Raw genomic sequence first — 56,436 nt, forward strand, 5'->3', positions numbered from 1 at the left:
CTTTGAGAAATCGGGACGATTTCGCTAGTGAAGCGGGAGATTTGGGTCATAGACAACTGAAGTCTCCCGCTTCAACTCCTTCGATTTAGCGACCTATCCCGACGCCGTCTAGTGATTCAACACAGCCCGTTGTGGAGAACCGCAGTCGGTAACGCGTCACTCGAACGAACAGATACCGATACTGTACGTACTGGAATCGGCACTCAATCCGTCGACGGCGACCATGTTCCGGTCGGGGGACCAGGGGTACACTGGGTTGACGGTATGCATAAACTTGCGGTTCCAGTCGTCTCTCTCCATCTTCCGAAAGATCGACTGTTCGACCAGTCGTTGCTGGAACGCATCAGGGGACAGTCGTTCGATCCGATATTGGCTGACCTCCCGCTCCAGATACGACCGATAAAACACGTCGATGCTATCGGATCGATACAATGGCCGGCCAGATGGCGCCATGTTCGCCTTCCCGAACGGTGACTGGGACACGACCGACCTGTCGTTCGTGAATATCGGGTTATCGGGGTGGTCCTCCCACCCCTCGTCGAACAGCGAGTCGGAATATTTCAATCCGATGTCCAGGCTGTCCATGTCTTGATGAATGACGTACCACGTGCCATCGTGTCTAATCGGTGTCGGGTCCACACGGACGCCTGTGGGGATCGGCACGGACTCCAGTTCCCACGACGTCGGAAAGTCGACCGCCCGGTATATCCTGCATTCGCCGGCGACGTCCGGTCCAGGTGACGGGACCATGAGCCACGAGCCATCGTATCGAAACACGTGCGGGTACGTGTGTTGGGCCGTAGTGGGGTCGATCACGATCTTATTGTACTCGTAGTCGATTCCATCCTCGCTGTAGGCGTGGCCGATAAATACCTCACCTACCACGTTCTTTATCTCGAAGAACAGGTGGTATATACCACCCTCGTAGACGAGAAACGGGTCGGCGACGAACGAAGCAACTGCGTCGTCGACGTCGTCCTTCGTGAGCACGGGATTCGATGCGTCGGGATGGCCGACCAGCCGCGTCTCGTCAGGTAATGATGACTCTACGTACGGCGTCGTGTCGCCAGTTTCTAGGTCGGGAGTTCGAGACATCGGCTCGGGCACCACGTCTCTGTTGCGATTTATACATCGATAGATCCGACAGTAGCGACTCTTTAAATTGTTGTACATAGCACGAACAGTGGCCGTATCGCCGAGAAATGTTCGGAGCACGCTCAAACATCCTGCCAGTGGCGTTTCGAGTTGATAAAGACACCGCGCGGGCGTGAGCAACGAGATCGATCTGGGTCCGCTGTCTGAAGAGACCGGTGACGAGCAGCCGACGAATTCCGCACACGAGTCCGGTTTCGACGAGTTTCTACCGGCGTTTTCATTCGTATCAGCCGCTCTGCCCGGAGTCGACTCACTGCAGCGGTGAACCACTCGCCGTGTGAGTTAGCTTAACGACCTGCTCACTGACTTTGTCCCGAGCACCCGATTCCAGTAGTGTCTGAAGCTCTCTTCGGTGTCTGTGAAGCGGCAAAAACCCCTCGTAGCGCGGGTCAGACCCCAACCCCAGTATCGGCGAGTCGAAGTCGAACACGCTGAGGGTGATGGCCTTGCACTGGTATTAAATACCTGTTCTATGACATGGGCATATATCCATGGGTGATGAATACAAACTATCTTTTAAACCCTCGACATCAGTCTACGGAACGCATGATTCGAGTGCTGTGATTTTCCGTAATGGCGAACTCGTTCATGAGGTAGAAGAAGAGCGTTTCACTCGTGAGAAGCACGCGCCGAACAGTTTTCCTACGAACGCGATCAGATCTTGTCTCGAGTCATGTGATATAGCACTTCCCGAAGTCGACGAAATCATCGTTCCGTACGAACACGAACTGTATCGGAAACGGTTCCCCTACGAAATCCGGAATGCGGTATCAAGTGGTTCCATTCTCGGTCGATTCTGGCACACGTTGGAAGTGTTTGAACGACTGTACGACTGGAAATATCGAGCTATTCCGTCGATCGAGGCCCGACTCGCAGCCGATTTCTCGCGGCCGGTTCCGACTATCACAACTCGGCCCCATCACGCATGTCATGCGGCGAGTGCCTTCCACCCGTCGCCGTTTGGTAGTGCCCTGGGAGTGACGATCGATGGTGCGGGAGAATATGATTCAACCGTCGTCTGGCACTGCACTCCTGACGGTCTGGAACGTGTGAAGACATATACGTTTCCCAACAGCCTCGGCCGCTTCTTCGGGATAGTTACTGAGTTCCTCGGGTTTCGGCATCACAACGGAGAAGGGAAGGTTATGGGTCTAGCACCGTACGGTTCCGACAATACCGCTATTGAAAACCCGTTACGCAGGTTGCTAGATATCGGAGCCGATCACGACGTGACACCGTTAACCAAGCACGGATATGATGGTGGAGTCGAGAAACTTGAATCCCTGTTTGACCGGGAGCGTTCCGGGGGAACCGACTCGTATACTGCGTGGGAGAAAGATCTGGCCTATACGGCTCAAAAACTTCTCGAAGAGATCTGCGTCGCTATCGTAGAGCGGTACCGGGAGGAACTCGGAGAAACGAACGTGGTTCTCTCTGGCGGTGTTGCGTTGAACTGTAAACTAAACAAACGTATAATGGAACTCCCGGAGGCAGACGTGTTTATCCAACCTGTCGCAAATGACGCGGGGCTTGCAATTGGCGGTGGATTCATAGATGAATCGCCTGCTGATGTCGAACCGATGCAGACCGCTTACTGGGGGCCGTCCTACGAACGCGCATCAATCGAAGCCACCCTGGAGAAAAACAAGGTCGAATACACGGAGCCAGAAGACATTACCAAAACCGTTGCCGAGCGACTAGCTGACGGGAAAATAGTTGGCTGGTTTCAGGGTGCCCTCGAAATGGGGCCACGAGCACTGGGGAACCGGAGTATTCTGGCCGATCCCAGGACGGAAGCATCTCGTGATCGGGTCAACAAATATGTGAAACATCGGGAGGGGTGGCGCCCGTTTGCACCTTCACTCTTGGAATCTGCGGCAGACAAATACCTACAGAACTGGGAAGAGTCCTCCTTCATGATCAAAACCTTCGATACCGACCCCGATTGTCGAGACGATATCCAAGCAGTAGTCCACCCGGCTGACGGGACCACACGTCCGCAAACAGTCAACGAAGAGCAAAACCCTCGGTATCACTCACTGATTTCGGAGTTCGAGTCTATTACAGGTGTTCCCGTACTTCTCAACACGTCCTTCAACGATCATGGGGAACCTATCGTTGCGGAACCTGTTGAAGCATTGAAAGACTTCTACGGAATGGGGCTGGACTGTTTGGCTCTCGGGGATTTCCTCATTGAAAAGGATGGATGAACCCCATCTACGTGTCAAGGGGATTGGTAGGCCCTGCACTGGAGCTCAGTTCGGTGGGGCCGACCACCACTTGTTAGGCGCGACCCAGCCAGGATAACGAGCGGGCGTTACCATCCGTACGCAACGGATATCTCAACAGCGTCGAACGCATCTTTCGAGAGGTAAAACGTCGTACGTCTTCGTTCTCAAACTGTTTCAGCACCGCCGAAGCAGAAGACCGGAGACGACTTCATCGAGGCGGTTGTCTACGTTTGAATCAGCTAATTTGAGCACTACCAACCGCTACTTGCTCGCTCTGAGATGGTACTTGTCCCCTCGGTCGTCGATGGTGGTCAGTTCGAACCCATAGGATTTGAGCAGATCGAGCAGCTCATCCTCTGAAGCGTCGAACTTCGGGAGGTGACGGAGATGGACCTCACAGTAGACGAGCCGGCACTCATCGCGCCGCAGCGTCTCTTCGAACCCCTTCAGGACGTTGTACTCGGCCCCTTCGACGTCGACTTTCAGGACCGTTGGCGCGGGAACGTCTCTGTTTGCCACCAGGCCGTCGCCCCGTAACATATCCACGCTGGTCCGTTCGGCGCTGCCCTCCCCGTAGGCTTCGATGGACTCGGTCAGCTCGAGCAGGTTGTGGCTGGGCGCGGTCGTGTGGGACTCGACGGCCACGGACAGGTTCACCTCGCCCTCGCTGTCCGAGAGTGCCTTCTGGAAGATGGTGGCGTGGATGCCGTTTAGCCTGAGATTCTCGCTCAGGCGTGCGACGTTCGCGGGATGTGGCTCAAATGCGTAGACGCTGTTCTCGGGCAAGCGGTCGCCGACGAGACACGAGTAGATGCCGACGTTGGCTCCAATGTCGTAGAAGACGTCGTCGTCGCGAAGATCCGACAGGAGTTGCTCCATCACGTCCCGTTCGGTCATTGAGCGGAGGCGATTCAGCTCCGTGTGGTTCGAGACGTGATAGACGGCACTGGTGTCGCCGATTTCAATTGGGTACTCTCCAGATCGGAGAACCGCCGTATCGGCGACGGTCGTGTAGAGGCGTTTTGCGATGCCGAACAGCCCGAGCCGCCGAAGCCCCTGTTTTATCGGCTCCATCGCGGCGCTGTGCCGGAGTCTGGAAATGGTAGATACGAGTGAGCTTTGAAAGGTCATCTCACAGTTCATCGTAGCCCACGTTCATTTATCCATCGACATCCCCGGTCTGTCGCGTCGGGTGGGTAGCCGATGTCGTCGCTCTCCCATTGGCCGCGGCGCCCGTGCCCGTGCATCCTCGGATCCCTACAATCACCACCACAATTATGGTAGCACTGGTCCACCTCAATGACATGGCAACGGTAGCACAAGCGGGTTCCCACGCGGAGACGCTCACCAGGGACGGAATCGTTGTTATCGACGACTACCTCGATGCCGACGTCTGCGACGAGATCTACGAATCAGTCGTCGAGGCGGCCGAGGGCGGTGAGTTCGACGTGGCTGGCGAAGACCCTTCTTATGCAGACTTGCGGAACTGGGACGGACCGGTGGTGAATAAGCGATCCGGCTCCGACGAGGGCATGTGGGACATGTTCAACGTCGACCACGTCAACGACGATGTCGCGGACGTCAAAGAGGACGAGAGCATCGCCGAGATCATCAGTACTGCCGCGGACGAAACGTTCTCGGCCGACCATATCAACGTCTACTGGAACCGGTCGGTGACGAACACCCGGGGCTTTCACGCCGACACCTACACGAACAAGTTCAAGTCCTTCGTCTACCTGACGGATGTCCCGGACAGGTCCTACGGGCCGTACACCTACATTCCGGGGACCCACCAGATGTCTCTGGCCAAGGTCAAAGTGTCCGAACTGGTAAACAAGGTCAAAGGGAACCCGTCGACCGACGCCGTGTTCTACGACGAATCGGAGGCCGTCCACTGCACCGCTCCGAAGGGCACCCTCATCATCTCCGATCAGTCGGGGTACCACCGGGGCTATCCCCAGGAGGAGGGCCGCGAACGCATGATCCTCTCGGCGGCGTATACGCCACGATAACGGCCGGCCTGGATTTCAGGAGATCGAAGGCTACCGATCCAGAACTTCTAGTGCGACGTTCGCTTGCCAAGCCGTCACGGCGAGACTCCGAGGGATCTACGTTTTCAGGTCCAATTCACGTCGTGGGGGACGTTCGGTCTCGCCTCCGTTCCGTGTATCGTGCCGATCCCACGGACAGACTCGACGAACTCCGGCGTCTCTTCCGCGATCACCGACGACCGGCGGTCGCCGACGGGGATGGACCTGTCGAGATTGCCCCATCGTAGCGGCACTCGACACGGGACGTATCTGGAACAGATGGGCACCCACAGAACATCCCGATTGATCAGGGTCCGTTGCTGTTCACTGGACTGCAAGTGGCCTTCAGACCACATCCCACGATAGAACCGCGTCCACGGGTATCTTTTTCCGGGCTTTTCGACCCACGACAACGTCGAGCATTGTCGGTGAAATCCCCGTCCCGGGTCGCTTGATCGCGACATCATCACGAGTGATCTCGGCACCTCGTTCGATATCCTTGGCGGCCACCAAGCTCCGACGGGCGTGCGTCCGACTGTCTGATTCGGCTGCAATCGGCTCTTTCCGCGACGATCCAGTCGTCGTCAGCATCCGAGAAGTGTTCTCACGGAACGTCCTTACGTCGGTAGGATCCATCGCGTGATAGTGATCGTTACCGTCCAGACTTTTGTCCAAGGTAAAGTGCTTCTCGATGATGTCGGCTCCCTGAAATACCGAATTGAGTAGCGTGATCATTCCGGAATCGGGTGGTACGTGATCTGAATATCCTATCTCGTACTCTGGATATACTTCCGAAAGATGGTCGATCATCCCTAGATTTGCGTTTTCCTCTGTAGTAGGGTACTGAAGGATACAGTGGAGCAAACACAGTTCTGGATCGGGCGTTTCGTCCTCGATTACACGAACGGCATCGTCGATCTCGCTGATCGTGCTTGCTCCTGTCGAGAGTAAAATCGGTTTTTCCTTCCGTGCAATCGCCCGCAGAAGCGGATGGTTTGTAATGTCTGCGCTCGCGATTTTATAGGCGGGAACCACTTCGCTCAGATACTCAACGGCGTGAAAATCGAACGGGGTGGAGAGAAAGTCCAAATCGTAGTTGGCGTCGGTCCAGTCTGCGAGTTCGGCGAATTCGTCGGCACCAAAGTCATCGTACTGCTGGAACAACTCGTACTGCGAGTCCGTCGTCTCTTCGTCTGTATCCCAATACGCCGGCGAGTGCTTTGACGTTAGTCGGTCGGCAGTGTACGATTGGAACTTGACAGCATCGACACCTGCATCAGCAGCTTCGTTAATCATTTTCTTCGCGGCGTCGATGGGGGAGCAGCCACGCTGTTCGGCAATATCGAAGTGGTTGACCCCGATCTCTGCAATCAAATATGGTTGCAAGCGAGTCCCAATTTTTGTATTAGCTATCTGCATATTTCTCATTGAAAATGATCTGTTTGATACGGTCAATCCCATTATCGATATCGTGGTCGGAGAGTGCTTGACGCATCGTTTCGCGTTTCGTAGGCTCGTTGATGTACTCGATCACTGCATCAAGGATCTTCTCTTCCAGGACGTATTCTGCCAGTCCCAGTGACAAAATACCCTGTGACACGTGTGCATAGGGATGTTTCTGTTCTCTGGCATTCTGTGCAAGCGAGATTACTGGGAGATTCAGTGAGGCAGCCTCGTAGAGCGTACGGCCGTTCGAGGTAATTAACAGATCCGCTGCTCCCATGTGTTGCGCCATCGACTGGACCTCTCGGTTGATTTCGACCGTGTGTCGGTCGGGAATTTTGGAAACTATCGATTCAAGTGAGCCCCTATCGCCGTACCCAAGACCAAGCACGACATCGAGATGTAGACTATCATCGATTGACGAAATTGCCTCAAGTGTCCGTGCAGTCAGGTTGTTCTGATCTGCGCCACCAAAGGAGATCATGATCCGGTCGACTGACTCGATAGCTGATTTCTGCTTGCTGAATCTGAACTCTCCCCTGAGACAGAAGTACTGGAACCCGTAGTAATGGTTCTCGGGCGGATTCGAATATTCGTATAGCGCATTTATCACAGCATCTGCGTGATTGGCTCCCTCGCCGAGGTCCTCGAAGTTCACCACACGAGCGCCTGTCTCCTGCAGTGATCGAACGTAGTCGCCTGCTGTATCTAGGATATCGTTCAGGACGACGAACGGTGAGGCGTCGCCGACGTAGGCCAAAAACGAGTCGTTGTCATCGAACACCCGATAGTCGTAATTGTTCTCCTCGAGTTTCTCGATGGCGATGTCGTCGTTTGGGCTGACCGCAAAGAGGATGTCGTGTTTGAAGAGCTCGTCCGCAATGGTGATACCTCGAAAGATGTGACCAGTCCCGTTCTCTTCGTTCCCCGTGACGCGATATACGAGTTGTTTACGATCCAGGTAACTCTCTGCGGTTATCCAGTCCGTGTAAGTGTCGATATCGATACCCTCTCGCGAACTGACAGTATAAAACGTGGGATCGTCGCCAATTCGGCGACTGTCCTTGATGACAGCGTTGTGAGATAAGAACACCCCGATCTCGGCGTATATCGGATCCATCTGTTGGCGGTTCTTCCGGTCCGAGGAGACAGGTTCGTAACCACTGTCGGTTTCTTTCCAGTAGTGATGCGTACTGTCTGCGACGAAGACGCCGCTGTCCGAAGTCCGGTCAAGAACGTATTGAATGCCGTCATCGATGGTTCCTGGTTCGATAAGCGGGGTCGTCGGCTGGAAACAGAGGACGTAGGTGAAGTCACCGTCGACTGACTCGAATGCGTGCTTGACGACTGGAGCGAGTGGAACGTCATCAGTTGCGAGATGCGCAGGTCGATCAATGACAGCGTCGGCATCGAAGTGTCGGCCGATCTGAGCAATCTCTCTACTGTCTGTTGTTATTGCTACTTCGTCAATTAGTGATGCCTGGTGACTCGTTTCGATAGCGTGTCCAATGAGCGGTTTCCCTCCTAGGTCTCGGACGTTCTTTCGAGGAATACCCTTCGACCCCTTTCTAGCTGGAATAACAGAGAGGATCTCTTCGTCCATTTTGTTGGGAGTCTGTGAGAGCGACGTTTAGTCTTTCCGACATATATAAACAATCTGTTATTTTGGAGAACGGTCAACGGTACCAGGTGTTACTGCCGGAACCAGGGGCACCACCTGCGATCATGACGGACATCGTACCCGTCGACGAACCAGGCTCAGAAGTGATAGTATTTCTGACAGTTGGGGTGCCTCGAATAGCCGCCGAACCGTTCCTTCTTTCACGGCGACACATGGCGCCGGCGGCGAGCGGGCAGCGATTTGGGAGTCCGACCTCGTCGTTGACCTTGAGCAGTCGGACGTGATCGAGAATCTCGTCCTCTTAATCGACGGTGTAGTAGTCAGCCGCCAGTATTTCGGGTGTCTCGTCGGCCTGGTCGTCGACGACCACCTCGTAGTCGTCCTAGAGCTGTGCGAACGCACTGTCGAGACAGCGAGGAGATACGCCTCGTATTTGTCAGCGGTGATAATGATACTGACCTTTGGTGCCATTATATTCTCGACCGGTTGATAGCGATCTTCCATATTTCAAACTTCTGAACGGAAATACGTTCTCTTATCGCTGCTCCTCGCAGATTCGGCGCAGTTCTGTCTCGATATTCTCGACGGCACCGTCGGCGAAGAAGCGATCGCTCTCGACCGACGACTGTGCCCCCGTCACGAGCGCGTCCGCCAGTTCGTCCGCCGAATCGACGACCGTCGCGTACCCCTCGGTCACCAGAGGCCGCACGTACTCCACGCCGGGGAGATCGACGAGATACGTCGGCAGGCCGAAGTTGAGTCCCTCGTACAGCGCCGTCGATCCGACACCGATCTGGGCCGCAGACGTCGCGAAGAGTTCGTACAGCGACGGGGTTTCACCGGCGACCACCGTCACACCCGAGTCAGCGAGCCAGGGGTAGCGCGACCTCCAGTCGTCGACAGTGCTCGGGTGCAGTTTGTACACCACCTCTCTGTCGACCTGTTCGTCCACCCGGACCGCGATCTTCGAGAGTGGTTCGCCGATCGTTTGTTGGGAGACGAATAGCACCTGCGCTTTCGGTTCGAGGTGGTCGAACTCGTCGCGCCGCATCTCCAGGTACGGATAGCCGACGTCGATGACTCGTTCTGCCGGGAGTGGAAACTCGACGGCGTCGTTCCAGAACTCACCGAAGGTGAGCAGATAGTCGGGGAAGGCCGCCTTCGTCCGGTCGCCGGGATAGGCATAGCCGGCGTGATACTTGTGAATCACGCCGTGTTGCAGTTCGACGACGGTCACGCCCCGCTCGCGACAGGCCTCGACGAACGTCTCTCGCCAGTAGCTCGTAACGAGGACGACCATCTCGGGGTCGAGACGCTTGAGGAGTGCCCGATATAGCCACTTGAGCGAGCGGCGGATCGCGAGCTGTCGCCGTGACCGCTGGCGGATTCGACTCTCGACGTCGAACGCCCGGTCGATCGAGCGCTCGAGGGCTTCCAACCGCCGTTCCGAGTCGGATGGAAGCGGTACGTCGGCCAGACCCAGACTCCGCTGGATCGACCCGGTGAACTCGATCAGGTCGGTGTACCTGAGTCCCTCCGTTCGCGCCGGCGTTCGGTGGATGCTCTTGAACGGGGGTTCGAGATGGAGGGTGTCAACGTCCGTCCCCTCGTGAATGGGATCGAAGTAGATGTCCCACCAGTAGCCGTCCTCGAGTCGCTTCCGGCGACTGTGTCCGAGAAAGACCACGTCGTGGTCCCCGGCGGTGAACGGGTTTCGAACGAAGACGTTCTTTGCCCATAGTTTGAGCGGCGCGAGCTTGTCGAGGAGCGAACCGCCGGTTCCGGACCCGTCGTCTCGAGTGGGAAAGAGCACTTCCTGATGAACGTCGAACCGGACCCGTTCCCAGACTGGTATCTCGTCTACCCGAACGTCGAATACGTCGTGTTCGCTCTCGAGTTCGAGAAACCGTTCGTGTCTCTCGACTATGTCGCTGTTCGCCACCGTATCGAACCGTTCCCCGTCGGCCGTATATATACACCGACCATCCACGATTACGGCACCAACCAGCGGGCGGCCCGTCGGGGCCACCGGTTAATTCTCCGCGCTCCGACAGCCATCTGACACATCAACGATCGGTCGGACACGGCATCGAACGCCTGTCGACTGGTTCGGTGGCCGACCCATCGGACCCTCTCGCACCGCACGGTCCGGCATCTAAGACTTGGCGGTCAGGTTCTTTCTGATCCTGCTGAGCCGACCGGCCACGGCGGTTTTGAGGTCGTTGATCAACCAGAAACCGGCCTCGCCAAGGAGGGACGCGGCCACCTGGAGATAGTATTTGAACCGAACCGGGTTCTTGCGGACTGCTAAGACGAACTCCCGTCGTGCAGCGTCAAACTCTCCTAACTTGGCGTGAAGGTATCCCTTCGTGTAGTGCGTGAACGCCTGTTCGTGTCTGGAGAAGTGCTCCCCGTGTTTCTCGGTCAGGTACTCCAGCGCGTCGAGTTTCTCCTCGAAATCGGTCGAGATCCGTTCGGCGACCCCTTCCCCCCGGTCCTCGTGTTGATACCGGTTCACGAGCACGTCAGAGACCGGGACCAACTCGTACCGCTCGAGGTAGCGGACCAGGAACTCGCGGTCCTGAAACGCACCCAGCGACTCGTCCAACGTTCCGACCGTATCGAATACGTCCCGACGAAATGTCAGATTCGAAAACCCGATCTTGAGGTCGCCGATGACTGTCTGTGACTCTCTCAGCGTGTCGTTCGCGACGCTGATGTCCACCGTGGATCCGTTCCGCGTGAATCGCTGTGACGTGTAGACGCCACCGACGCGTTCTTTGGCGTCCGTCAGTGTGGCGAGTACCCTCTCCAGGTGTGAGGGGGTAAACTCGTCGTCGGAATCGAGAAAGCTCAGATACTCCCCCGAGGACGACCTGATTCCCGAGTTTCGACACGCGTTTGCCCCACGGTTTTCTTCGAAGCGGACGTATCGGACACGGTTGTCCGTGTACGACGCCATCAGTTCGGGCGTGGCGTCGGTCGACCCGTCGTCGACGACGACCACCTCGAACGCGTCGATTGTCTGGGCCAGTACGCTATCTACAGCGCGTGCGAGCGTCTTTGCTCTGTTGTACGTCGGGATGACGACACTGACGGATGGGTCCTCCATAGGTCTCCGAATCACGCCTCCAGACGCCTATGATACATCCGGACCTCGATATATAAATCCACGCAGTTGTCGCCGTCCCGTTCCGCGTCGCCTCGGCGCCAGGTCCTCCGGCGTCGCGAACGGTCAACCTATATGGTGACCCGAGAGTGCAGACATACACGGACCTGCATGTCAGACGAAACGACAGTCCTGCACCTGATAACGCGCTATCTCGACGGTGGTGCGGAGACGACGACCGAAAACGAGATCGAGGCGCTCCTCGACGCCGATGCTGACTACGACGTCATCCTCGGGACGGGCATCGCGCACGAACCGGACGCCCTCACAGCGCTCGAAACCCGCGGCGTCCGGACGGTCATTTTCCGCACGATCCGGCACTACGATCCTGTCGCCGCCGTCATCGCCATCTTTGCGGTCGCGATCTTCCTCGTCCGGAACGATGTCGACGTGATCCACACCCACAGTACCGAAGCGGGCGTCGTCGGACGGCTCGCCGGCTGGCTAGCGCGGACGCCGGTCGTCGTCCACGAGATCCACGGCGACCCCATCACCGCGGACCGCAACGCCCTGCTGAATCGGTTTCTCCTGTGGGCCGAGCGGATGACCGCACCGATGGCGACGCGGCTGGTCGTCAAGTCCGATCGAATCCGGGACGCGTACCTCGAACGGGGAGTCGGGCGGCCGGAGCAGTACGTTACGATCTATCACGGGGTCGACGTCGAGAGATTCGCTGGAGCGGCGCCGTCCGACCCCGTCGCCAACGCGACAGACCCAGTCGTCACGTTTGTCGGTCGAGTCGTCGATGGGAAGGGGCTATTCGACCTGCTGGACGCGGTCGAGCGAATAGACGCGTCGATGGCTCTCTTTGTCGTCGGCGACGGACCGCTGACGGACGCCATCGAACGCGAGGTGGACGAGCGAGGACTCGAACACGTCCGGTTGCTCGGGTACCGAGACGACGTAGCGAAGTTGCTCGCCGGGAGCGACCTCCTCGTGTTGCCGTCGTACCGGGAGGGGACCCCGCGTGCCGTCACCGAGGCACAGGCGGCGGGTGTCCCGGTCGTGGCGACCGATGTCGCAGGTATCCCGGAACAGGTTGCCGACGGCGCTTCAGGGATTCTCGTGCCACCGGGAGATGTCGACGCGCTGGCTGACGCGATGGAACTGCTGCTCGACGACGAACCGACACGGGAACGGATGGCCGGGGAGGCCGTCGAACAGGTGCGTCCCTTCCGACGTGACCACGTCGCCGACCAGATCCGGTCGCTGTACGCGACCCTCGTCGATCCGCGAGCGGACGGCGTCGAGTGACCGACCTCACGGCGTGGCTTCCCGATCGCTGGCCAAGCGGAATCGGTCGATCACGTAGATCGCACCGAACAGGTAGAGGACCCAGACGAACTGCTGGCGCATTCTGACTGCCGTTCCGACGTTGACCGTGCCGATGCTATAAAAGACGCTCACCACCACGAACCCGGCGACGAGCCCAGTACCGACGGCGACGTCGCGACGGACGACGTACCTGAAGCCGGCGAGTGCCGGGATGGCGTACGCCAGGTTCACCAGTGGCTCGACGAGAACCACCAGCGTCTCGAGCTGGCCGACCATCCACGGAAAGGGTGTGAAGTAGAAGTACAGCACGCCGATCCAGGAGAAGACGACCATTTCGATGAGCGTCTCGGGAACGAATTGCTCCAGATACGCCGTCTCACCCCTCGTCCGCTGTCGATGTATCGTCGAGAGGGTCTGGACTGCTAGCCCGACGATCGACCGTCCGAACGCGACGACACCGAGACCGGCGGTCGTGGCAACGGCGCCGGCCGTGCGGTACGCGTGGTGGCGAACCGTCCAGCCGATCCACGAACCGATGGCGATGGCGAATAGATACGGGTAGATATTATCGGGGCGCGTCACGAGCACAAGACCCAACAGGATCGCGACGCTCGCGGGGCGGAACCGCCATCGTTTCCCGGCCGTCGCTGCGAACACCCGCACCAGCGTCGTCGTCGCGAAGAGGATCGTCGACTCCCGGAGCAGAGTGGGGTGACTCAGGGCGAAACTCGGGAACGCGGCGACGGGGAGTGCGGCCAACAGACCGGCTCGCCGTGAGTGAAACCGGACGCCGAGTGCGTAAACGTTGTATACGGCAACCGAGCCGAGAAACAGCAACGCCACTCGAGCGTAGACCCCGCTCGGACCTGGAAACAGCCAAAACGGCGACAACACTAAACTCCAGACGGTGTCGGACGGACCGATCTTCATCACCGGAATGAACTGCGTGTATATCTCCACGTCGGGCAGGTTCCCGTGCCGGAGCGTCTCCCCGAAGCGTCGCGCCAGCTTCTCGAATCTCCGGGCGTCGTTCTGGGCGTAGGGATTTAGTTCCGTGAGCGAGAGCGGAAGGAAGAGCAACCGGAACAGGAAACTCCCGAGGAGCAATCGCCGTCCGATAGACACAGCGAATTCACGCCAGTGGTCCTCAAAAGGCTTTACATATCGGCGGAAACTGATCCAGGTCAGCCATTTGCAAGGGTCGATGCGAGTCCGAGGACCCAACGGCTCGGTTTCGGTCGGTTCGGTGACCCGGTTTCGACCGCTCGGCCTGTAATGGCATACAATATGTGGCCGGCGCTGTAACGATCACCGCAATGACCTCTAGGACGGTTCTGGTGTTCATAAATACGGCCACTGAGACCTCTAACGCGCTTGAGATAGCCGCGTCGATGGCGCGGGAGACAGACGACATCGAGATAAGAGTCTGTTCGTTTTATCCGCCCGATACGCAGTCGTTCGGGGTCGGCGTCGACTCCCTCGACGCCTCCTCACAGTTAGATCCGATGGCTTACGTCCGCTTCGTCCGTCTCGTTCGCCGTATCGACCCGGACATCGTTCACGTGCACCCGCAGGGAACAGGCTCGATTGTCCGCCTCCTTCTGTCTCTGTCCGACTTGGGGCTTGTCACGACCGAACACAACACCCACGACGATTTTGGCCGCCTCAAACGAACGGTGAACGGGTTCACGAACGTGCTGAATGACGCGTTGGTCGCGAACTCCGAAACCACTCGCGAGAGTTTTGCCTCCTGGGAACGGCGATTGTTGGATCTGGCCGATGTACGGGTGCCCGTCATCTACAACGGGGTCGACCTGGAGACGGTCAGGGCTGTCGGGGGCGGCGAGAATCGCCCCGAACTACCGGACGGGTTTCTGATCGGAACCGCGGGAAGGCTCGTACCGCAGAAGAATCAGGCCGCCCTACTCGAAGCAGCAGCACCCCTGGTCCGTGCATACGATTCCGTTCACGTGGTCGTCGTCGGTGGCGGTCCGTTGCTGGACGCGCTCGAGCGCAAGGCGCATAACCTTGGTATTTCCGAGTCAGTGCAGTTCACCGGCTTCCTCCCGAAACGAGAGACGGTCCACGAGGTACTGCGATCGCTTGACGTGTTTGCCTTTCCATCACGATACGAGGGGTTCGGTGTGGCCGCTATCGAAGCGATGGCACTCGGGACGCCCGTAGTCGCGAACGACATCCCGGTATTGCGTGAGGTCATCGGTGACGCGGGGGTGCTAGTTGATACCAGTGACCGGAACCGGTTTGGTAACGCTCTCGAACGCCTGTACGAGAATGACGACGAGCGAGCGGACCTGGCGGATGCCGGACGCCGACGCGCGACGAACACGTTTCCACTGTCCGATACCGTTTCCGACTACGCGGCTCTCTACCGGTCAGTCGCCCGCTCGCTCGCTCGTCAGTGAGATCACACTCCGTAGACCGAAGGAAGAACACCTCTACAGTGTCGGACCGGCACCAGTGTTCCTCGACCAGATGTGTCCCAAGAAAACCCAAAACCACCGGTCACCAGCACGCTCTCGTCGTTCCAGTACGTCGTCGTGTCACTCAGTCTTCAGGATAGGGTCGTCGCCGGTCGATACGGAGGGCCGGGATCGATATCGGACAGGTCGTCTGATGAAACTGCTACGGATTCCGACTATTGATTAAGGTTTCCTTCGGACCCCGCTCGGGCGAACTGTGTCCCGCTCTGGGAACTATTGTTTCCGTTTCGTTTGCCTACGAAGCGTTTCGAGACCCACACTCACTATCTCTCGGGCCGTCGGTGCGGTGTGAATCTCCCCGAGGTGGGATGGTTCCATCGGTGACTCGCCCGTGAGAACGGTGTCGAACCCGTCGGTTGCGAGCGGTACCGACTGGGCGAACAACCGGTCCTGGATGGACGTCCACGATCGACAGTCAGCGATATCGACAGTTGTCGACGCGACGACCTCGCCACCGTCTAACGTTTCGGTGAGTCGCTGTAAGGTTACGCCCGCCGTTTCCCGTCCGTCATAGAATTCCCAGAACCCGGCCGGTCGGCCACGGTACTCGCGGATATCACCGTGATGAAAACTGAGTACACCGTAGTCCGGAGCATCGAGAACTGCGCCGCGAAGCACGCCGAACCCGAACCGAATGGCGAGATCACACTCCGCCTCCAGCGACTCGATGGCGTCCGTCGGGAGTTCATTTCCGAACGACTCGGCGTCCATCGGGGTACAGTCGACGCGCGGAACACCGTCCAGACAGCTGACTTCGGCGAGTGGGACCGACCGGCGGAACCAAGGGTCGACCAGACTGTCCCGAACGCCGACTACGAGGCCCCATAGCCCGTCGGCGGTGATCTTGTCGACTGCCGCGCGGAGGGTGCTCTCTGACGCGTCGTTCCGAACTACGATCGAGAGCGATACGTCCTCCCGGTGAGCGATCACGTTGAGGACGCGCTGCTGCCACTCACGAACTGAGTCACCGTCGACCAGAACGCCGACATCAAGTGGGGTGTTCGTCATCGAACCAGCCCTGCCAGTTCACTCATCGTCGCGATACGAACGTTGGTCTCCGATCGCTTCTCCGCGAGCCACTCCAGAAAAGAAACAACGGGCCCGAACTGTTCACTGTTCGCGAGGTTGTATAGGTGCGTCCAATAGTGGACAGCGGAGTCGTGTTCGATGGCCCGCTTGACGCCGCGTCGTAGGTACCGCAACTGGTGTCGCTGTCGGGTGCCGACCGGCATGAACCGAAACGGGAGCGGTGCGGACCGGGCACCGTTCGGAAGGAGTGGGCTCGTCAACGACGGTTCGAAGCTGCTGTAGGTCTCGACGATGTCGTTGACGACTGACGGATCGCGGATCGGCGGCGCTTGCCATGGGAGCGCCCGGGACGCAGTGTTCAGCTTTCGCGCTCTCGTTGAACCGGGATGTTGTGCCGGGACGCGGATCACTTCGATACCGTGGTCGGCTAGTGTCCTGTAGTCTGTGTCACTGTGTCGCGGGGCGACGAACGACGAGAGCTGACCGGGGTCGAGTTCCGCGACACGGTCGAGTTCCCAGTCGAGTTCGTCGCGGTCGTCGGTCCGGACGCTGTGTGAAAACGTGTGTGTACATACCTCATGATCGGTGGGGCGATCCTTGATCTCCGTCACCATCTCCGGGGCGTAGTACCGTGGGTGACGATCGCCGGTCGATCCCGGATCACTCTCGAACCAGCCGGCGGGATGGGGGCCATCGTGAGTTCCAGAACACGCCGCCAGACAGAGATGCCCGACAACGTCGAACGTGAACGGGATCGACGTTTCGTCGAGATTGTCAAGCAGACGGTTCAGGGTTCCTCGTTCGCGCTTCCCATCGTCCGTGAGCAGGTCGTCGCCGACCGGAATGTCGTGAAACCCCCACCCGAGTTCCACTTCGATGCTGAACGTGACCGTGGCGGTCATTCGATGTATCCTAGATCTTCTAAGTTCTCTTCGACGCTGTCTCGGAGCCCCTCGTGGCCCCGCTTGTCGGTCCTAGCAGCGGTTCCAGTAGCGGCGTGATCGTCCAGTAGCGTTCGCAGTTCCGCAGCGATTTCGGGTTCGTCTCCGATCACGTTCGCACCGTCGGTCGACATGTGTGGTCCGTGGTAGAGTTCGGTTTCCTCGGCCGCTGTATCGGTCAGGAGCTTCCATTCGCCGCGTCTGACCCCGTAGTAGCTCCCGTCGTGCTGGAAGAAGACGGGTGCTTCGAGATTGCGATCTTTTTCTGGAAGTGATGTCCCGGGACGATCTGGATATTCCGGTACGTGACCGTTGAGTACCGTCGGGAACACGTCGACGTGTTCCGCGATACCGTCTCTGACGACGCCGGAATCGAGCTCAGCCGACCGCACGATCGTCGGCACTTGCGTGTAACTCGAGTGGAGCGTGGCGATGTGAAACTCCTCGAACTGCCCGAACTCCTCGCCGTGGTCGCCGGTCAGAATGACGGTAGCGTCGTCGGGCGCGTGGTTGAGGAGACGACCGATCTGTTCGTCGGCGCTCCGGATCCCCGCGTCGTACGCGTCGATCACCGCTTGTGGCGGCGCCTCGCCGACCGTGATCGCGTCGGATCGACCTGGGTGGATGACGTGTTCGACGTCTACATCGCCCCGAAGTGCCTTCAGGTGGTCGTCCCACCGGGCGTAGGGCGTGTGTGCGTCCATAAGGTGAATCCAGGCAAAGTGATCGTTCTCGGCACGTCGCTGTTCGTCGAGCCAGTCAACCGCGTGGTCGACCACGTCCACGTCCGTCACGCTAGGCTGGAACTCGCTGCCAGCGACGCGTTCGAACAGTCGGTAGAGTTTCGATAGCCGCTCCCGGAGCCACCCGGCCCCGATCAGGTTGTCGACGCCGCGGGCGAGGCTCTCGACGATACCCTGTTCGTCGGCGAAGTCGGAGACAGATAGATAGGTGTCGAACCCGATATCATATCCGTAGTCGCGGCTGAGATACCCGTTGTTTGCAAAGCCGGCGGTCGCGTACCCGGCCTCGCGGAACAGTTCGGCCAGCGTGGGGACGGCTTCCGGGATTCCGAGGCCGTCGATTTGGTTCGTGTACAATCCTGTGTGAATCGTCTGGAGTGTCCACCGCGTTCCCGGACAGTTCGCGTAGGAGACTTCGAACCATGTCGCGTCGTCCACGAACGCGTCTATGTGAGGTGTCGTCGGCCGGTCGTATCCATAACAGCCGACGTGGTCCGCTCTGAGGCAGTCGACGGTTATCAGCAGTACGGAGTCCATCTATCGAGCGTTATTGGCTACGAACCACCGGGTCGGCAATAAGCCATTCGTCTGTCGACACGTGGAGCGCCGGTCCAGCATCGCCCCTCGCGAGAGGACATCGCCTTCCCAGGTGTGTCGCGGGTGTTCGATCACTCAGATTGGTCTTCGTTGACCGGCGCTACGACGATATCGCAGAGGACCCTCCAAATCTGTCGAACGACGATTTTGAGATCGACCCAAAAGGACTGGTTGCGGATGTACTCGATGTCGTACCGGAGTTTCTCCTGTGGGTCGTGGCCAGTGGCGTCGTTGATCTGTGCCAGCCCTGTCAGTCCGGGCTTGACGAACCAGCGGCTCCGCCAGTCCTCAGCGCCGGACTCCATGTCCGTTTCCAGTTCCGGCCGTTCCGGTCGCGGGCCGACGACGCTCATATCGCCGACCAGAATAGACCACAACTGCGGAATCTCATCGAGGTGGGTCTGCCGGATGAACCGACCAACGCAAGTGACTCGCGGGTCGACGCTGCCGCGGTCTTCCGCCGAGAGCTTCGCTCCGGTCTCGGCTTCGGCTTCGGGGACCATGCTCCGGAACTTGAAGACGGTGAACGTGTCGCCGAATTCGGCAGTCCGCTCCTGACTGTACAGCACTGGCCCTGGGCTATCGAGTTTAATCGCGGCCGCGATGAGAAAAATCACAGGCGAGAGAACGACCAATCCGACGCCAGCGAAGGCGACATCGAACAGTCGCTTGACGACGTAGTCCTGCCAGTCCCACGGATCGAGGTCTACCTCGACAAGTTCGCCGCCGGCCACGCCAGTTGTCAGGATGTCGTCGGCGTGGTCACGGTGGACCACCGCAGTCACGCCGTGATCGTAACAGGTGTCGAGCGTCCCGAAGAACTCCGCACGGTCAGTGTCAGTGAACGCCAAGAGTGCGGTGTCGATGTCGTGTTTTACCAGCACCTCGTCTAGCCTGGAGAGCCCGCCGAGATTCGAGAGTTCATTGAGTCGGGTCGTGACCCGTCCCCCGTCCGAGAGTTCGGCCGGTGTCACACCGTCGGGATCGCCCGTCTCGTAGGAGGAAGGCGGTGACACGTAGCCGATTACGGGAAGGACCGTCGCGTCAAGGATTGCCTCCATCGCGCGCGGGTCATCGCCAACTATAATCGCCCGCGACCGATCACTGGGCCGCCGGCGAATCGCGACCATCCAGGCTGGCAACCATAGCACTAGAAAGACCGCCGCCATCAATAGTGTCGCTCGCGGGAGACGATAGTCGTAGTCGAAGTATCCCAGCGCGGCCAGCCCGACCATCGCTAGAACAACGCGCTTCTGGGTGAGCAATATCGTGTCCAACACCCGACGCGGCCGGGGTTTGAAAAGTGGCCACATCGCGGCCAGCGCGACGAGTAGCGCCGTCGCGACGGCCAACGTCAACTCCCCGTTCGACAGGACGTTCGGGGCCGGCCGACCAAGGACCGGTACCCGACTGAATGCGTCCTGAATCAACGGGTAGTTGACGAACCAAACCGCGAACGCAGTGAGGCTGGCAGTTCCGAGAACGCTCGCGACCCGATACCGCCAGCCCGTTGCCATTGAACCTGATAACTCGACCACTGGTCATAAGGCCTGCGACAGCCGTCACGCGAGCGTCTGACCCCCGTCGAACGCCCGTTTCGGCGTGTCGACTTGGGGACAATCTCTTGATGTCGCCCCGCCGAAACAGGAACGTGACACGACTGTCGGACTTCGCGTCGACCGAGAACCAAGACCCCGCCGACCTCGCCCACCGGTGGCGACGACGACTCGGACGCGCCCTCTTCGGCGACCGCTACGGCGTCGTCCTCTTTCTCGGCACGCTCGCCGTCCTCGCGACCTACTGGCGGGTCGGCGTATTCCTCACCGACAGCTACGCCATCGCTAACGGCCTGGTCAACGTCGCCGACGGCAACCTCGAAATCACGAAAATAACCTACTCGCTCACGCCGGGTTCCCAGCCTGGCCTCTGGTACGCCGACGGCGCGGTGTACGCGCGCAACTACGCCCACATCTTCCTCTCGTTGCCAGTTCTGTGGGTCCTCGACGCTCTCGCTGCCCTCTTCGACCTGCGACTCGTCCTCGCCGCGGCGTGGTCGGGGATCATCGTCCTCCTGTTCGACCGTACCGGCCGCATTCTCGACCGACACCAGCCGTTCGCCATCGCGGGTGCGGCCCTCGCGCTGGTGGCCTTTCTCGCAAGCGCCCTCGTCGCTGCGCCCCTCCCCAACCGCTGGACCGCGTTCCTCGCGCTCCAAATAACGGGAATGCTTGCCGTCGCCTTCGCCGGCGTCGTCCTCTACCGCGTTCTCACCCACGCACACGGGCGCCGGGTCGGGCTCGTCTTCGGCGCGGCGGCTGTGGTTGCCTCGCCCGTGAGCTTCTGGGCGTCGATCCCGAAACGGCACGCGCTCTCGGGATTGGCCGTCGTCGCCGTCCTCGGGGCCTTTTACTTCAGTCGTGCGGCAGACACACGACGGCGCGCGCTTGGCCTCCGCGCCCTCGCGTACGCCGTCGTCGCATTGTGGGCGTGGCTCCACGCGCTCGAAGCCCTCGTGGTCTTTGCCGTCCTCATCCCGACAGACCTCGCGACAGCCCGCTCGAACCACCCGAAACACCTCGCGGTCGTGACCCTCGTCTTCCTCGTCGCACTCACACCCTTCCTCGCGACCAACGCGGCGATCAACGGCGACCCCTTCCAACCGCCCCGGTCGCTAGACTCGTTCTCCGGGCAGGTCGACCCGCTCGCGACCGGCGGCCAGAACGGTGGCGACAGTCGAAGCGGTGGTGGGGAATCGACACCGACGCCGACACCCACCGAATCACAACCAACGACAGATGCGTCGACGACCATCGACGGAACTGGTCCACCAGCGACGACCGAAACCGAACTGACGACCAACGGCACGACTACACAGGACGAGACAGGTGGAACGGCAGCACCGGAATCTCCCGGTCGCGCGTCGCCGTCGGACCCCAGCCCAGGCCCGATCGCGACGCTCCTGTCCGCACTCACGGCCATACTCGGCGTGGCCATCGAGGGCAGTTCCTGGGCCATCGGGAAGGGTTGGTCCTACGTCGACACCGGGATTACGCTTGCACAGGAGGACCCCGACCGACTCTATCACACCTTCCTCAGGAGCGGCCGGATCCCCGAATACGTGAGCTACCGGATGACCGATCAGGAAGCGATCGACCTCGCGTTGCTCGAAGTCGCGCCATTGTTGGGTGGCCTCCTCGGCGTTCTCGGAGCCAGCCTCCGACGCCTTCGAACCGTCTCACTCAAGGGACTCAGAACTGCACTCGGTCGGCCGACGCGCCAGACCGACCTGCTGGCGGTCGCGATGACGGTCGCACTCGTTCTGATGAACGTCGAACGGCTGCCCCTGCACACCCAGATCACCGTCCGGTATCTCGTCCCCATCGTTCCCCTCGGACTGTACGGTGTCGCTCGCCTGGGTTGTGTCCAGCGCGCCGTCAACGCCGACCTGTGCTGGCTCGCCGGGGCGTACGTCGGTGGCCTCGTCGTGGGCGGGCTCGGCTTCCTGCTCGCCCACCTGTGGCTCGACCTCGCGCTGGGGGAAGCGATGCAACTACACGCGCTGGTGAATCTGGCAGGTGCCGGCTTGCTCGCGATCTGGGCTGTCGTCGCCGGCCTCGGATTCGACTTCGACGAGCGCGTTGGTGTCGTTGCGCTCGCGATCCCCGCGGCCCTGTCGACGCTGTTCCTGCTGTTTACCGGCCTCGTCTACTTCCAGTACGCCGATTACGCGCTGCCGCTCGTGGAGGCGCTCGTCGGGTTGTTGCCGATCGCCGTGTGAGCTTTTCGGGGTGAATCAATTCGGCGGTTGGAATCATCCGCTCGGGTCGCTGAGGCCAGACGTTCGGGGCATTATCGCGATAGTCCTTATCTGAGTAATGACCTTCTCCAATCGGGAGGTCGGCGACACCTCTACCTTTTCGAATCGCAGGAACTAGGGGCTAGACAACGCGATCGAACGAATTACGACGGGGTTCAACGATCGTATCCCGCAGATCGATGACTGGTCGGCAGCACTGGATTACTCAGGTTCCTCAAATTCGAGCGCTTCTCGAACGGCGTCGGGGAGCGTTGGCCGTGGTGCGGCCTCGTGGCGTCGTACCCGCTCGGACTTCTCGGTTTCCTCATAGACCGCACGTGCAACCGGGACGCCCCGAAGGAAGTTGTGCTTGTAGAGGATATCAACGCCGCGCTCGGTCGGTCCCCAGAACTTCGACGGGAGATCTCGCGTCGACGCATTAGGCTCGTGCACGTAGACATCGAGGATCCCTGCCTCTTGTAGCGTCTCGAGTTGATCGAGGATGGCTGCCTCGTTCTTCGGGATCATGTAGTCCAGTTCGGCCAGCGACGTGAGGTGTGCCGGATGGCCGAGGATCAACTGCAGGATGAGATGGCGCGTCTCCTGAGAGAGCAGCTCACGCATTCGCTGCTGCTCTGCAAAGGAATCCTCGAACTCTTCCGAGGCCGTGTCGCTCATACTGGACAGTAGCAGGCTGGTCTGTATAACGGTTTGGGTTGACCAAGTCAATAGAATCGTTGAAAAGTTGACTTAGTTAGAAACGCCTTTTACTCAGCCAGTGTTACCTCAATTCATGAGTGCGCCATCCGTTCCACCGAACTCGGGTGATATCATGAAGGCCGTTCAGCAGGCCTTACACGGGCTCGATATCGGGTCAACAGAAGCCGTCCGAATCCTCTCGTGGGCAAACAGCGAGACGCCGGCGATCTACGACCGAGATCAAACCGCGTACCTCGTCCTCGGGAGTTACCGTGATCCGTATCTCCGGCGAGTCCGAGCGGTTAGCGACCGTCTCAACCGCCGATACGGAACGTATGCATTCCTCATCGGAGACCTCTCTGACATCGACCTGCCACGACTCCCAGAGTTCCGTGTGAAGTTCCACATCACGGCGACACTCAGTGACTACGTCGCTGCCGTCTTCGAACAGGACGCCGGTGGGGAAATCAACGAACTTGGTAAACTCGGCGAGACCGAATACTTCGAGAAAGCGTATGCCCTCCCGCGCGCCTACCACTGGGACACAGAAAGCCATCTCAGCGACGAACGAGACGTGATCGCTGCTGGGGCGCAAACCATGGCTGCCACAGATATTGACGACGAGAGTAAATCGGAAGAACTCGACGCGCTCGTCGACCGTGCGACCCAAGCGGGAATCGACATCTCGGTTGATGAGGTGACAACCGCGCTTGCGGACGATGATTTCGAGGTCCCGTCGTACAGCTGGGTACACCTGAACGACTTCCGGCTGTTCGAACTCCACGAGCGATGTTATCCCTGGACGACTGAAGATGAGTTACTCGCGGCCGCCGATGATCTTCCAGGATCACCGAGGCCGGACTGGGAACAGAATTGAACCGCTCTCGGGGCTACAGACGCAGGAATCCTGCAACGGGATCTCAGGCCAGTCGTGGTCCTATAATTTCAAGACGCATCCAGTCCACACATCTCTTGCTGGGTAGTATCGGCTTGGCTGTCTTCTGGGGCAGTCCAACGCTCCCATCCCTAGCCGAGTCAGCGTCATCTGTGATTCTTTTTCCGTGGCTCTCTCCACTGCGGTAGCGGTCCGCAATGGCACGTGACGCATCTCGGCGTAGCATCTACAGTGTGTGAATACGTTGTGTTTCACATGAGCAGTTTCATCCGGATCTCGAAAGAGACGAAGCGAAAGCTTGAGACGAGAAAACAAGAGGGAGAGTCGTTCGATGACCTACTGAATAGGTTGGCACGGACCGAGAAAGATGTCGAAGAGATGGCTGGCTTTGCGGGTGAGGGGATCGGCGAGCACGTGCGACGAAAGCGCGAGGAGTTGAACGAGTCGCTCGAAGAGCGGAAAGAACGGTTGGACTGATTTGCTTCGACGACGATGTTTCCGACAGCTTCGTCCAGCCACATCCTGGCCTCAATGTCGTCTCGTCCTCGTTGAACCACAGGAGCGAACAGTAGAGTGTTTTCGCGGTCTTTACGAACTCCTAACCGTCTGCTGAGATGTATCGACATGAGGAAATCGTCGTCCCCTACTCCGTCACCGTCTCTGCACTCTCGTCAGCCGCGACTTCTGCGTCCGCTTCACCCTTGTCCTGCAACCGCCGCTCGGCTTCCTCTCTGTCCTCGGGATAGCCCACGTCAATCCGCCAGCCGTCCATCCGAAGCGCGTCGATGGTTCGCCCGGACTGGAGCAACAGGTCGATGGCCTCACTGATCTCGTACTCGCCCCGATCCGACGGCTGGACGAGATGACAGGCGTGGAAGATGGCCGGCGTGAAGGTGTAGAAACCGGTCATCACCAGATTCGACGGCGGCTCGTCGGGCTTCTCGACGACCTCGACGATCTCCCCGTAGTCGTTGGTATCACAGACACCGTACCGGCTGGCATCTTCCCACGGCACTTCCTCGACGAGAAACGCCGCATCGGCACGACTCTCGCGCTGACGGTTGACCACGTCCGCGAGGTTCGCCTGGAAGACGTTGTCGCCAAGCATCAGCATGAAGTCGTCGTCGATATGCTCTTCCACCGTCAGCAGGGCGTGGGCCAGCCCTTGCTGTTCGCGCTGGTGGGTGTAGGTGATCGGGACGCCGTCGAACTCGTCGCCGTAGTGGTCGATTATGACCTCCTTCATATAGCCGACGACGACGACCAGTTCGTCCGCGCCGAGATCGACCAGTTGCTCGAAACAGTGGGTGAGGATCGGCTTGTCTTCGACCTCGACCATTCCCTTGGGCTTGTCCTCGGTGAGGGGACGCAGCCGCGTTCCCTCGCCGGCGGCCAACACGACGGCTTTCATGTCCGCTTACTCGACGGGTCAGCTGCAAAACTCTTGTCCTAGCCTTCTCCTCGATACGGTCTCGTCTCAGGAAGTTCGCTGAGATGGGTTTGCCCGAGATACCATATCGGTAGAAAGATAACTTCCTCTATTAAATGCGGGCCAAGACTAATACTCCTAGATGCTATAGCGATAACTAGCGATGATGGAGTACGTCGACGGGACTGCGGCAAAAATCATGTTGGCAATCCGTCCCGGTGATTCGATTCGGCGGATCGCCCAGAAGATCGACGGCTCCTACTCGTGGGTCTACGACTGGGTCGAACGGTTGGAAGAGGCGGGCTTCATCCGGCGCGACGACGGCCTTTACGTCGAGAGTTACGATGTCAGAGACAGCTACTACGATATCGTCGCAGCAATATCCAGATCAGCTCCACTCTCGATCGACGGGGGATACGTCATTCCGCATTTCGCAGGTATGCCGTTCGCGTACACCAAAATCGACGGAGTCTACGTCTGGACGCACGGCGGCTATCAGATCGCTCGCGGTCACGACGACTATCCGATCTTCATTCAGGTCGCTGACCGGGATATCGAACGATGGGTCGCCTTCTTCGACGAGTTCGGGATTCCGAACACGATCGAGGAGCGCCTGGATGCAACCGAGTATGAGGGAACAGTCTCGTACGTGTTATTCCCGACGAGCGAGGATATCACTCGCGAGTGGGTCGACGGCAACCCGGTCGTTCCGTTAGACAAAACGATCGACCACATGCTGGACTACCGCGTGAACTACGAACCGGCGTTGGAGATGATCGCTGACGAGTACGACCGTGACATCGACGCGTCCCACGCAGATCCACGCCTGAACGCATGAGTCTTGGCGAACGCGAAGACGAGTTGCTAGATACGCTGGAGACGGTGATCGACGCCGATCTTCCGTACGTGCTTGTCGGTGGCTGGGCGATTGCGGCCTTCAACCAGCGATTTACGACAGATGTTGACGTCGTGATTCCGGGACAGGCTCTCGACGACTACACTGCGCTCCTCACTGGTCGTGGGTACGAGAAAACCACTGATGTCGAGCGAAACGAATTGTACGAGGGTCGTACTGTCAGGTTCGAGAAAGACGTCGGAAACCCAGTTCAGTTCGATGTGATGGTCGATGCATTGGGGTGTCGACAAACAGAAGCCGAGTGGTCGTGTCGCTATCTCTCCGAACACTCCGTCACCGAAGAATTGGGCACTTCCCGTCCAATTTCGGCCCGGATTCCGGAACCGGAGTTGCTGTTTGCTGTAAAACTCCACAGTGGCCGAAAAGCCGATACCCGCGACCTCGTGGTACTTGGAAGCGACGCCGATCTCGAACGAATCGCGATGCATCTCAACCGTGGAGACGCAGAAAAACTTGCACGTCGTATCGGAGTCGTCTTGGATCGACTAACGTCACCCGGTTTTGCGGATTCGTTCAAAGGTGTCTTCGAACAGCAGACAGTACCCGAGCAGGATATCGACGCTGTCGAGGAATTCCTTCTCAACCAGCGTGATCGTCTCGATACCGAACAGTGATGAAAAAGAACGATTAGCTGTCAGATACGCAACCCCTCCTCCGCGATACGATCTATCACGTCTCGATGGTGGCGGCGGATGTCATCTCGCTCGTCTTCGAAAGCTTCCGTGATTTCCCTCTTGAACTCCTCGAATGCTCGCTTATCACCACAGAGGAATTCTCCGTTGACGGCGTCTTGAGCGACTTCGATAGGGAGCGTCTCGATGTTCGAAACGTCGACGAACGGAGCGTCTTCACGCTGGAGTGCCCCGGACAGGAAACACCGCTTCTGGAACCGTTCGTGCGATGAGAGGTTTTCGCTGAACTTGACGGCAAGGTCCAGGCCGGACGCAGCATGAGTCCCGTCCGTGATATGGGGACCGAAGGCCACTGCAAACACGATGTCGGCGTCTGCGCGGAGTGACTCTGCGAGGTCGGTCAGCACTGCCGAATGATCGTTACCCCCTGTCATATGGAGCACAACACCGTATCTCTCCAAAAGAATTGTCCTCCGTTGAGTATGACTCACGGGAGACTCGCTCTTCAAAACTATCTTTCCCGGCATTCTCGAACCTTGGTCAGTGAGTCGTCGGTACGCGTCGGTCGTCCTCGCGTTATGTACGCTGGCCTTCTTCGCCACGATGGTCGCCCGGCTGGTAATCAGCCCCGTCGTCCCGAATCTCACCCTGGCGTTCGGGGTCAGCAACGGCACCATCGGGCTGGCGCTGTCGGGCATGTGGGTCGCGTACGCGATCACGCAGTTCCCCAGCGGCGTCCTCGGTGATCGCTTCGGCGAGCGGACGGTGATCCTCACCGCTGTCGGCGGCACCGCGGTGACGAGTCTCCTGTTGACGACCGCCCCGAACTTCCCGCTCTTCTTCGCCGGGACTATGCTCCTGGGAGCGGTCGCCGGCCTCCACTACAGCGTCGCAACGACGCTACTCGCTCGGTACTTCGACGACATCGGGTGGGCCATCGGCGTCCACGTTGCCGGTGGCCCGCTTGCCGGTCTGCTCGCTCCAATCGCGGCGGCCGTGGTCGCGACGCGGTAAGGTTGGCGACCAGCTATCGGCATCGGTGCAGCCGTTGCAGTCCCGGTGTTCGTCGCCTTCTGGCTCTCCGTGGACTCGACCGAACCGCGCCAGCCCGATCAGCCGATGCGGGAACGCTTCGAGGTCGGTGCAGTGCAGGAACTGCTCGCCCGGCCCCAGATTCGGTACACGACTGCACTCTCCGTGCTCGGCGCTTTCTCCTGGCAGGCGACGGCCTCCTTCCTTCCGACCTTCCTCACGGCCCACCATGGTTTCTCGACGACGATGGCGGGCGCGCTGTTCTCGGCGTACTTCGTGATCCACGGGCTGACTCAGCCGATGCTCGGGTCGCTCTCGGACCGGCTTTCCCGGGATGCCGTGGTTGCGGGCGCGCTCGCGCTGGCCGCCGTCGGGTACGCGTTGCTCGTCCTGACCGAGCAGTTCGCCGTCGTGATCGCCGGGATCGCACTCGTCGGCGTCGGGATGAGCTGGGGCGCGCCGCTGCAGTCGCGGTTCATGGACATCCTGAGCGACGCCGAACGCGGAGCTGGATTCGGCCTCGTCCGCAGCGTCTACATGACCATCGGTGCATCGGGGAGCGTGGTCGTCGGGGTCCTCTCGGATACCGTCGGCTGGACGGTCGCGTTCGGGCTGTTGGCCGTGCTGGTGAGCGTGGCCGTCGTCGCGATTGTCGTGAACAGAGTGCTGGGACTCGGTCTCTGAGAGTCAGAGATCGGACTCCCGGAACCGACGATACCCGACCGCCAGCGGAACGACCGCCCACGCCAGCAGCAGCACCAGCGCCGCTGGCGCGCTCACGTAGACGGGCGCGCCCTCGGCCACGTACAGTCCTGCCAGGTCGACGTCGAACCCGGCCCGGACGAGCCGGGCGTAGGCTTCGCCGGGCTCGATCATCCGGAAGAGCAACGCCCAGTCGGGCATGTCGTTCAAAACCTGAAACTCGAAGCGATGGAGGACGACGAGCACGGTCGACTGGAGACTCCCCCAGAACGTGACCAGGAGCAGGTACCCGCCGAGGCCGCCGAGTGTGATCCAGCGGTCGGCGGTCGTCGACATCGAGAGCCCGACGGCGAACCCGACGAACGCGGTCCCAAAGAGCGCGGTCGCGACGAGGAACCACGGGAACCACAGCACCCCCTCCGAACCGAAGCGGACGGCACCGACTACACCGGCGACGGCGAGCGCGAGCAGGGCCGGTACGAGGACCACGGCCGCGCGGCTGACGAACGTTCCGACCGCAAGGTCTCGCCGGGAGTGGGGCAGGGAGAGCGTGAGGGTGAGTCGCCCGCTCGTGCGATCGTCGGCGATGGACTTGTAGCCCAGCAGGATGGCGACCGCCGGGAGGAGAACGCCCACGACGCCGGCCAGCCCCGCGACGAACGCCGGGAAGTTCGGCTCGCCGATGTAGTCGTGAGCGACGACGTACCCGAGGAACGCGACCGGGAAGAGCCCGACCGCGAGCCAGGTCGTCTTCGACAGCATCGTCCCGCGAACGTCTTCGCGGGCGATCACACGCCAGCTCATGCCAGATCCCTCCGGGCGAAGCGCCGATAGGCCAGTCCCAGCGGCCCCACGAGCCACAGCACGAACAGGGGCAGTGCGACCCACTCGCTCAGGTACCAGGCACCCTCGACGGTGGCGCTGGGGTCGACGAAGCCGTCGGTGAGCCGGCCGAAGACCCGGCCAGGTTCGAGGCCGAAGTAGAACTGTAACGGGCCGGGCAACTCGCCGTCGATCAGGCCGGCGAAGTCCAGCGCCAGTGTGAGGCCATCGTCGAGGGCATCCCAGACCATCACGAACAGGAAGAAGACGGAGAGCGCGAGGACGAGCGCGCGCCGCTTGGTCGACGCGGCGATGGATGCGGCGATCCCGATGCCCGTCCAGATCCCGCCGAACCACACAGTGAAAACGACGAAGGCGAGGTAGCGGAGCGGTTCGAGTTCGCCGAACGGGTAGACGACGAGGAAGCCGGCGACGGCCAGCGCGGCGACCAGCGCCGCCGTGACCACACCGGCCCGGCCGAGGAACTTCCCGAACACGATATCGGCCCGGCTGTGGGGCAGCGACAGGGAGAGTCTAAGCGCGCCGGACTCGCGCTCGCTCACGACCGCGTTGTACCCCAGCAGGACGCCGACGATGGGGACCAGCGTCGTCAGGCTCCCGTGGACGACGCCGGCGAACCGCCCGGTCGTGTACGGTTCCGAGCCGCCGATCGGGTAGACGTACGCCGTGACGACGATCACGAACCCGAGCAGGCCCAGCAGGGCTTTCGTCGAGCGTTCGCCGACCGTCAGGTCCCAGTCCTGGCGAGCGATCACGTCCCAGCTCATCGGCCGGACCCGGTGTATTCGATGAACATGTCCTCGAGCGAGGCCTCCTCGGTCCGGAAGTTCACCACGTCGACGCCCGCGTCGTGCAACTCCACGAGGATGTCCATCTTCGCGTCGTTCGTACAGGTCACCTCCAGCGTCGAGTCCTCGCGCTCGACGGCCGTCTCGACGCCCTGAACTCCGCGAACGGTCTCCACCGTCCCGTTCCGCAGGTCGTCGACCGTGATGACGAGCTTGGTGCCCCCGCCTAGGGACTCCCGGAGCCCCTCGATCGTGTCGACGGCGACGAGTTCGCCGTCCTGGAGGATGCCCACGCGGTCACAGACCGCCTCGACCTGTTCGAGGATGTGCGAAGAAAAGAAGACCGTCGCGCCGCGTTCGTTCTCCTCGCGGATGATATCCCGCATCTCGGCGGCCCCGTTGGGGTCCAGTCCGGTGGTGGGCTCGTCCAGCAAGAGCAGGTCCGGCTCGCCGACCAGCGCCATCCCCAGCACCAGCCGCTGGGCCATCCCCTTCGAGTAGTCGCTGGCCTCTCGCTCGGCGTCCGTTGGGTCGAGCCCCACCCGATCCAGGATCTCGGCGGGGTCGTCGTCGGCGTCTTTCGATTCGATCGCGTACTCGATGTGCTGGCGGCCGGTCCGGCGCTCGAACACCGAGTATCCCTCGGGGAGGACGCCGATGCGCTCGCGGGCCGCGACACCCTCCGCGTGACAGTCGTGGCCGAAGATCTCGACCGACCCGTCGCTGGGCGTCGCGAAGTCGAGCAGGACGTTAATGAAGGTGGACTTGCCCGCGCCGTTGGGCCCGAGAAAGCCGAAGATCTCCCCCTCGGGGACGGTGAGGTCGACCCTGTCCAGGGCGACCACCGTCCCGTACCGTTTCGATACCTCCGTGGCTTCGATGGCGGTCATATGTCAATCGGCGAACCGAGCCGAAATAAAAGCGCGCGGTGGTTTTCTGACTCGGAAACAGTGATTTCCACGCCCACTGAGCCGACTGCCCTGTGGTTCAAGTTCCGCCCAGTAACCCTACAGCCAGTTCCGGCTCACGTATTCCAGCGTGATATCGTCCTGCTCTAGATATTCGGACATCTCGTGGACGATATCCCCGACTTCACGTGCCGACAGAGTCTGATCCGTCTGGAAGAGGACACCTGCCGTATCGTCGATGTTTAACTCGGTGAAGAAATCGTCGTCCTGCGTGAGGACGACGCGGTTCGTCTCGTTGGCGTAGGCAGCTATCGACTCGTCGTCACTTCCCAGCTCGAGATCAGGCACGTCACCGATCTGCTCGATATCGTGACCGAGTTTCTGAAGGTAGCTGATCGTCGCTCGTTCGATGTTTTCGTCTGCGAGAAGGCGATACCCCATTAGTCGCGAACGTCGTCAGGGTCTGTCGTCAGGTGGCGATGCTCGTCGACTGCCGACTGGCGCTGCCGTTCGATTGCTCGCATTTCTTCGGGATGGTCGTGATAATACGTGAGTGCGCGATAGACATCGGCCACGTCGAGATCGTGCCGGTCTGCGACCGTCCGCGGGTCGAGGTTTCTGTCCTCGACCTGCTCTTTGAGAAACTGCACCGTGATCCGTCGGCCTTCCAGATGAGGCTCGTCGTGTACCTCACGAACGATCCGCTTCGCAACCTGACTCATATGACATTGTTCGCCATCAACCTACTTGAACATCCGCCTCGGACCAATCTCCCAACCGAACCCTCAAGGCCGGTGACGTGGACGAACCCTGTATGCACGTAAGCGTCGTCGGCAGCGGCTACGTCGGGACGACCATCGCGGCCTGTTTCGCCGACCTCGGTCACGAGGTCACGAGCGTCGACATCGACGAGACCGTCGTCGACGCGATCAACGACGGCGAGGCCCCGATCCACGAACCCGGGCTCGACCCGCTCGTCTCGGTCTACGGCGGTGACCAGTTGCGAGCCACGACCGACTACGACGCCATCGCCGACACCGACGTGACCTTCCTCGCGCTCCCGACGCCGAAACACGACGACGGGAGCATCGACACCTCGATCATGGAAGCCGGTGCCGAATCCGTCGGCGAGGCCATCGCCGACAAGGACGACTACCACCTCGTCGTCGTCAAGAGCACCGTCGTCCCCGGCACGACCGAGGACACCCTGACGCCGATCCTCGAATCGGCCTCGGGAAAGACCGCGGGCGAGGACTTCGGCGTCGCGGTCAATCCCGAGTTCCTCCGGGAGGGGACCGCGGTGGACGACTTCATGGAACCGGACAAGATCGTCGTGGGGACGGACGGCGACGGTCGCGCGCTCGACCGCCTCGCGGAGGTCTACGAACCGCTCGTCCTCCAGTGGGACGTGCCCGTCTTCGAGACCGGCCGTCGCGAGGCCGAGATGATCAAGTACGCCAACAACGCCTTCCTCGCGAGCAAGGTGAGCCTCATCAACGACATCGGGAACATCTGCAAGGAGTACGGCGTCGACGCCTACGAGGTCGCCGAAGCCATCGGCCTCGACGACCGCATCGGCGAGCGGTTCCTCCGGAGCGGGGTCGGATGGGGGGGCAGCTGCTTCCCGAAGGACACCGCGGCGATCATCCAGCACGCCCGCGACGCGGGCTACGAGCCGCGGATGCTAGAAGCCGCGGTTGAGGTCAACGACCGCCAGCCCGAGCGGCTCCTCGACTTGCTCGACGATCACGTCGACGCCGACGGGGAGCGGATCGCAGTCCTCGGGCTCGCATTCAAGCCCGGCACCGACGACATCCGGAACTCGCGGGCGATTCCGGTGATCGAGGGACTCCGCGAGCGTGGGGCTGAGATCATCGCGTACGACCCCGTCGCGGCGAGTGAGATGGCCGGGCGGTTCCCCGGCATCGAGTACGCCGAGTCGGCGGCCGCGGCGCTCGACGGCGCGAGCGGTGCCGTCGTCGTCACCGACTGGGACGAGTTCGGGACCCTGGACGAGGAGTTCGACGCGATGGCCGACCCCGTGGTCGTCGACGGCCGACGGATCGTCGAGCGCCGCGAGGGTATCACCTACGAAGGACTGACCTGGTGACGGTCGGTCCGCGAGGCTGTTACTCCGGCCGTTCTTCCGGTGTGGATTCGCCGTAACCCGGCACCAGCACACCCAGTCCGGGCAGTTCGTGGCGGTACCAGAGCGCGGCGGCGACGACGGTGAGTCCCAACTCGAAGAGCGCGAGCGGGCCGAGATCGAGCGCGAACAGATGGTCGAGGAAGCCACCGGTCGCCAGCTCGTACTCGATGGCGGGGATCAGGGGCCACCCGAGGAACCCGACGTAGTGGAACTCGCCGGCCAGCGCGGGGTAGAGGGCGTCACCGAACAGATGACCGATGTAGCCGATGCCGAACGCGGCCACACTCTCGCGGGCGTCGAACCGTCGTGCGACGAGCCACAGCGCTACGAGGAGCGCGGCGGCGATCAGAAGCGAGTGACCGAACGACCGGCCGTTCGGCAGGACGGCGAACTGCCAGGCCAGTGGCTTGTCGATCAGGTCCGGCAACTGCGTGCCGACCGCGAGCGCGACGACGGCGACGCCGTGCGGGCGCAGGTCGAAGCGGGATCGGCGGTAGGCGGTGTACAGGAGGTAGCCGACGGCAGCGTGTCCCCAGGGCCACATTACTGGGACGGACGGTGGGCGCGGCCATCAGGCTTCGGATCGAAGCCCCCGAACTGGCGTATCTTTTTTAGTATTACACGGTGTATTACTCGATATGAGCGAATCGACTCGGATCACGGAGAAGGGGCAGGCGACGATCCCGAAGGGGTTACGCGAGAAGTACGACCTCGAACCGGGAGACGAAGTGGTCTGGCTGGATACCGACGAAGGAATCGTGGTAAAAAAGCGGACCCGGACCGAAGGACGGGGACTCCTCGTCCCCGACGAGACAGCCGAGGAGAAGCGAGCGGAGGTCGCCGAGGAACTGGAACAGCGAGTGCGTGACCGCCGCGACCGAAACTACGAGGAATCGTAGATGTACACGGCCGATGCGGTTGCACTTCTTTGTTATTTGGTTGATTCGCTCCCACCCGAGGCCGACCGGCTTTTCGCGGAAGCCGAAGCCGGGGAGACGGTGATTCACGCGCCCGGGACTGCACTCGCGGAGGTGCTGTACTCCGTTTCGCGGGACAAGAACGTTCGTGGCATCACACTGTCCGGGACGCCGGAACAGGCCCGGAGTGCGCTCGTCCGGGACGGGCCAGTCGCACTCGCATCTATCGACGACGCTGAACTCGTGGAGTATGCGGGATTGACGGAGACGTTCAGCATCCACGACGGGCTCGTCGTCGCGAGCCACAGCGCCAGGGACACCGAGGCCATCATCACTCCCGACGGTGTCATCGCCGATTCGGGCTACGAGACGGTCTGGTAGCTCCGGTCACCCGGTCCGATCCCCGGATGTGACGTTGCGCTCGCTCACCGATACCGTCTCGTTCCAGAGTCTATACTCGCCGGGATAGGGCACGGTGACGGCGTACTCGCCCGCGGCGTTCGTCCGGACCTGGCGCTCGTAGGTGAAGGGCGCGCCGGGCACGTCGACCGACCGGGAGAGTGTGGTGGTCGCGTTCGCCGGCCCGGTGCCGGTGATCGTCGCGCCGGGGATGACTCGGAACGCCTTGTACGTCCCGTCGTCGGACGCGAAGACGGCGCGGAAATGGGCCAGCCCGTCGACGGGCGACTGGCGGGAGCCGAACCCGTCGTGAAGGCGGGTGAACAGCGACCGCGCGCTCGCGTTCGAGTTCGATACTGACTCGGTGACGACGTAGCCGACTCGATTCCGGTGGCTCCGGTACCACTGGGACTCGTTGCCCGACGCGTACAGCGTCCGGTACTGTTGGCGTGCGTACCCGTAGGACCGGGATTCCCCGTTGACGAAGTAGTTGAACATCCGGTTGCGGGCCCACTGGCTGAGGACGTAATCGTCGGGGTAGCTCAGGTTCGCGGCGGTGGCGTGGTCGTCGATGGCCGCCGCCGACTGGTACGCGCCGCCCTCGATGGTGACCTGGCTCGTCTTGATCGGCGTCTGGAGGACGCCGACGCCGCCGACCAGCAGGAACAGGGCGACGAGCAACCCGGCTTCGCGGACGGTCGGGACCCGAAGCGTCGCGGTACCGCCGTCGGCGGCGCTGTCGCCAGCACCCGCTCTTGGGTTCGGAGTGGCTGGCTCGTCGACGAACGGTCGCGGAATCGCGGCGAGGTCGACCCAGTGGGCCAGCCAGACGAAGCCAAGGCCACCGAAGAGGGCGGTGAAGGCGGCGAGTTCGCCGACGAAGCGGACCTGCACCGCCGCGAGTGCGAGGAAGTACCAGGTGTATACGACCGCAACGAGCCACGGTTTCGACCCGTCGGTGGCGCGCCGACTCGCCCAGAGCAGCGGCGGCAGCGCGAGAACGAGCACCAGCCCGAGCAACAGGAACCAGGTGAAATCGCCGCTGATCAGCGGCTGGGTCTCGACGATGTTCCGGGTCGCGAAGAACGTGTCCGCGCGCGCTCCGACCCGTCCCCAGAAGTTCTCGAAGACTGTCGGAATCAGGAAGACGGCCGCGACCGCCCCGACGACCTCCGTACCGGCCATGGCGAGGGTCGGGAGGTCGAGCCGGTGGGCGACTTCTCCGACGGCCAGCACGCCCGCGGCCCCGGCGACGAGCAACAGTGGGATCGCGGCCACGAAGTCGGTGTGCCAGCCCATCTCGCCGTGGACGAAGTGGACGACCAGCGCGGCCAGCGCGAGTCCACCGAGCAGCGGCGCGTTCGACTGCAGGGGTGAGCGGTCGGCGCCGATGTCGAGCAGGACCGCCAGCGCCACCACGAGCGCGATCGGAACCACGAGCGCCGGCCCGTTCTCCCAGGCGAGTATCTGCCCGGCGACACCGATCCCGAGTCCAACCCCCGCGACCCAGGCTCCCGGGTCTCGATACGCCCGCTCGTCCTGAGCCGCGAGGACGACCAGCGTGAGCGCCGTGAGGACCAGCCACGGGTAGTCGAAGGCGTGGTGGTCGGCGAAGCCGAGACTCGTACGGAGCGCGTGGGCAGGCGTCGTCGCCAGGAACACGACCGCGGCCAGCCCGACTCGCCGGTCGTCGGTGAGCCGAACCGCGAGGACGTACAGCAGGAGTCCCGTGAGCAGCGCCGACGCGACCGGATACCACGCCATGACGGTCCCAACCGACGACGCAGTTCCGCCGAACAGGTCCGATAGCCAGTACAGCGCAGCGATCACGAATGGCTCACCGTTCGCCAGGGGGATGTCACTCAACAGGGCAGCGTCGAATCCTCCGCCCCGTGTCAGCAGGCCCTCGACGTAGTACCGGTAAAAATATAGATCGTTCCCCGACAGGACCACGGCTCCGTCGCGGAACACCGATCCGAACGAAAACATCGTCCGGAAGATGACGACCACGGCGAGCGCGCCGGAAAGCGCGCCTGCGGCCCGTGCGTCCACGTCGACGGCGGGCAGTGACAGGTCCCGCTCCGCCCCGTTCGACTCGGCAGTTGCCTCGTCCGCGTCGCCGTCGAGCGCGCGCCGCGTCGCCTCGGGGAGCCGATACTCCCCGTCGACTTTCTCGACGAGGTCCGCAGACACGAGTTCGCCGAACGTGCCTGAGTCGATTGGTACGTCCTCGAAGGTCCAGGTCTCTTGGGCGTCGTCGACGGGGCGGAGGGATTCGAGTGCGGACGCCAGCTCCGGGCGCTCCTCCAGCGTCGCCGTGGCGTCGCGCTCGTCTGCCATATCTCGCCCATCCCCCGTCGAGCGAATAAACCCATCGACAGGCGTGTCGCCGGCTGTCCGGAGTACACAGATCGCGAGAAACCGACCGGTTCGCGTTCCCGATCAGTAGACGGCCGACTCGATGTCGTCGTCCAGATCGTGGAACTCCGCCAGATATGCCCGGCGTTCCTCACGGAGGGCTGCCACCTGGTCGTCGGCGTCGTCCAGATTCGCCGCCACGTCGAACACCGACACCTCCATCCCGGGCACCTCGCTCGGGACGGTCAGGCCGGTCGTCTCGTCGTCGCGCCAGGCGACCGTGCCGCGGGAGATCCCCTCCAGCAGCGTCACCGTGTCGTCGACGCCCACGTCGCGGCCGCCGACGGAGCCGGTGTTCAGGACGAAACAGTCCACGTCGAGATCCTGGATCAGGTCGCGGAACCGGTTGCCCTCCTCGCCTTCCGAGCCCATGATGAAGGGGTTGGTTCCGACGACGCGGATCGACTCGCCGGCCGCGGACGGGTCGCCGGCGCTGGTCTGGACGGACTCGCCGAGCATGAACGCCGCGGCGGCCTCGTCCGGGTCGAGCTTGGCGACCGGCGGCATCACGGGGTTGCGCGTGATGAAGAAGATCTGGTCCAGATTCGGGAGGTCGATCTCCTCGCCCGCCGAATCCAGTTCCGAGCGCTGGATCACGGCGCGGCCGTTCGTGGTGTGGTGGTCGCTGTCGAAGTCGACCGTGCCGTCCTCGGCCACGTCGACGTTCTCCAGCACGGCGGACTCGTGGGTCGCCGCGTCGTAGAGTTCCGGCTGTTCCTCGCGTTCGAGGCCGATGGTCTTGATGTAGAGGCCCTGGCCCTCGCTGCCGGCGACGGAGCCGTCCGACAGGAGCGCGCACACGTCGTCCTGCAGCATCGTCGCGTCCTCCGGATCGTCCAGATCCAGCCCGTGTGCCGTCAGGGTTGACTTGCCGGTCCCCGAGAGGCCGAGGAACAGCTGGCCGACGGTCTCCTGGTCGTCCTCGTCGCCGTCCTCGCGCTGGAGTCGGACGCGCTTGCTCCCGGCGTGGAGGCCCAGGCCGCCCGCCTCCTTGGCGCGCAGCATGAACAGGCGCAGGAACGACTTCTTGGCCTCACCAGTGTAATCGCTCCCCAGGACGGCCGTGAAGCCTTCCTCGGGGAGGATGCGGATGGCGGTCTCGTCCCAGTCGGGCACCTGCACGGTCACGAAGTCGGGCTCCGCGTCCGGATCGTCGACCGGTTCGAACAGCTTCGCCACCGAGAGCGCGATGCGGCCGTACGCCTTCGGAACGTAGTACCGGCAGACGTAGGCGTGGTCGGGGTGGCGACCGACCTGGCGATCGAGACAGAGCATCTCCGTGCCCTCGGCGAACTCGATGGCATCCTCGAAGTGCTCGAAGTCGTCGGCGTCGAACTCGTGGTCGATGGCGTTTCTCGTCCTGTCAGCGTTGCGCGACTGCTGGTCGCTGACGTAGGCGGGCGAGCCGAACTCCGTGGTCGTCTCCAGATCCCGGGAGAACTCCCGGAGCTGGTCGAGCGACGGATCGTAGACGACGTGTTCGGCCTCGACCGGGTCGGGTAACGCTGTGACGGGCTCTCGCACCGTGAATCCGGACTCGGACATCAGGCGTGCATACCACGGGCTCGGTAATAAGGTCGGGCCATTCGGTCGCGCCTTGGTTCGGTATACCGTCACGTTGCCCACTCGACCATCCAGCCCGGACGGATACGTTCTTCCCCTCGCGGATCCACACCTGTCCCATGCGCCAGTTTTGCCTGCTGGGCCACCGCGTGCCGACGACGCCCGACTTCTCGCTCGACGCGCTCCCGAGCGAGGCCGGTCGCCTCGACATCCTCTGTCGCGCGATCAGCGCCGCGTTCGTCCTCTCCCACGACATCCGCGAGGACGTGCGCGTGTCTCTGATCCTCCAAGACGAGTTCACGATCCAGTTCGACGGCGCGGACCTGCGCAACCTCAACCCCGACGAGCGTAGCACCGCCGCGCTCGTCCGTACCGCGCTCGAACACCGCGAGGACGCCGTCGGCCACGTGCCCGCCGAGAGCTCCCCCGGCGTCTCGATCTCCCGGAAAGGCTTCGAGACCACGCTTTCTGAGGCCGCCGCCGACAGTACCGTCGTTCACCTCCACGAGGACGGCGACCCAATCGTCGACATCGAGCCGCCCGAGGACCCCCTGTTCGTCCTCTCGGATCACGAGTCCTTCACCGACGCCGAGGCCGACCTGCTCGCGGAGTACGCGGACCACCGCGTCAGCCTCTCGCCGCGGGCCCTCCACGCCGACCACGCCATCACGGTCGCGCACAACTACCTCGACACCGGCGGCTTCCAGCGGTACTGAGAACCTGTTCGCTATCCTGAAGTTTAAGTACCAGACCGAGCCAAACCCCGGGTACGGGACATGGATCGGGGTGTACGAGGTGGGTTCGCGCTCCTGGTACTGGTGGCGCTGCTCGCGCTCTCGGGCGTCGCCGCCGGCGAGGCCAACGAGCCACCGCTGGCCGAGGCCGGTCTGGACCAGCAGGTCCGGGCGGGTGAGACCGTCCGGCTGGACGCCACAGGGTCGCGAGACCCCGACGGCAACGTCACCGGGTACGAGTGGTCGATCGAGACGCCCAGCGGCGGGACGACGACGCCCGATTGTGGGACCTGTGGCACCACCTCGTTCCGCCCGGAGACACCCGGACAGTACAACGTGACTGTCACCGTGACCGACGACGACGGCGCGAGGCGGACGGACACGCTGTACGTCGAAGTCGACCCCGCACCGGGGCCGTCGGTGTCGCTGTCCGGCCCGAGCGACCCGACCATCGAGCGGTCACGGTACGGCGACCCGTCGGGGAGCGCGCGGTACGTTGCGAACTTCTCTCGGGGCGGGAATCCGATCGATTACGTCGAGTGGGTGGTCGACGGCGAGCAGACGGTTCAGCGCCCCGTCAACGACTCCAGCGTGGACTCGATCAACTACGTCCACAGCATGGAATCGGCCGCGACTCATACGCTGACCGTCCGAATCGTCGATACTGCCGGCCGCGACGCGACCGACTCGATGACGGTTTCGCCGCAGGTCCAGACCGCCAACGGCGGTTCCGGCGGTGGCGACGACGGGTACGATGGTGTGATGCAGGCTGAATGGGGTGGTAGAACGATTACCTTCGAGGCACCGACTATCGATACGAGTACCGGTGAGGTCGTTCAGCAGTCGGGTCCGAACCTTGAGCAGTTGAATGCTGTTGCAACAGCCGATCCGGGAGAAGAGGTACAGACTAAATTTGATGACGAAGATGGGAATAGTGGAAACCAGAATCAAGACAGTGTTAATGACAAATCAGATAATACAATTAATAATATTGTCAATGACGTGTTCTCTGGAATAGGCATACCAAATACATCTTCTGACAGTGGTGGTAGTAGTTCAGAAAAAAGTTCATCAGACAATAGTGGGTTCGGGGGTATATGTCCAATATGTTAAAAAACCTGACAGTCGTGTTGATGCTGTCTGTAATGTTGATCACTGCAGGGTGCAGCGGTATAATCCCTGGTAAAAAAGAAAACACAAACAATACAACTCAATATATAAACGAAACAACTATATCCTCACCTGTAGATTATACTGATGATAACAATACAGAGACTGAAAAACCGGTAGAAAAACCAGAAAATGAACACCGGTTCCGAGATCTGCTGAGGTCTGGGCTGAACAAAACAAATATAAAAGGTCTTGATTATAAGAAAAATAACACTACTTTAGATATCTCTTATTATGGGGACTTTAGTAACGAGTCACGAACCACTAGGGAGCTGTCATTTATAGCGGCATCCTTTGCAGAAGTAGTCAATAAAAGCTACAATTCTAAGTCGGGTTGGGGGATATCACGCCTACACATTACTGGAAAGAGTGCTAACGATTCTGTGGTCTGGGACTCAATAATTGAAGATTGGTGGGCGATGAAATATATAAATGATGATTGGAGTTTCAATAATTATCTTGATGCTATAGTGGCCTCCGGAGAATTGTGGAATATTTCAACTGCACAACCGCCACACGATGGTGATGTGTATATTGACAATCTGGGTAGTGCTCTTCAAAATCGTACTGATATTAGGGTACTTTCACTCGATAAACACGGAGGGGAGGCCTTCCTCACCTATGAAACCGATGATGAATTGAATTCGAGCCAGTATTTCGACGAGGTAGCCAACGTCGTCGATGTTTACAAGAATCTGACACTCCCACGCAGTCTCAATCGCACGGACGGCTGGTACGCGGGAGTCCTCAACACCGAGATCCGAAACGGCAACGACACGCTGGAGTGGTATCGCTACCGGATTCGGTGGGCGGAAGAACGGGTTCGAGGCGACATGACGCGTGAAGAGGAAGCAGGGCGGCTCAGACTCTCCCGCTTCCTCGAAAAAGACAGACTCCGTGACGAACCGCACGAGTAAACGCCCTATTCCAGAACCCCGGCGTCCTCCAGATACGCCTCGACGTATGGATGCAGATCGAACTCGAACGGGGGCTGGAACGTCCGCAAGTCGCTGTGCTGGTCGTCCGGCTCGAACGCTGCGCCGTCGTCTGGGGTCACGTGGTAGCCAATCGGAACGTAGTGCTTGCCGTCGGTGTCGTCGAACTCGGAGGTGTCGTAGAAGTGTTCGTAGACGCCGAGTTTGCGCTCGATTGTCACGCCACGGCCGAGTTCGGAGTCGGCGACCCGTTCGACAGCATCGCGCAACCGTTCGTGCTTGTGTACGCGGCCGCCGGGGACGAACCACTCGCCTTTCGCTGGGTCGTTCTCGCGTTTCCCGAGGACGACGCCATCCTCGGTTTCGACGACGAGATCGACGGAGACCAGCGGAACGTGCTCGACCACTGTCTCCCACTCTTCTGCCGGAACCGGACCGTCACTCATACTCCCGCTGGCGTTCCCGCCTGCCTTTTCGGTTGCTATCCACGCCGGCGTTCGCCGCTACACGAACGACCGTGTTGACATCCTCCTCCGCAACGCGGAGGAATCCCAAGCGTTGGGATATTAGGGTTTGCAGTCCACCACCTCTCGTTGCGGTTGGAATCCCCAGGAGAGGTCATACAGGTAGACTGCTGGCTGTGCCAACCAGCCGGTACTCCTATCCCCGTCCAAACTGGCCGGAGACTCAGAGTTACTTTCGTTGATGTCGAGACGGATGTTCTCCGCCCCATTCACGTCGGCGTTGAACGCCGCATCACACGACTCGCACACGTACAACCCGCGTTCAACACGCTGCTTCTCGTCTTCTCTCCCGCAGACGCAACACGTTTTACTGGTGTCCTGCTCGTCCACTTCTACGACTTCGATACCCCTGACCTTCGCCTTGTATGCGAGGATGTCGGTGAAGCGGTCGAACGCCCAGCCGTGCAGGTCAAGGTTCCCATGCCGGCCCCAGTTCTTCGAGTCGCCGTCCTCGTCCTCTCGGACTCCCTCTAAGTCACCAACGGTGATGCGGCCAACACCTTTCTCGACACACCGGTGGACGATGTGTTTGGCGAGGCTGTGGAAGAAGTGGGTTCGGCGTTCCGACCACTTGTGGTGCAAGCGGGTGGCTCGTTCCCCACTACTGTCGTTGCATTTGGCGATTTCTTTCGGGAAGTAGTACCCGTCTTGCTTCAGGCGGTTGCCGGGGTACAGGTTAGCGTCCTCGGTACTGTAGGCGACGGTGGCGAAGTTGCTGATACCGAGATCGATACCTGCCGTTTCATCACCGGGAGTGGTGGGTGTCTCAATTTCGTCTTTACAGACGAGGTGCAGTTCCCACCGCTCCTTTGTGTCGTCGTAGACGGCTCGAACCTGTTGGAGGGTCTCGACCGTGACATCGGGTCGCGTTTCGTATTCGATGAGGATGCAGTCCCGTTGCCGAGGGTAGTCTTTGTGGAGTTTGCCTTTTGAGAGTCTGACGCGGTTGTGTTTGGTGTCGTGGCGGATGCCGTTCTGTTTCCATGTCACCGTACTGCGGGGGTGTTCTTCGTGGACGCGGCGACCTTCTGCGTCGTAGTAGTTGCGTTTGCGGTAGCCGGGCGGATTATCCCGGTTGTCGTCAGAGGAGTACCACGAGTTGAAGGCTTCAGCGAGTTCCTCCAGAACCCGCTGACTGGACTGTGAGTGGAGTCCTTTGTATTTTGGATGTGTCTTCAACTCGTCTTTCAACACCTCGTGGTCAGGAATCTCGCCTGTTTCCTCCCACTGTTCACGGGAGTAGTAGTTAGCGACGTTCCAGAGTTTGCTGGCTGCCCACCCGTGGTGGTCAAGAGACTCCGCGACTTGTGAGTGGTTGCAGATTGTCGCTCGATGGGTGCGGTGGACCTCCAGCATTCGTGGAACGTCTCTATAACAGGTTATACTCGTTTATATTGTGAAATTTGGGTTTGCAGTGAAATATCCAGACTTGCTGGTAGTGGTGGTCGTGTCACTGAGTGACGGCGCGTATCCACGCCCTGAAGGCCGTGATATTGCGCCTGCTCCGCGTATAATTAAAGACCGTGATGTTTATGTAAGTCGCCCTCTCAGGATGTGGTGAGGACAAAATGACCGAACGGCCTCAGATCGAAACGACGGCTCCGCTCGTTCCCGAGATGCCCACGAACCGCGTCCGCACCGACGGTGGTCGCGCGGCAGCGAAAACGTCCGGCAACGAGCTTGTAGACGAGGCCGACGCACCGCTCGTCCCCGATCTCTCCTGATCGGCGCGGTCACTTTTTCAGGACTCCGGTCGCGTAGTGACAGCACTGTCATGCGTCGACTTCGACGAACTCGACAGCGTCGGCGTCGGTGTCGAGGATCGCGACGCTCCGGTGGTCGTCGGGGACGGTCGGGAAGTGTGCGCCGGGGTTGACGACGGTGGTGTCGCCCTCGGAGCGTTTCTCGGCGACGTGGAAGTGACCGTAGAGTACGTAGTCGTAGTCGCCGGAGTCGGCGCGTTCGTTGACGGTCTCGATGCCCTGGTCGCCGTGGAGGACGTGGACCGACGTGCCGTCGAAGGTGAGGTCGGCCTCGCGGCCGTGGAGCTGGCTCCCGTCGCTGAAGCCGTCGATGGTGGCCTGAAGGCCCTCCCGTTCGCCGTCGTTGTTGCCGAGGACGCCGTGGATGTCGAAGCCATGGCCCTCGAAGGCCGCGAGTAGCGGCGGAGCGATGTAGTCACCGCAGTGGACGAGGGTGTCGATCCCCCGGTCGTCGAAGGCGGCGGCGATGGTCTCGGCGGCGCTGTAGTTGTCGTGCGTGTCTGAGACGATTCCCACCTGCATATCCGTGGCGACGACCGGCCGGACAATGAAGGTTTTCTGGCTCGGAAAACGCGACCCCACCTTCATGCGTCCGCCGCCGGGAGTCTTGGACGACTGGTCCCCATGACAGCGATCGAGACGACCGACCTCACGAAACAGTATGGATCGACCACGGCCGTCGCCGACCTCGACCTCTCGGTTCCGGACGGGGTCGTGTACGGCTTTCTCGGCCCGAACGGTGCGGGGAAGACGACGACGATGCGGATGCTCACGTCACTGACCCGCCCCTCCAGCGGCAGCGCACGGATCGCCGGCGTTCCCGTCGACGACCGCCAGCGACTCATCGAGCGGGTCGGTTACCTCCCGGAGGAACCGCCGCTGTACACCGAACTCACTGCCCGCGAACAGCTGACCTACGTCGCTGGGTTGCGCGACCTCCCGGAGGACGAGACGAGTCGGCGCATCGAGGAACTGCTCGATCGGCTGGATCTGGCCGACGACGCCGACCGGCGTATCGACGCCTACTCGAAGGGGATGCGCCAGAAGACGGCGTTCGTCCAGTCGCTGTTGCACGACCCGGACGTGCTCTTTCTGGACGAACCGACCAGCGGGCTGGACCCGCGGGCTGCCCGGACGATCCGGGAGATGATCGACGACCTCGCCGCCGAGGGGACGACCGTCTTCCTCTCGACGCACATTCTGCCGGTGGTCGACGAACACGCGGACACCGTGGGCGTCCTCTACGACGGGGAACTGGTCGCGGAGGGGCCGCCCGGCGACCTGAAACGGCAGGCCGACGCCGGTGCGGGGGACGACACTGGCGGGGCCGGCGAGCGGACGCTCGAAGATGTCTTCCTCGAAGTGACCAGCGAGGACCCGGCGGCCGACGAGGCGACGGTGGAGGGTGCCACGGATGTCCGGTAGCGGCTGGATCCGGCAGGGGTTCGCGATCGGCCGAACCGAGTTTCGGCGGACGACCCGCTCACTCCGGGGGGATTCGGCACGGCTGGCGCTGCTCGGCGTCGTCGCGGTGCTGTTCGGCCTCATGGTCCTCGCGGGTGCGTGGTTCATCCTGCAGTTCGGCGACCAGATTCCGGCGGGCGACGTGTCGAACGTGATCCGCGGCAGTGTCGCGATCCAGTGGTTGTTTGCGGTGTTCATCACCGCCCAGCGTGCGGGGTCGCGCCACCACAGCATCGACCAGGAGTCGCTGATGTTGCTGACGGTCCCGGTCCGGGCCGTCGCCCTGGGTCTGCTCAGCGCCGAGTGTTTCCGGGCGCTCGCCTACCTCGCCGTCCCGGTCCTGTTGCTGGGTGGCGCGTTCGTCGTGGCCTCGGCGTCACCGCTGATGGCCCCGTTCCTGGTGCTCGCCGTCCTGTTGTTCTTCACGACGGCGCTCGTGCTCGGGTTCGCGCTGGGCCTGCTCGCCAAACTGCTCGTGGCGCGGTACCGCGTCGTCGCGGAGCACAAGTCCGCGTTCAGCTTCCTGGCGGTGATCGTGTTCGTCGGCGGGTACGTCGGCCTCCAGAACTTCGGCGGGCAGAGCCTGACCGCCTTGCTTGGCTGGCTCCCGTTCTCGTGGATCGTCGATCTGGCGGTGATCGGATCGCCGTTTTCGGGGTCGACCCTCCGTGCGGCCGGGGTTCTCGTCGGTGGACTGGGCTGGACCGTCGGCGGCGTCCTGGTCGTCGAACGGCTCGGTGTGGCGCTGTGGTTCGGCGACACCGTCGAAGATGCGGTGGCCGCCGAGCAGGCACGCGTCGACACCGGGTCCGCTGCCGACCCGCTCGCCGCAGCGGTCCGGCCCATCCCGTTGCCGATGATCAGCCAGCCGGCCCGCCGGATCGCCCAGCGATCCGTCGTCGTCGCACGCCGGAATCCACAGCGGCTCTCCTTCCTCGTGCTTCCGGTCGTCCTCCTCGGCGTCACCCTGGTCAACGTCGCACAGGCCGGCGTTGGGTCGCTTCTGGCGCTGCTGCCACCGCTGGTGGTCGTCGGGCTCCCCTGGCTCGCCGGAGCCGTGTTCGGCCTCAACCCGCTGGGCGACGAGGGGGCGGCGCTACCGACCACGCTCACGTCGCTTCCCTCGGGACGGGACTACGCCGTCGGGCTCGCCGTGCCGGGACTGACGCTGGGTCTGCCCGTCGTCGTCCTCGCGACCGTCGCGACCGGGCTCGCCGGACCGTACGCACCCCTCGAAACCGCGGCGCTCGCGGTGCTCGCGCTCGTGCTGACGCTGGCCGCGGTCGTGATCGCACCGGCGCTCGGGATGGCGTTCCCCCGGTACGACCCGGTCAGGGTGGGCAGCGACCGCGAGATCGTCCCGCCGAGTCTCAGCGCCGTCGTCCTGTACTCGCTGACACTCGGCATTCCGGGGGCGCTCGCCGCGGCCGCGACGCTGGCACCGGCGGGAACGCGTCGGTTCCTGTCGCTGCTCGTCGGTGGCCTCCTGTCCCTTCCCTTCGGCCTGCTCGCGAGTCAGGGGCTAGACCCTGCCCGTGGCGTCGTGACCTGGCTGGGGCAGGTCGGGGCTGAAATAGCGACCATCCCCGTGCCGGCCGTCCGCTGGGGTGGGTACATTCTTCCACTCGCCGCCCTGTGTCTGCTCGGGATATGGTCGTTCAGGGCCGTCTCACGGCGGTTTCGGAACCACACGCTCGACTAGGCCGGACGGTGGCGACTTTCGCAACCGTTAAAACCGGCGCGTGCCATCTCCGTATTGCTACTGCACGGGCCGGTGGGGTAGCTTGGTATCCTTCGGCCTTCGGGTGGCCGTAACCGCGATTCGAATTCGCGCCGGCCCACTTTTCCCGGTTTGATTCGCTAAGTCGCAACTTCGGGTGGCCGTAACCGCGTCCTCGTGAGCGGAGCGAACGAGGGCCAGCGAGACCGGAGGTCTCGCGTGATTCGAATTCGCGCCGGCCCATCTTTCTACTGCGATCAGATCGCGAGCAACGGCTGGTCGAACGGCCGTGCCGAGTGATACCGGGAATTCCATCCACGTCTCGGGTGAGCCGTCCCGTGGTTCGGAGCACGACAGCCCGCTCCCACACCGGTCCGAAAAGAAACGACGGACTGTTTCCGGCCGAATCCACCGCTCGTGTGCCCCAAATCTACAAACGACGCGCTCGAAGACGGCGTATGAGTACGCACCGGATTATCTACGCGTTCGACCTCAGTGCGTTCCCCTCGGGTCGGTTGTCGTCCACGTACCGCAAGTTTCGGGAAGCCGCGGATGCGCTGGAACGATCGGAACAGGTGGATCACTTCGACTGCACTGCCGAATCGGCGGAGGAGCTCTGGAAGCGGCTCCGAACACTCGACTCGGAAAACCCGAACTCCGTGGACGTACCTGAGCTGTTGCTCTCGATCGACCAGTATCCGTCACTGGGCGATGTAACGATACATCGTTCGAGTTGCGGGCTCACCGGCGATACGGTACTCTTACAGAAGGTTCCACACTGGCTCCGCGAGTACTCTGAACCGGCCGCGACGGCGTGGGAGAATATGTGTTATTTGGAACCGGAGGAATCGGTTGAGATCCGATACGACGGTAACACGTACGAACTGGTCCCGGGGACGAAAACGGGTGGGCTCGTACAGGGTGAGCGGATCGAAACGCTCCGCAGCGGCCTCGAACTCGCGATTCCGTCGGTATCCGATTTCTACGAGTCACTGGACGACCGATATCGATCCGTCGGGCAACAGTGGCGGCCAGTCGAGTGGGTCTACGGGGAGTGTAGCCGACTCGCACGCACAGACGAGGGAGTGATCGCTTCGAGAACGATCTAAGTCCCGGGACCGCCCGGACCCGATCACTCTCGTAGCCTCGCGGTGAGGGCGGCCCTGGCCGAACTCACCCGCCCGGGAGTCGGAATTGTCGCTTGTCGCCCGAAGGCCGTGTCGAAACGACACACTTCCGCGGATTCGAGCAGGGGAGTCACCGCTCAGAGCGAAGCGAGCGGGCACGTTGTCCTGTGTTCGGCATCTGCACCGGTCTGCGTTCCTCCCGCGAGCGAACTCGTGACCGGTGCAGAGATGTGGCCAGCGAATGGCCCCGTATCACGGTTCCGATGCCGCTTTCTGACGGAAACTATCGCGGTGTATTCGGGTGTCTGACGCTCGTCTGCTGTCTCCGAGACAAATCATCAATTATTTCTTAGCGACCAACGGAATAGGCCCTATGAAAGTAGAGACTGCGGAGAGTCAATCGTTCTCCTACAAGGGAGCTCTCCGCTATATCGCCGTCGCCGCTGTCATAATGGGGGCACTGTACCTCCCGGCGATCATCTTCCCCGACACGTGGTTTCGGGTACTCACGACCGTCATGCTGGTCGCCCTGCTCGGTCTGACCGGACGGGCACTCGTGTCGGCGCTGTTTTCGTTCAAGCGTCCGGAGACGCCCGAGCTGACGCTGTCGGACGCCGAGTTGCCGGAGGTCAGCGTGGTCATCCCGGCGTACAACGAGGCCGCGGTGCTGCCCGACACCATCGAGGCGTGTCGGAACCTCGACTACCCGGCCGAGAAGCTGGAGGTCGTCCTCTGTTACGAACGCGACTCCGTCGACGATACGGCGGCGATCTGTGAGGAGGCGGCCGCCGACGACCAGCGGTTCAAAGCGGTCGAGCGGGACGAACCCGGCGGCGGGAAGGCGAAGGCGACGAACTACGCGCTCCAGTACGCGACCGGTGAGATCATCGCCAGCATCGACGCGGACCACCGGTTCAAGTCCGACGCCATCCGCCGCGCGGTGGCGTGGTTCGAGTCCGACCCGGACATCTGGTGTGTCAAGGGTCGCTGCTACGGCGACAATCCGCGCGACTCGCTGTTGGCCCTGCACGCCACCGTCGAGCGCCACATCGCCGAGAAGGGTGACCTGTTCGCCCGGGAGGTCCTCGGTGGGTTCACCATCTTCGGCGGCGGACAGGCCTTCTTCCGCGCCGAGATGTTCGACGAACTCGGCAACTTCGACGAGAGCGTCCTCGTCGAGGACATCGACATGTCCTCGAAGATCCACGACTTCGGCAAACAGCTCCGTGTCGATCCCTCCATCGTCACGTTCGAGGAGAACCCGGCCACCCTCCAGTCGTGGTGGAGCCAGCGCAAGCGCTGGGCGCGTGGCTGGATGCAGGTCGCCTTCCGCTATCTGTTCCGACTCCCGCGCAGCCAGAACATGTCGATGCGCGAGCGGTTCGACGCCGCGTTCACGTTCGCCTACGCGCTCATGCCGGTCTTCGTCGCGTTCACGTTCCCGATCTTGCTGTTCGACATGGTTCGGGACTTCGCGGTCCACAACGCTGCCACTGCACCCATCCTCGCCGACATGGGCCTGAAAACGACGCTCCAGTACGGCGTTCCGACCGCGACGTTCTTCTCGGAGTTCACCCGGAACGCCCTCTGGACGTTGCTCGCGGTCTCGCCGGCCATCGCGGCGTGTATGGTGTTCGTCCAGGACTACCGTGACGGGTTCAGCCACGACGCACTGGAGTTGTTCGCCGCGTGTACGCTGTGGGTCTACCTGGCACTGCAGAGCGTCGTCTACGTCGTCTCGTTCCTCGACGAGGTCATCTTCGAGCGCCCGAGCATCTACGTGACGACCGCCCGGGTCAACTCCCAGGCCAAGTCCGGGTCGGGCAAGACCGGCGGCACCGAGACCAAGTCCGACTGAGCGTCCGATTCTTTACCGCGCCGACCGTCGTCCCGTTCGATGGGCTATCACCACATCGACCCCGACGAGCTCGCGCCGTCGCCGGACCACCCCTGTGATCGCCGGTCGCTGGCCGAGGCGGCGGACCTCGCCCAGCTCGCGGCGGCGGTCTACGACCTCGCGCCCGGCGAGGACCTCGCGACGACCTACCACTACCACGACCAGCGCGAGGAACTGTTCTACGTCCTCGCTGGCGACCTCCACGTCGAGACACCCGACGAGGCGTTCGTGATCGGGGCCGACGAGACGTTCGTCGTCGAGCCCGAGCAGCCGATCCGGCCGTACAACCCGGCCGACGCCGACGAACCGGTCCGGGTGCTCGGGGTCGGCGCGCCGAAATTCGACATCGGGCAGCCGTACGAGCCGGACGCCGACGGTGACGACACGTAGGCGGTCCCGGGGCGGTCGGAAACTCTCCCGGTGTACAAACCGAACGCCGATTGTCCGGTGTTTTACGGGTGCTTTTGCACCCCGAGGCGCTGTGGTCGGTATGACCGACGACGCCACCCACGAGTTGGCCTGGGAGACGCTGTACGGCGAGACGGCCTACATCTGCCCGGGGTTCGACATCCAGCGCGAACAGGTCCGCCTCCCCGACGGGACGGAGACGGACTTCGACTACCTCTCCGAGAGCGAGAGCGTCGTCGTCGTCCCCTTCACGCCCGACGACGAGGTCGTCGTCATCGAGGAGTGGCGACAGGCCGTAAAGCGAGTCACCCGCGGACTCCCCGCCGGCGGCGTCGAGGGCGAGGACGCCGACCTCGAGGCGACGGCCCACCGGGAACTCGAAGAGGAGACCGGCTACGAGGCCGACGCCGTCGAGCACCTGACGACGGTGGAACCGGCCAACGGGTTCTCCGACGCCGTGTTCCACTACTTCGTCGCCACCGGCTGTGAACCGACGGGTGCGCAGGAACTGGACCACAACGAGTCGATCAGCGTCGGGACGGCCGACTTCGACGACCTGCTCGCTACGGTCGAGTCCGGTGACTGCCGGGACGGCCGGACTGCCATGGGCGTCTGTTACTACGAGCTGTTTGGGTGAGTAACGGTAGAAAGAGTTACTGAGTTTCGGACGTAACTTGAAATATGGCGACTGCAGTGAAAGTCGACGAGGACGCAAAATCTCGCCTCGAAGAGCTACAGGCGGAGATCAAACTTGCGACTGGCGAGAAGGTGACACAGCAGACGATCTTGAGTCGGCTGATTGAGGACGCTCACGAGTCGAAATCTGACTTCGTCGATTCGTTCCGAGAGACGACCGTGCCGCTCTCGGACGAGGAGATCCAGCGACTCAACGAAGCCCGGATCGAATCGGGCAAGGAGACGGACGAAGACGATATCGACGATATCCTGTACGGATGACCGTTTTCGTGGATACGGGCGTCATTTACGCCGAGTTCGATGGTTCGGCGAACCGGAACGAAACGGCCGTCCAAGCGATGGATGCGGTATACGAGGGGGAGTTCGGACAACCGTTTACGAGCGATTACGTATACGACGAAGTCGTAACACTGACGCACAAGCGAACGGGTCGCTTCGAGGCAGCACGGACAGTGGGGGAGAAAGTACGTGGAGCGGCGGACTTCCCTGACGTATACTCGTTCGCGTACGTCGATCCGACTGTCTTTGAGGCTGCAATTGACGTATTCGAACGATACGACGACCAGGGCCTGAGCTTTACCGACGCGACGACCGTTGCGCTGGTAAACGACAAAGATATCGACGCTCTCCTGAGCTTCGACGACGATTTCGACGGGCTCGTCGAACGGATCGATCCCGCGAGCGCGTGAGGAACACAACCCTTAGGCCCGCGCCCGCGAAAGCCGGGGCCAATGGGCGACTGGTTCGAGGTCCGTGACTACGACGCCGCCGGTCGGATCGGGGAGCTGACCGTCCCCCGGGCGGACGTGACCGTCGAGACGCCGGCACTCCTGCCCGTGGTCAACCCCCACGTCAGGACGGTCGAGCCGGCCCGCATGGAAGCCGAGTTCGGCGCCGAGATCCTCATCACGAACGGCTACATCCTCTACGGCTCCGACGACGCACGTGAGCAGGCACTCTCGGACGGCCTCCACGACCTCTACGACTTCTCCGGAGCGATCATGACCGACTCCGGGTCCTTCCAGCTCTCCGAGTACGGCGAGATCGACGTGGACACCCGCGAGATCCTGGAGTTTCAGCACGATATCGGCTCGGACATCGGGACGCCGGTCGACATCCCGACGCCACCCGACGTGAGCCGCGAGCAGGCCGCGGACGAACTCGCGACCACGCAGGAGCGTCTGGAACTCGCCGCCGAGGTCGAGACCGGCGACATGCTCGTCAACGCGCCGGTGCAGGGCTCGACCTACCCCGACCTCCGCGAGCGGGCCGCACGCGAGGCCTACGGGACGGATCTGGACGTGTTCCCGGTCGGCGCGATGGTACCCCTGCTCAACGACTACCGCTTCGACGACGTGGTGGACACGGTGGCGGCGGCCAAGCGGGGGCTGGGCGCGGACGCGCCGGTCCACCTGTTCGGCGCGGGCCACCCGATGATGTTCGCGCTGGCGGTCGCGATGGGCTGTGATCTGTTCGACTCGGCGGCCTACGCGCTGTACGCCCGCGACGACCGCTATCTCACGGTTCGAGGCACCGAACACCTCGAAGACCTCGATTACTTGCCCTGTGAGTGCCCGATCTGTGCGAGCCACACACCCGACGAACTGGAGACCTGCGACGACGCCGAACGCGAACGCCTCCTCGCGGAGCACAACCTCCACGTCACGTTCGGGGAGATCAGGCGGATCAAACAGGCGATCCGGCAGGGGAACCTGCTGGAACTCGTCGAAGCCCGCGCTCGCGGCCACCCCGCGATGCTCGACGGCTACCGCGCGCTCGGCGACCACGCCGAACAACTGGAGGCGACCGATCCCGCCACGAAAGACGCCTTCTTCTACCTCTCTGGGGAGAGCGCGGCCCGCCCCGAGGTCCTGCGTCACCACCAGCGGCTCGAACGGCTGGACGCCGACGGCGAAATCCTGCTCACCGAGGGCGACCCCAACGCGGCCTACGACGAGAGCTGGCGGGTCGTCCCGCCCTTCGGCCCGTTCCCGCGGGACCTCTCGGAGGTGTACCCGCTCAACGCCGAGGTGCCCGAGCGGCTGGACGAACGCGCCTACGCCCAGGCTGCCGACGGCGTGGCGCGGCTGGCCGCGGCCAATCCCGACGTGGACTTCACGCTGGGCCACACCGGCTGGCCCGCGCGTGCGCTCGACCGGGTTCCCGAGGCCGTGGACACCTACGAACTCGGCGTCGACGACGCGTTCGGTGACGACGAGGGCGAGGCGGACGACGAGCGCGCCTGAGTCGCGGCGCTACTAATCGACCCCTATTCCAGTTCCCAGCCGGAACTCACCGCCCGTCCCCAGTGTTTTTCGGGCCGCCAGATCAGGTGGCCGTCGCCCCGCCGCTCGAAGACGGCCGAATCGCCCGGCGCGACTTCGGTTTCGGGGTCGGCATCGGCAAACTCCGTCCAGGGAACGATCTCGAGGTCGGACTCCGGATCGAGCCGGACCTCCAGGTTCTCGGCCTGGACCGCTTCCGACCCGTCGTGTGTGAGCGTCACGCCGGTGGTCGGCTCGTCGAACCCGCCGTCCTGATACTCGAGTTCGAAGAAGGCGTCGGGCTCTTTCGGCGGCCCCGACGGCGGATCACTCGTCTCGCCGTTCGATTCGATGTCTTCGCCGTCGTCGATCTCGAGCGCGAGGTGGCCCACATCGCGACTGTACTCGGCCGAGACCGAGGCGGACACCTCGACGCAGTCGCCCGTCCCGAACCAGTCGGTGTTGAATTTCTTCCGGAGCGGCGTGCTCACCTCGGCGTAGCCGGTCCCGTCGGCCACGATCATCTCCGAGTCCGACATCCGGGTGACCGTCCCACGGATCGACGCCTGGTCCGGATTCTCCATGTCGAGGACACGCTCGTAGAGCGCCCCCAGCTCCCGGTCGCCCGGCGTACAGTTCGATTCCAGAATCCCGAAACACCCCGCGCTGAGCCCTGCTGCCCCGACAGTCGCCAGTACGTCTCGTCGCTGCATACGTCGTCGTGATAGTGTAGTCGACATATAGCTTTTCCAATCACTCAGGGCGACGGCGGTCATCGGGTCAGTCGCTGGCGCGTCGGAAGGAAAGATACTCGGCCGCGCTCGCCCGAGACGGTGCCATGACCGAGTACTTCGAGGTCCACGAGCGGGACGGGGCCGCCCGCATCGGGGAACTGCGGCTCGCAGACCCACTTACCACGCCCGCGCTGGCCGACGAGGTCGTCACCGACGCGGGCAGTCTCTGGCCCGAGGACAGCGAGGTGCCCGACGGCGACGAGTCGACGCTCACCGTCCTCCCCCACCGGGGCCTGCCCGCCGGCACGCCCGAGGAGGTCGAGGACACCTTCGCCGTCGACTATCCCGACGTGGACTACCCCAGCGCCGCGGTCGTCTCGCCCGAGACCGCGACCGCCCACGGCACGGACGCCTACGTCCTCTCGAACGCCAGCGGCTACGCCGGCCACGCGGCCGCGTTCGTCGACGCCGTCATCAGTACCCGGGAAGCCACACCCGCAGACACTGCGCTGTATCTCCCAGGTGTCGCCACGCCCGGCAACGTCGCGACGCTGGTCTACGCCGGCGCGGACCTCGTGGACACGGATCGGGCGGTGTTGCGCGGCACCCAGGGGTTCTACCAGGCGACCGACGGCGAGTACTTCCTCGAAGACCTGGACGAACTCCCCTGTGCGTGCCCGGCCTGCCAGCAGTCCCGCGACGAGTTCGACCGCGAGGACTGCGCCGAACACAACCAGCGCGCGCTGGCCGCGGAACTCGCGCGGGTCCGCCGCCGGGTTCGCGACGGATCGCTCCGGGACTACATCGAGGGGCAGGCCCGCCACGACCAGTGGCTCACCGCCACGTTCCGGCGGCTGGACCAGCAGTACAGCTACCTCGAACAGCGGACGCCGGTCGTCCGCCGCGAGGAGATCACGGCCGCGACCGACGACACCCTCAGGCGAGTCGAGATCCAGCGCTTCGCAGAACGCGTCACCACCCGGTACCGGAACCGCTTCTCCAGCCCCCTCGTGCTGGTGCCCTGCTCGGCGAAGAAACCCTACAGCGAGTCACAGAGCCACGGCCAGTACCACGACGTGATCCAGTGGCGTGCCCACGTCGCCTCGATGACCTCGCCCATCGGCGTCGTGCCCCAGGAACTGGAATGCACCTACCCCGCCCAGCACTACGACTCCGTCGTGACGGGCGAGTGGACCGCCACGGAGATCGAGTTCGTCAGCGACGTGCTGGAAGCGTACCTCCGGCGCAACGACTACCCCGAAGTGATCGCCCACGTCCCGCCCGAGGGCTACCGCGAGATCGTCGAACGCGCCGCGGCCGATCTCGACGTCGATCCGGTCTTCACCGTCGACGATCACCCGACGACCAGCGAGTCGCTGTCGAACCTCGCGGCGGAGCTAGAGGGCGAGTTGACCTATCCGAAACGCGAGCGCGAGCACAACACGATCCGGGCCATCGCCGACTACCAGTTCGGGGATGGAGCCGGCGACGACCTGTTCGACGACCTGCACACCGAGTCACGCTACCCGAAACTCCGGCTGACCGACGCCGACGGCGAGCAACTGGCCGCGATGGTCCCCGAGTACGGCGTGCTCTCGTTGACGCTCGCGGGTGGCCGGCGCTGGGTCGAGAGCGACGTGCCGGTCAAACGGGTCGAGATCGACGACTTCGTGCCCCACGGGAGCGTCCTCGCGCCGGGCGTGGTCGACGCCAGCGACTCGATCCGGCCGGGCGACGAGGTGGTGATCGAGGGGTCGGCCGCGTTCGGCGTCGGCCGCGCGGCCATGAGCGGCCCGGAGATGGTCGAGTCGACGCGGGGCATCGCCAGCGAGGTTCGCCACGTCGACGAGCGGTAGTTCCGGCAACCCCGAAGCGGAAGTTTATTGCTGTCTTCTCCGGGAAAACCTGCTAGATGAAGCGCATATTGCTGACTGTGGCGGTCGCCGCGATGCTCGTTCTGGCGGGCTGTAACGGCGGTGGCCAGGGGACGGCGTCCCCGAGCGGTACCGAAACTGCGACGAACGGCGCACAGGCCGAGACCGAGCTGAGCAGTCCGGACGTCCCGGACTCGCTGGACGTTGGAATCTCGCTGGCCGGGCCGGGCAGCGGTGGCATGGACACGGTGTCGTCGGACATGTACCCGCCGGGGGTCGACAGCTCCGGTGTCACCAACACGACG

54 protein-coding genes, 1 tRNA gene and 2 pseudogenes (1 of these 57 only partly in view) are annotated in these 56,436 nt (G+C 62.1%); 31 read left to right on the forward strand and 26 right to left on the reverse strand.

Features of this window, described 5'->3' with window-relative positions:
- Positions 1–156: 156 nt before the first annotated feature.
- A complete protein-coding gene (locus MU521_RS05735) occupies positions 157–1,107 on the reverse strand; it encodes a glucosamine inositolphosphorylceramide transferase family protein (protein WP_139171054.1) in 951 nt (316 codons plus the stop codon).
- 539 nt (positions 1,108–1,646) lie between these two features.
- Here MU521_RS05735 and MU521_RS05740 point away from each other — a divergent pair.
- Both MU521_RS05740 and MU521_RS05745 read left to right on the forward strand, forming a co-directional pair.
- Positions 1,647–3,365 carry a carbamoyltransferase family protein gene (locus tag MU521_RS05740; RefSeq protein WP_092688425.1) on the forward strand — a complete coding sequence of 573 codons (1,719 nt, stop codon included), beginning with the start codon at positions 1,647–1,649 and terminating at the stop codon, positions 3,363–3,365.
- Positions 3,366–3,484: 119 nt separating this feature from the next.
- Positions 3,485–3,634 (forward strand): annotated as a pseudogene (locus MU521_RS05745) (IS6 family transposase); the annotation flags it as partial.
- 13 nt (positions 3,635–3,647) lie between these two features.
- Here the strand turns inward: MU521_RS05745 and MU521_RS05750 are convergent.
- Positions 3,648–4,460 carry an FkbM family methyltransferase gene (locus MU521_RS05750; protein ID WP_175452774.1) on the reverse strand — a complete coding sequence of 271 codons (813 nt, stop codon included), beginning with the start codon at positions 4,458–4,460 and terminating at the stop codon, positions 3,648–3,650.
- A gap of 230 nt (positions 4,461–4,690) precedes the next feature.
- On the opposite strand from MU521_RS05750, the gene MU521_RS05755 reads away from it, so the two are divergent.
- Positions 4,691–5,398: a phytanoyl-CoA dioxygenase family protein gene (locus MU521_RS05755; protein ID WP_092688431.1), complete on the forward strand. Its 708-nt coding sequence runs from the start codon at positions 4,691–4,693 to the stop codon at positions 5,396–5,398.
- 363 nt (positions 5,399–5,761) lie between these two features.
- Here MU521_RS05755 and MU521_RS05760 read toward each other — a convergent pair whose 3' ends face one another.
- Together MU521_RS05760 and MU521_RS05765 are read right to left on the reverse strand one after the other, a co-directional pair.
- Positions 5,762–6,790, reverse strand: a complete 1,029-nt coding sequence (locus MU521_RS05760) for an N-acetylneuraminate synthase family protein (protein ID WP_245681143.1) — start codon at positions 6,788–6,790, stop codon at positions 5,762–5,764.
- A gap of 31 nt (positions 6,791–6,821) precedes the next feature.
- On the reverse strand, positions 6,822–8,462 hold the full coding sequence (locus tag MU521_RS05765) for a cytidylyltransferase domain-containing protein (RefSeq protein WP_092688437.1): 1,641 nt from the start codon (positions 8,460–8,462) through the stop codon (positions 6,822–6,824).
- 298 nt (positions 8,463–8,760) lie between these two features.
- Here MU521_RS05765 and MU521_RS05770 point away from each other — a divergent pair, with 298 nt between their 5' ends.
- The gene (locus tag MU521_RS05770; RefSeq protein ID WP_092688440.1) at positions 8,761–8,970 is read left to right on the forward strand and encodes a hypothetical protein; all 210 of its coding nucleotides are present in this window, start codon (positions 8,761–8,763) and stop codon (positions 8,968–8,970) included.
- A gap of 45 nt (positions 8,971–9,015) precedes the next feature.
- Here the strand turns inward: MU521_RS05770 and MU521_RS05775 are convergent, their stop codons facing one another.
- Together MU521_RS05775 and MU521_RS05780 are read right to left on the reverse strand one after the other, a co-directional pair.
- The gene (locus MU521_RS05775) at positions 9,016–10,422 is read right to left on the reverse strand and encodes a hypothetical protein (RefSeq protein ID WP_217630105.1); all 1,407 of its coding nucleotides are present in this window, start codon (positions 10,420–10,422) and stop codon (positions 9,016–9,018) included.
- A gap of 213 nt (positions 10,423–10,635) precedes the next feature.
- Complete coding sequence (locus tag MU521_RS05780; RefSeq protein ID WP_092688442.1) at positions 10,636–11,592, reverse strand: glycosyltransferase family 2 protein; 957 nt, start codon at positions 11,590–11,592, stop codon at positions 10,636–10,638.
- Positions 11,593–11,760: 168 nt separating this feature from the next.
- Here MU521_RS05780 and MU521_RS05785 point away from each other — a divergent pair, with 168 nt between their 5' ends.
- Positions 11,761–12,903, forward strand: a complete 1,143-nt coding sequence (locus tag MU521_RS05785) for a glycosyltransferase family 4 protein (RefSeq protein ID WP_175452775.1) — start codon at positions 11,761–11,763, stop codon at positions 12,901–12,903.
- Positions 12,904–12,909: 6 nt separating this feature from the next.
- Here the strand turns inward: MU521_RS05785 and MU521_RS05790 are convergent, their stop codons facing one another.
- Entirely contained in the window at positions 12,910–14,049 is a 1,140-nt protein-coding gene (locus MU521_RS05790; protein WP_092688447.1) for a hypothetical protein, read from the reverse strand.
- A 191-nt stretch (positions 14,050–14,240) separates the two neighbouring features.
- Between MU521_RS05790 and MU521_RS05795 the strand changes: the two genes are divergently transcribed.
- Positions 14,241–15,347, forward strand: coding sequence for a glycosyltransferase family 4 protein (locus MU521_RS05795; protein WP_092688450.1), 1,107 nt, complete (start codon positions 14,241–14,243; stop codon positions 15,345–15,347).
- A 291-nt stretch (positions 15,348–15,638) separates the two neighbouring features.
- Here MU521_RS05795 and MU521_RS05800 read toward each other — a convergent pair whose 3' ends face one another.
- The 4 genes from MU521_RS05800 to MU521_RS05815 form a co-directional block, all read right to left on the reverse strand.
- Positions 15,639–16,433: a formyltransferase family protein gene (locus MU521_RS05800; protein ID WP_092688453.1), complete on the reverse strand. Its 795-nt coding sequence runs from the start codon at positions 16,431–16,433 to the stop codon at positions 15,639–15,641.
- Positions 16,430–17,356, reverse strand: coding sequence for a polysaccharide deacetylase family protein (locus MU521_RS05805; RefSeq protein ID WP_092688456.1), 927 nt, complete (start codon positions 17,354–17,356; stop codon positions 16,430–16,432). The genes MU521_RS05800 and MU521_RS05805 overlap by 4 nt, the downstream gene beginning before the upstream one ends.
- The gene (locus tag MU521_RS05810) at positions 17,353–18,675 is read right to left on the reverse strand and encodes a sulfatase (RefSeq protein ID WP_092688459.1); all 1,323 of its coding nucleotides are present in this window, start codon (positions 18,673–18,675) and stop codon (positions 17,353–17,355) included. Before MU521_RS05810 ends, MU521_RS05805 begins: the two co-directional genes overlap by 4 nt.
- A 131-nt stretch (positions 18,676–18,806) precedes the next feature.
- Positions 18,807–20,252: a sugar transferase gene (locus MU521_RS05815; RefSeq protein ID WP_092688462.1), complete on the reverse strand. Its 1,446-nt coding sequence runs from the start codon at positions 20,250–20,252 to the stop codon at positions 18,807–18,809.
- A gap of 134 nt (positions 20,253–20,386) precedes the next feature.
- On the opposite strand from MU521_RS05815, the gene MU521_RS05820 reads away from it, so the two are divergent.
- Entirely contained in the window at positions 20,387–22,513 is a 2,127-nt protein-coding gene (locus MU521_RS05820; protein ID WP_139171055.1) for an RAD23 family protein, read from the forward strand.
- A 240-nt stretch (positions 22,514–22,753) separates the two neighbouring features.
- On the opposite strand, the gene MU521_RS05825 is transcribed toward MU521_RS05820, so the two are convergent.
- A complete protein-coding gene (locus tag MU521_RS05825) occupies positions 22,754–23,209 on the reverse strand; it encodes a hypothetical protein (RefSeq protein ID WP_092688468.1) in 456 nt (151 codons plus the stop codon).
- Positions 23,210–23,324: 115 nt separating this feature from the next.
- On the opposite strand from MU521_RS05825, the gene MU521_RS05830 reads away from it, so the two are divergent.
- Complete coding sequence (locus MU521_RS05830; RefSeq protein ID WP_217630106.1) at positions 23,325–24,107, forward strand: DUF8170 family protein; 783 nt, start codon at positions 23,325–23,327, stop codon at positions 24,105–24,107.
- 273 nt (positions 24,108–24,380) lie between these two features.
- Positions 24,381–24,602, forward strand: coding sequence for a DUF7557 family protein (locus MU521_RS05835; protein WP_092688471.1), 222 nt, complete (start codon positions 24,381–24,383; stop codon positions 24,600–24,602).
- 166 nt (positions 24,603–24,768) lie between these two features.
- Here MU521_RS05835 and aglF read toward each other — a convergent pair whose 3' ends face one another.
- Positions 24,769–25,536 (reverse strand): UTP--glucose-1-phosphate uridylyltransferase AglF, encoded by a 768-nt coding sequence (aglF, locus tag MU521_RS05840; protein ID WP_092688474.1) that lies wholly within the window; start codon positions 25,534–25,536, stop codon positions 24,769–24,771.
- A gap of 184 nt (positions 25,537–25,720) precedes the next feature.
- On the opposite strand from aglF, the gene MU521_RS05845 reads away from it, so the two are divergent.
- Positions 25,721–26,392: a helix-turn-helix domain-containing protein gene (locus tag MU521_RS05845; RefSeq protein WP_092689309.1), complete on the forward strand. Its 672-nt coding sequence runs from the start codon at positions 25,721–25,723 to the stop codon at positions 26,390–26,392.
- Positions 26,389–27,084: a nucleotidyltransferase domain-containing protein gene (locus tag MU521_RS05850; protein ID WP_092688476.1), complete on the forward strand. Its 696-nt coding sequence runs from the start codon at positions 26,389–26,391 to the stop codon at positions 27,082–27,084. The genes MU521_RS05845 and MU521_RS05850 overlap by 4 nt, the downstream gene beginning before the upstream one ends.
- Before the next feature lie 20 nt (positions 27,085–27,104).
- On the opposite strand, the gene MU521_RS05855 is transcribed toward MU521_RS05850, so the two are convergent.
- Positions 27,105–27,536, reverse strand: coding sequence for a nucleotidyltransferase domain-containing protein (locus tag MU521_RS05855; RefSeq protein ID WP_175452776.1), 432 nt, complete (start codon positions 27,534–27,536; stop codon positions 27,105–27,107).
- Positions 27,537–27,645: 109 nt separating this feature from the next.
- Between MU521_RS05855 and MU521_RS05860 the strand changes: the two are divergent.
- Positions 27,646–28,818 (forward strand): annotated as a pseudogene (locus tag MU521_RS05860) (MFS transporter).
- 3 nt (positions 28,819–28,821) lie between these two features.
- On the opposite strand, the gene MU521_RS05865 reads toward MU521_RS05860, so the two are convergent.
- The 5 genes from MU521_RS05865 to MU521_RS05885 form a co-directional block, all read right to left on the reverse strand.
- Positions 28,822–29,640, reverse strand: a complete 819-nt coding sequence (locus tag MU521_RS05865; protein ID WP_092688479.1) for an ABC transporter permease — start codon at positions 29,638–29,640, stop codon at positions 28,822–28,824.
- A complete protein-coding gene (locus tag MU521_RS05870; RefSeq protein WP_092688482.1) occupies positions 29,637–30,446 on the reverse strand; it encodes an ABC transporter permease subunit in 810 nt (269 codons plus the stop codon). The genes MU521_RS05865 and MU521_RS05870 overlap by 4 nt, the downstream gene beginning before the upstream one ends.
- A complete protein-coding gene (locus MU521_RS05875) occupies positions 30,443–31,357 on the reverse strand; it encodes an ABC transporter ATP-binding protein (RefSeq protein WP_092688485.1) in 915 nt (304 codons plus the stop codon). Before MU521_RS05875 ends, MU521_RS05870 begins: the two co-directional genes overlap by 4 nt.
- A gap of 117 nt (positions 31,358–31,474) precedes the next feature.
- Positions 31,475–31,816 carry a DUF5615 family PIN-like protein gene (locus MU521_RS05880; RefSeq protein ID WP_092688488.1) on the reverse strand — a complete coding sequence of 114 codons (342 nt, stop codon included), beginning with the start codon at positions 31,814–31,816 and terminating at the stop codon, positions 31,475–31,477.
- Positions 31,816–32,097 (reverse strand): DUF433 domain-containing protein, encoded by a 282-nt coding sequence (locus tag MU521_RS05885; protein ID WP_092688491.1) that lies wholly within the window; start codon positions 32,095–32,097, stop codon positions 31,816–31,818. The genes MU521_RS05880 and MU521_RS05885 overlap by 1 nt, the downstream gene beginning before the upstream one ends.
- A gap of 92 nt (positions 32,098–32,189) precedes the next feature.
- Here MU521_RS05885 and aglM point away from each other — a divergent pair, with 92 nt between their 5' ends.
- Entirely contained in the window at positions 32,190–33,485 is a 1,296-nt protein-coding gene (aglM, locus tag MU521_RS05890) for a UDP-glucose 6-dehydrogenase AglM (protein ID WP_092688494.1), read from the forward strand.
- A 19-nt stretch (positions 33,486–33,504) separates the two neighbouring features.
- On the opposite strand, the gene MU521_RS05895 is transcribed toward aglM, so the two are convergent.
- A complete protein-coding gene (locus tag MU521_RS05895) occupies positions 33,505–34,068 on the reverse strand; it encodes a metal-dependent hydrolase (RefSeq protein ID WP_092688497.1) in 564 nt (187 codons plus the stop codon).
- Positions 34,069–34,162: 94 nt separating this feature from the next.
- Between MU521_RS05895 and MU521_RS05900 the strand changes: the two genes are divergently transcribed.
- Positions 34,163–34,423 (forward strand): AbrB/MazE/SpoVT family DNA-binding domain-containing protein, encoded by a 261-nt coding sequence (locus MU521_RS05900; RefSeq protein WP_092688500.1) that lies wholly within the window; start codon positions 34,163–34,165, stop codon positions 34,421–34,423.
- Complete coding sequence (locus MU521_RS05905; RefSeq protein WP_092688503.1) at positions 34,424–34,822, forward strand: PIN domain-containing protein; 399 nt, start codon at positions 34,424–34,426, stop codon at positions 34,820–34,822.
- A 6-nt stretch (positions 34,823–34,828) separates the two neighbouring features.
- Here the strand turns inward: MU521_RS05905 and MU521_RS05910 are convergent, their stop codons facing one another.
- A complete protein-coding gene (locus MU521_RS05910; protein ID WP_092688506.1) occupies positions 34,829–37,180 on the reverse strand; it encodes an STT3 domain-containing protein in 2,352 nt (783 codons plus the stop codon).
- A 102-nt stretch (positions 37,181–37,282) separates the two neighbouring features.
- Positions 37,283–38,803, reverse strand: coding sequence for a phosphoenolpyruvate carboxykinase (ATP) (locus MU521_RS05915; RefSeq protein ID WP_092688509.1), 1,521 nt, complete (start codon positions 38,801–38,803; stop codon positions 37,283–37,285).
- Between the two features lie 137 nt (positions 38,804–38,940).
- Here MU521_RS05915 and trmY point away from each other — a divergent pair, with 137 nt between their 5' ends.
- From trmY to MU521_RS05930, 3 genes are read left to right on the forward strand one after another with little or no spacing between them, the layout of a single operon-like run.
- Positions 38,941–39,537: a tRNA (pseudouridine(54)-N(1))-methyltransferase TrmY gene (trmY, locus tag MU521_RS05920; RefSeq protein WP_092688512.1), complete on the forward strand. Its 597-nt coding sequence runs from the start codon at positions 38,941–38,943 to the stop codon at positions 39,535–39,537.
- Between the two features lie 60 nt (positions 39,538–39,597).
- The gene (locus MU521_RS05925; protein ID WP_092688515.1) at positions 39,598–40,668 is read left to right on the forward strand and encodes a PKD domain-containing protein; all 1,071 of its coding nucleotides are present in this window, start codon (positions 39,598–39,600) and stop codon (positions 40,666–40,668) included.
- Positions 40,662–41,642 (forward strand): hypothetical protein, encoded by a 981-nt coding sequence (locus MU521_RS05930; RefSeq protein ID WP_139171056.1) that lies wholly within the window; start codon positions 40,662–40,664, stop codon positions 41,640–41,642. The genes MU521_RS05925 and MU521_RS05930 overlap by 7 nt, the downstream gene beginning before the upstream one ends.
- 5 nt (positions 41,643–41,647) lie before the next feature.
- Here MU521_RS05930 and MU521_RS05935 read toward each other — a convergent pair whose 3' ends face one another.
- Together MU521_RS05935 and MU521_RS05940 are read right to left on the reverse strand one after the other, a co-directional pair.
- Positions 41,648–42,106 (reverse strand): GDP-mannose mannosyl hydrolase, encoded by a 459-nt coding sequence (locus MU521_RS05935; RefSeq protein WP_092688521.1) that lies wholly within the window; start codon positions 42,104–42,106, stop codon positions 41,648–41,650.
- A gap of 120 nt (positions 42,107–42,226) precedes the next feature.
- Positions 42,227–43,540, reverse strand: coding sequence for an RNA-guided endonuclease InsQ/TnpB family protein (locus tag MU521_RS05940; RefSeq protein WP_092688524.1), 1,314 nt, complete (start codon positions 43,538–43,540; stop codon positions 42,227–42,229).
- A gap of 212 nt (positions 43,541–43,752) precedes the next feature.
- Between MU521_RS05940 and MU521_RS05945 the strand changes: the two genes are divergently transcribed.
- On the forward strand, positions 43,753–43,908 hold the full coding sequence (locus MU521_RS05945) for a hypothetical protein (protein ID WP_175452778.1): 156 nt from the start codon (positions 43,753–43,755) through the stop codon (positions 43,906–43,908).
- Between the two features lie 48 nt (positions 43,909–43,956).
- Here the strand turns inward: MU521_RS05945 and MU521_RS05950 are convergent, their stop codons facing one another.
- Positions 43,957–44,469 carry a YfcE family phosphodiesterase gene (locus MU521_RS05950; RefSeq protein ID WP_092688527.1) on the reverse strand — a complete coding sequence of 171 codons (513 nt, stop codon included), beginning with the start codon at positions 44,467–44,469 and terminating at the stop codon, positions 43,957–43,959.
- A gap of 102 nt (positions 44,470–44,571) precedes the next feature.
- Here MU521_RS05950 and MU521_RS05955 point away from each other — a divergent pair, with 102 nt between their 5' ends.
- The 10 genes from MU521_RS05955 to tgtA all read left to right on the forward strand — a co-directional run bounded on the left by MU521_RS05955 (position 44,572) and on the right by tgtA (position 53,505).
- Complete coding sequence (locus MU521_RS05955; RefSeq protein ID WP_092688530.1) at positions 44,572–45,372, forward strand: ABC transporter ATP-binding protein; 801 nt, start codon at positions 44,572–44,574, stop codon at positions 45,370–45,372.
- A complete protein-coding gene (locus tag MU521_RS05960; RefSeq protein WP_092688533.1) occupies positions 45,362–47,113 on the forward strand; it encodes a hypothetical protein in 1,752 nt (583 codons plus the stop codon). Before MU521_RS05955 ends, MU521_RS05960 begins: the two co-directional genes overlap by 11 nt.
- Before the next feature lie 66 nt (positions 47,114–47,179).
- Positions 47,180–47,252: transfer RNA gene (locus MU521_RS05965), tRNA-Pro, on the forward strand.
- 337 nt (positions 47,253–47,589) lie between these two features.
- Complete coding sequence (locus MU521_RS05970) at positions 47,590–48,240, forward strand: hypothetical protein (RefSeq protein ID WP_092688536.1); 651 nt, start codon at positions 47,590–47,592, stop codon at positions 48,238–48,240.
- A gap of 391 nt (positions 48,241–48,631) precedes the next feature.
- On the forward strand, positions 48,632–50,116 hold the full coding sequence (locus MU521_RS05975; RefSeq protein ID WP_092688539.1) for a glycosyltransferase family 2 protein: 1,485 nt from the start codon (positions 48,632–48,634) through the stop codon (positions 50,114–50,116).
- 39 nt (positions 50,117–50,155) lie between these two features.
- Positions 50,156–50,545 carry a cupin domain-containing protein gene (locus MU521_RS05980; RefSeq protein WP_092688542.1) on the forward strand — a complete coding sequence of 130 codons (390 nt, stop codon included), beginning with the start codon at positions 50,156–50,158 and terminating at the stop codon, positions 50,543–50,545.
- 100 nt (positions 50,546–50,645) lie between these two features.
- Positions 50,646–51,200, forward strand: a complete 555-nt coding sequence (locus tag MU521_RS05985; RefSeq protein WP_092688545.1) for an NUDIX hydrolase — start codon at positions 50,646–50,648, stop codon at positions 51,198–51,200.
- 44 nt (positions 51,201–51,244) lie between these two features.
- Entirely contained in the window at positions 51,245–51,520 is a 276-nt protein-coding gene (locus MU521_RS05990; protein ID WP_092688548.1) for a hypothetical protein, read from the forward strand.
- Positions 51,517–51,948, forward strand: a complete 432-nt coding sequence (locus tag MU521_RS05995) for a type II toxin-antitoxin system VapC family toxin (protein ID WP_092688551.1) — start codon at positions 51,517–51,519, stop codon at positions 51,946–51,948. The genes MU521_RS05990 and MU521_RS05995 overlap by 4 nt, the downstream gene beginning before the upstream one ends.
- A 42-nt stretch (positions 51,949–51,990) precedes the next feature.
- Positions 51,991–53,505 carry a tRNA guanosine(15) transglycosylase TgtA gene (gene tgtA / locus MU521_RS06000; RefSeq protein WP_092688555.1) on the forward strand — a complete coding sequence of 505 codons (1,515 nt, stop codon included), beginning with the start codon at positions 51,991–51,993 and terminating at the stop codon, positions 53,503–53,505.
- Positions 53,506–53,528: 23 nt separating this feature from the next.
- Here tgtA and MU521_RS06005 read toward each other — a convergent pair whose 3' ends face one another.
- The gene (locus tag MU521_RS06005; protein WP_092688558.1) at positions 53,529–54,236 is read right to left on the reverse strand and encodes a hypothetical protein; all 708 of its coding nucleotides are present in this window, start codon (positions 54,234–54,236) and stop codon (positions 53,529–53,531) included.
- A 125-nt stretch (positions 54,237–54,361) separates the two neighbouring features.
- On the opposite strand from MU521_RS06005, the gene arcS reads away from it, so the two are divergent.
- Together arcS and MU521_RS06015 are read left to right on the forward strand one after the other, a co-directional pair.
- Entirely contained in the window at positions 54,362–56,113 is a 1,752-nt protein-coding gene (arcS, locus tag MU521_RS06010; protein ID WP_092688561.1) for an archaeosine synthase subunit alpha, read from the forward strand.
- Positions 56,114–56,169: 56 nt separating this feature from the next.
- Positions 56,170–56,436, forward strand: the beginning of a protein-coding gene (locus tag MU521_RS06015) for a hypothetical protein (RefSeq protein WP_092688564.1). 936 nt of this gene lie beyond the right edge of the window; only the first 267 of its 1,203 coding nucleotides appear in the window; the start codon lies at positions 56,170–56,172; its stop codon lies beyond the right edge, outside the window.

The sequence above is a fragment of the Halorientalis regularis genome (assembly GCF_023698535.1).
Lineage (GTDB): Archaea > Halobacteriota > Halobacteria > Halobacteriales > Haloarculaceae > Halorientalis > Halorientalis regularis.

What these genes read in the sequence shown, in the direction of transcription:
- MU521_RS05740 (WP_092688425.1), top strand. Translation starts at nt 1,647, where the DNA reads ATGGGTGATGAATACAAACTATCTTTTAAACCCTCGACATCAGTCTAC.
- MU521_RS05750 (WP_175452774.1), bottom strand. Translation starts at nt 4,460, where the DNA reads ATGGAGCCGATAAAACAGGGGCTTCGGCGGCTCGGGCTGTTCGGCATC.
- MU521_RS05755 (WP_092688431.1), top strand. Translation starts at nt 4,691, where the DNA reads ATGGCAACGGTAGCACAAGCGGGTTCCCACGCGGAGACGCTCACCAGG.
- MU521_RS05765 (WP_092688437.1), bottom strand. Translation starts at nt 8,462, where the DNA reads ATGGACGAAGAGATCCTCTCTGTTATTCCAGCTAGAAAGGGGTCGAAG.
- MU521_RS05780 (WP_092688442.1), bottom strand. Translation starts at nt 11,592, where the DNA reads ATGGAGGACCCATCCGTCAGTGTCGTCATCCCGACGTACAACAGAGCA.
- MU521_RS05785 (WP_175452775.1), top strand. Translation starts at nt 11,761, where the DNA reads ATGTCAGACGAAACGACAGTCCTGCACCTGATAACGCGCTATCTCGAC.
- MU521_RS05795 (WP_092688450.1), top strand. Translation starts at nt 14,241, where the DNA reads ATGACCTCTAGGACGGTTCTGGTGTTCATAAATACGGCCACTGAGACC.
- MU521_RS05800 (WP_092688453.1), bottom strand. Translation starts at nt 16,433, where the DNA reads ATGACGAACACCCCACTTGATGTCGGCGTTCTGGTCGACGGTGACTCA.
- MU521_RS05805 (WP_092688456.1), bottom strand. Translation starts at nt 17,356, where the DNA reads ATGACCGCCACGGTCACGTTCAGCATCGAAGTGGAACTCGGGTGGGGG.
- MU521_RS05810 (WP_092688459.1), bottom strand. Translation starts at nt 18,675, where the DNA reads ATGGACTCCGTACTGCTGATAACCGTCGACTGCCTCAGAGCGGACCAC.
- MU521_RS05815 (WP_092688462.1), bottom strand. Translation starts at nt 20,252, where the DNA reads ATGGCAACGGGCTGGCGGTATCGGGTCGCGAGCGTTCTCGGAACTGCC.
- MU521_RS05825 (WP_092688468.1), bottom strand. Translation starts at nt 23,209, where the DNA reads ATGAGCGACACGGCCTCGGAAGAGTTCGAGGATTCCTTTGCAGAGCAG.
- MU521_RS05830 (WP_217630106.1), top strand. Translation starts at nt 23,325, where the DNA reads ATGAGTGCGCCATCCGTTCCACCGAACTCGGGTGATATCATGAAGGCC.
- MU521_RS05835 (WP_092688471.1), top strand. Translation starts at nt 24,381, where the DNA reads ATGAGCAGTTTCATCCGGATCTCGAAAGAGACGAAGCGAAAGCTTGAG.
- aglF (WP_092688474.1), bottom strand. Translation starts at nt 25,536, where the DNA reads ATGAAAGCCGTCGTGTTGGCCGCCGGCGAGGGAACGCGGCTGCGTCCC.
- MU521_RS05845 (WP_092689309.1), top strand. Translation starts at nt 25,721, where the DNA reads ATGGAGTACGTCGACGGGACTGCGGCAAAAATCATGTTGGCAATCCGT.
- MU521_RS05850 (WP_092688476.1), top strand. Translation starts at nt 26,389, where the DNA reads ATGAGTCTTGGCGAACGCGAAGACGAGTTGCTAGATACGCTGGAGACG.
- MU521_RS05855 (WP_175452776.1), bottom strand. Translation starts at nt 27,536, where the DNA reads ATGACAGGGGGTAACGATCATTCGGCAGTGCTGACCGACCTCGCAGAG.
- MU521_RS05865 (WP_092688479.1), bottom strand. Translation starts at nt 29,640, where the DNA reads ATGAGCTGGCGTGTGATCGCCCGCGAAGACGTTCGCGGGACGATGCTG.
- MU521_RS05870 (WP_092688482.1), bottom strand. Translation starts at nt 30,446, where the DNA reads ATGAGCTGGGACGTGATCGCTCGCCAGGACTGGGACCTGACGGTCGGC.
- MU521_RS05875 (WP_092688485.1), bottom strand. Translation starts at nt 31,357, where the DNA reads ATGACCGCCATCGAAGCCACGGAGGTATCGAAACGGTACGGGACGGTG.
- MU521_RS05880 (WP_092688488.1), bottom strand. Translation starts at nt 31,816, where the DNA reads ATGGGGTATCGCCTTCTCGCAGACGAAAACATCGAACGAGCGACGATC.
- MU521_RS05885 (WP_092688491.1), bottom strand. Translation starts at nt 32,097, where the DNA reads ATGAGTCAGGTTGCGAAGCGGATCGTTCGTGAGGTACACGACGAGCCT.
- aglM (WP_092688494.1), top strand. Translation starts at nt 32,190, where the DNA reads ATGCACGTAAGCGTCGTCGGCAGCGGCTACGTCGGGACGACCATCGCG.
- MU521_RS05895 (WP_092688497.1), bottom strand. Translation starts at nt 34,068, where the DNA reads ATGTGGCCCTGGGGACACGCTGCCGTCGGCTACCTCCTGTACACCGCC.
- MU521_RS05900 (WP_092688500.1), top strand. Translation starts at nt 34,163, where the DNA reads ATGAGCGAATCGACTCGGATCACGGAGAAGGGGCAGGCGACGATCCCG.
- MU521_RS05905 (WP_092688503.1), top strand. Translation starts at nt 34,424, where the DNA reads ATGTACACGGCCGATGCGGTTGCACTTCTTTGTTATTTGGTTGATTCG.
- MU521_RS05910 (WP_092688506.1), bottom strand. Translation starts at nt 37,180, where the DNA reads ATGGCAGACGAGCGCGACGCCACGGCGACGCTGGAGGAGCGCCCGGAG.
- MU521_RS05915 (WP_092688509.1), bottom strand. Translation starts at nt 38,803, where the DNA reads ATGTCCGAGTCCGGATTCACGGTGCGAGAGCCCGTCACAGCGTTACCC.
- trmY (WP_092688512.1), top strand. Translation starts at nt 38,941, where the DNA reads ATGCGCCAGTTTTGCCTGCTGGGCCACCGCGTGCCGACGACGCCCGAC.
- MU521_RS05925 (WP_092688515.1), top strand. Translation starts at nt 39,598, where the DNA reads ATGGATCGGGGTGTACGAGGTGGGTTCGCGCTCCTGGTACTGGTGGCG.
- MU521_RS05930 (WP_139171056.1), top strand. Translation starts at nt 40,662, where the DNA reads ATGTTAAAAAACCTGACAGTCGTGTTGATGCTGTCTGTAATGTTGATC.
- MU521_RS05935 (WP_092688521.1), bottom strand. Translation starts at nt 42,106, where the DNA reads ATGAGTGACGGTCCGGTTCCGGCAGAAGAGTGGGAGACAGTGGTCGAG.
- MU521_RS05940 (WP_092688524.1), bottom strand. Translation starts at nt 43,540, where the DNA reads ATGCTGGAGGTCCACCGCACCCATCGAGCGACAATCTGCAACCACTCA.
- MU521_RS05945 (WP_175452778.1), top strand. Translation starts at nt 43,753, where the DNA reads ATGACCGAACGGCCTCAGATCGAAACGACGGCTCCGCTCGTTCCCGAG.
- MU521_RS05950 (WP_092688527.1), bottom strand. Translation starts at nt 44,469, where the DNA reads ATGCAGGTGGGAATCGTCTCAGACACGCACGACAACTACAGCGCCGCC.
- MU521_RS05955 (WP_092688530.1), top strand. Translation starts at nt 44,572, where the DNA reads ATGACAGCGATCGAGACGACCGACCTCACGAAACAGTATGGATCGACC.
- MU521_RS05960 (WP_092688533.1), top strand. Translation starts at nt 45,362, where the DNA reads ATGTCCGGTAGCGGCTGGATCCGGCAGGGGTTCGCGATCGGCCGAACC.
- MU521_RS05970 (WP_092688536.1), top strand. Translation starts at nt 47,590, where the DNA reads ATGAGTACGCACCGGATTATCTACGCGTTCGACCTCAGTGCGTTCCCC.
- MU521_RS05975 (WP_092688539.1), top strand. Translation starts at nt 48,632, where the DNA reads ATGAAAGTAGAGACTGCGGAGAGTCAATCGTTCTCCTACAAGGGAGCT.
- MU521_RS05980 (WP_092688542.1), top strand. Translation starts at nt 50,156, where the DNA reads ATGGGCTATCACCACATCGACCCCGACGAGCTCGCGCCGTCGCCGGAC.
- MU521_RS05985 (WP_092688545.1), top strand. Translation starts at nt 50,646, where the DNA reads ATGACCGACGACGCCACCCACGAGTTGGCCTGGGAGACGCTGTACGGC.
- MU521_RS05990 (WP_092688548.1), top strand. Translation starts at nt 51,245, where the DNA reads ATGGCGACTGCAGTGAAAGTCGACGAGGACGCAAAATCTCGCCTCGAA.
- MU521_RS05995 (WP_092688551.1), top strand. Translation starts at nt 51,517, where the DNA reads ATGACCGTTTTCGTGGATACGGGCGTCATTTACGCCGAGTTCGATGGT.
- tgtA (WP_092688555.1), top strand. Translation starts at nt 51,991, where the DNA reads ATGGGCGACTGGTTCGAGGTCCGTGACTACGACGCCGCCGGTCGGATC.
- MU521_RS06005 (WP_092688558.1), bottom strand. Translation starts at nt 54,236, where the DNA reads ATGCAGCGACGAGACGTACTGGCGACTGTCGGGGCAGCAGGGCTCAGC.
- arcS (WP_092688561.1), top strand. Translation starts at nt 54,362, where the DNA reads ATGACCGAGTACTTCGAGGTCCACGAGCGGGACGGGGCCGCCCGCATC.